Source organism: Xanthomonas prunicola, from assembly GCF_002846205.1.
GTDB classification, from domain to species: Bacteria; Pseudomonadota; Gammaproteobacteria; order Xanthomonadales; family Xanthomonadaceae; genus Xanthomonas; species Xanthomonas prunicola.
Window position 1 is genome coordinate 1 of the sequence record NZ_PHKV01000006.1, and the last position, 57671, is coordinate 57671.

Annotated in this window: 43 protein-coding genes and 2 pseudogenes (1 of these 45 running past the window's edge); 19 read left to right on the forward strand and 26 right to left on the reverse strand. The window is 66.9% G+C overall.

The genetic code is table 11. The features are described from left to right. Window positions 1-147: 147 nt before the first annotated feature. Window positions 148-4620 (reverse strand): glutamate synthase large subunit, encoded by a 4473-nt coding sequence (gltB, locus tag XpruCFBP8353_RS16905; RefSeq protein ID WP_101364250.1) that lies wholly within the window; start codon window positions 4618-4620, stop codon window positions 148-150. Window positions 4621-4822: 202 nt separating this feature from the next. After that, window positions 4823-5203, reverse strand: coding sequence for an I78 family peptidase inhibitor (locus XpruCFBP8353_RS16910; RefSeq protein WP_101364251.1), 381 nt, complete (start codon window positions 5201-5203; stop codon window positions 4823-4825). Window positions 5204-5259: 56 nt separating this feature from the next. Between XpruCFBP8353_RS16910 and XpruCFBP8353_RS16915 the strand changes: the two genes are divergently transcribed. Next, window positions 5260-6537: a DNA topoisomerase IB gene (locus XpruCFBP8353_RS16915; protein WP_101364252.1), complete on the forward strand. Its 1278-nt coding sequence runs from the start codon at window positions 5260-5262 to the stop codon at window positions 6535-6537. A 223-nt stretch (window positions 6538-6760) separates the two neighbouring features. Here XpruCFBP8353_RS16915 and XpruCFBP8353_RS16920 read toward each other — a convergent pair whose 3' ends face one another. Beyond that, window positions 6761-7105 carry a hypothetical protein gene (locus XpruCFBP8353_RS16920; RefSeq protein WP_101364253.1) on the reverse strand — a complete coding sequence of 115 codons (345 nt, stop codon included), beginning with the start codon at window positions 7103-7105 and terminating at the stop codon, window positions 6761-6763. A 339-nt stretch (window positions 7106-7444) separates the two neighbouring features. On the opposite strand from XpruCFBP8353_RS16920, the gene XpruCFBP8353_RS24360 reads away from it, so the two are divergent. Together XpruCFBP8353_RS24360 and XpruCFBP8353_RS24365 are read left to right on the forward strand one after the other, a co-directional pair. Beyond that, window positions 7445-7711, forward strand: a complete 267-nt coding sequence (locus XpruCFBP8353_RS24360; RefSeq protein WP_243391143.1) for a pirin family protein — start codon at window positions 7445-7447, stop codon at window positions 7709-7711. Between the two features lie 20 nt (window positions 7712-7731). Next, complete coding sequence (locus XpruCFBP8353_RS24365; RefSeq protein WP_243391144.1) at window positions 7732-7938, forward strand: hypothetical protein; 207 nt, start codon at window positions 7732-7734, stop codon at window positions 7936-7938. A gap of 187 nt (window positions 7939-8125) precedes the next feature. Here the strand turns inward: XpruCFBP8353_RS24365 and XpruCFBP8353_RS16935 are convergent, their stop codons facing one another. Then, entirely contained in the window at window positions 8126-16795 is an 8670-nt protein-coding gene (locus XpruCFBP8353_RS16935; RefSeq protein ID WP_101364254.1) for a glycoside hydrolase family 94 protein, read from the reverse strand. A 510-nt stretch (window positions 16796-17305) separates the two neighbouring features. On the opposite strand from XpruCFBP8353_RS16935, the pseudogene XpruCFBP8353_RS24370 reads away from it, so the two are divergent. The 6 genes and pseudogenes from XpruCFBP8353_RS24370 (at window position 17306) to XpruCFBP8353_RS16965 (ending at window position 23630) form a co-directional block, all read left to right on the forward strand. Then, window positions 17306-17956, forward strand: a pseudogene (locus XpruCFBP8353_RS24370) (penicillin acylase family protein). Between the two features lie 358 nt (window positions 17957-18314). After that, the gene (locus tag XpruCFBP8353_RS16945) at window positions 18315-19457 is read left to right on the forward strand and encodes a glycosyltransferase family 4 protein (RefSeq protein WP_101364342.1); all 1143 of its coding nucleotides are present in this window, start codon (window positions 18315-18317) and stop codon (window positions 19455-19457) included. Next, on the forward strand, window positions 19454-20626 hold the full coding sequence (locus tag XpruCFBP8353_RS16950; RefSeq protein WP_279327771.1) for a glycosyltransferase: 1173 nt from the start codon (window positions 19454-19456) through the stop codon (window positions 20624-20626). Before XpruCFBP8353_RS16945 ends, XpruCFBP8353_RS16950 begins: the two co-directional genes overlap by 4 nt. 147 nt (window positions 20627-20773) lie before the next feature. Further along, window positions 20774-22102, forward strand: a complete 1329-nt coding sequence (locus tag XpruCFBP8353_RS16955) for an undecaprenyl-phosphate glucose phosphotransferase (protein ID WP_243391145.1) — start codon at window positions 20774-20776, stop codon at window positions 22100-22102. A gap of 18 nt (window positions 22103-22120) precedes the next feature. Continuing rightward, window positions 22121-23239: a non-hydrolyzing UDP-N-acetylglucosamine 2-epimerase gene (gene wecB / locus XpruCFBP8353_RS16960; protein WP_101364256.1), complete on the forward strand. Its 1119-nt coding sequence runs from the start codon at window positions 22121-22123 to the stop codon at window positions 23237-23239. Between the two features lie 13 nt (window positions 23240-23252). Then, on the forward strand, window positions 23253-23630 hold the full coding sequence (locus tag XpruCFBP8353_RS16965; protein WP_101364257.1) for a class I SAM-dependent methyltransferase: 378 nt from the start codon (window positions 23253-23255) through the stop codon (window positions 23628-23630). Window positions 23631-23893: 263 nt separating this feature from the next. On the opposite strand, the gene XpruCFBP8353_RS16970 is transcribed toward XpruCFBP8353_RS16965, so the two are convergent. The 16 genes from XpruCFBP8353_RS16970 to XpruCFBP8353_RS23990 all read right to left on the reverse strand — a co-directional run bounded on the left by XpruCFBP8353_RS16970 (window position 23894) and on the right by XpruCFBP8353_RS23990 (window position 43158). Then, a complete protein-coding gene (locus XpruCFBP8353_RS16970) occupies window positions 23894-25162 on the reverse strand; it encodes an O-antigen ligase family protein (protein ID WP_101364258.1) in 1269 nt (422 codons plus the stop codon). Next, window positions 25159-25899: a WecB/TagA/CpsF family glycosyltransferase gene (locus XpruCFBP8353_RS16975; protein WP_207759682.1), complete on the reverse strand. Its 741-nt coding sequence runs from the start codon at window positions 25897-25899 to the stop codon at window positions 25159-25161. Before XpruCFBP8353_RS16975 ends, XpruCFBP8353_RS16970 begins: the two co-directional genes overlap by 4 nt. 38 nt (window positions 25900-25937) lie before the next feature. After that, the gene (locus XpruCFBP8353_RS16980) at window positions 25938-27017 is read right to left on the reverse strand and encodes a glycosyltransferase family 4 protein (protein WP_101364260.1); all 1080 of its coding nucleotides are present in this window, start codon (window positions 27015-27017) and stop codon (window positions 25938-25940) included. Window positions 27018-27020: 3 nt separating this feature from the next. Next, window positions 27021-28352 (reverse strand): O-antigen ligase family protein, encoded by a 1332-nt coding sequence (locus XpruCFBP8353_RS16985; protein WP_101364261.1) that lies wholly within the window; start codon window positions 28350-28352, stop codon window positions 27021-27023. Beyond that, window positions 28349-29605, reverse strand: coding sequence for a hypothetical protein (locus XpruCFBP8353_RS16990; RefSeq protein ID WP_101364262.1), 1257 nt, complete (start codon window positions 29603-29605; stop codon window positions 28349-28351). The genes XpruCFBP8353_RS16985 and XpruCFBP8353_RS16990 overlap by 4 nt, the downstream gene beginning before the upstream one ends. Further along, the gene (locus XpruCFBP8353_RS16995) at window positions 29592-30614 is read right to left on the reverse strand and encodes a class I SAM-dependent methyltransferase (protein ID WP_101364263.1); all 1023 of its coding nucleotides are present in this window, start codon (window positions 30612-30614) and stop codon (window positions 29592-29594) included. The genes XpruCFBP8353_RS16990 and XpruCFBP8353_RS16995 overlap by 14 nt, the downstream gene beginning before the upstream one ends. Continuing rightward, complete coding sequence (gene asnB, locus XpruCFBP8353_RS17000; protein ID WP_101364264.1) at window positions 30607-32448, reverse strand: asparagine synthase (glutamine-hydrolyzing); 1842 nt, start codon at window positions 32446-32448, stop codon at window positions 30607-30609. The genes XpruCFBP8353_RS16995 and asnB overlap by 8 nt, the downstream gene beginning before the upstream one ends. Window positions 32449-32500: 52 nt before the next feature. Further along, window positions 32501-33847: a hypothetical protein gene (locus XpruCFBP8353_RS17005; RefSeq protein WP_101364265.1), complete on the reverse strand. Its 1347-nt coding sequence runs from the start codon at window positions 33845-33847 to the stop codon at window positions 32501-32503. Further along, window positions 33844-34581 (reverse strand): TylF/MycF/NovP-related O-methyltransferase, encoded by a 738-nt coding sequence (locus XpruCFBP8353_RS17010; RefSeq protein ID WP_243391156.1) that lies wholly within the window; start codon window positions 34579-34581, stop codon window positions 33844-33846. The genes XpruCFBP8353_RS17005 and XpruCFBP8353_RS17010 overlap by 4 nt, the downstream gene beginning before the upstream one ends. A 352-nt stretch (window positions 34582-34933) precedes the next feature. Continuing rightward, window positions 34934-35890 carry an NAD-dependent epimerase/dehydratase family protein gene (locus XpruCFBP8353_RS17015; RefSeq protein WP_101364266.1) on the reverse strand — a complete coding sequence of 319 codons (957 nt, stop codon included), beginning with the start codon at window positions 35888-35890 and terminating at the stop codon, window positions 34934-34936. Then, complete coding sequence (locus XpruCFBP8353_RS17020; protein WP_101364345.1) at window positions 35887-37179, reverse strand: hypothetical protein; 1293 nt, start codon at window positions 37177-37179, stop codon at window positions 35887-35889. The genes XpruCFBP8353_RS17015 and XpruCFBP8353_RS17020 overlap by 4 nt, the downstream gene beginning before the upstream one ends. 68 nt (window positions 37180-37247) lie before the next feature. Beyond that, window positions 37248-38483, reverse strand: coding sequence for a lipopolysaccharide biosynthesis protein (locus XpruCFBP8353_RS17025; protein ID WP_101364347.1), 1236 nt, complete (start codon window positions 38481-38483; stop codon window positions 37248-37250). Further along, window positions 38480-40231 (reverse strand): ABC transporter ATP-binding protein, encoded by a 1752-nt coding sequence (locus XpruCFBP8353_RS17030; protein ID WP_243391146.1) that lies wholly within the window; start codon window positions 40229-40231, stop codon window positions 38480-38482. Before XpruCFBP8353_RS17030 ends, XpruCFBP8353_RS17025 begins: the two co-directional genes overlap by 4 nt. Beyond that, window positions 40228-40716 (reverse strand): lasso peptide biosynthesis B2 protein, encoded by a 489-nt coding sequence (locus XpruCFBP8353_RS17035; RefSeq protein ID WP_101364267.1) that lies wholly within the window; start codon window positions 40714-40716, stop codon window positions 40228-40230. The genes XpruCFBP8353_RS17030 and XpruCFBP8353_RS17035 overlap by 4 nt, the downstream gene beginning before the upstream one ends. 341 nt (window positions 40717-41057) lie before the next feature. Next, complete coding sequence (locus XpruCFBP8353_RS17040) at window positions 41058-42983, reverse strand: asparagine synthase-related protein (RefSeq protein WP_101364268.1); 1926 nt, start codon at window positions 42981-42983, stop codon at window positions 41058-41060. 19 nt (window positions 42984-43002) lie between these two features. Next, complete coding sequence (locus tag XpruCFBP8353_RS23990; RefSeq protein ID WP_165786178.1) at window positions 43003-43158, reverse strand: hypothetical protein; 156 nt, start codon at window positions 43156-43158, stop codon at window positions 43003-43005. A gap of 313 nt (window positions 43159-43471) precedes the next feature. On the opposite strand from XpruCFBP8353_RS23990, the gene XpruCFBP8353_RS17045 reads away from it, so the two are divergent. From XpruCFBP8353_RS17045 to XpruCFBP8353_RS17060, 4 genes are all read left to right on the forward strand, one after another. Beyond that, a complete protein-coding gene (locus tag XpruCFBP8353_RS17045) occupies window positions 43472-44212 on the forward strand; it encodes a class I SAM-dependent methyltransferase (protein ID WP_101364269.1) in 741 nt (246 codons plus the stop codon). Between the two features lie 91 nt (window positions 44213-44303). After that, window positions 44304-44585, forward strand: a complete 282-nt coding sequence (locus XpruCFBP8353_RS17050; protein ID WP_104611615.1) for a PqqD family protein — start codon at window positions 44304-44306, stop codon at window positions 44583-44585. A 74-nt stretch (window positions 44586-44659) separates the two neighbouring features. Further along, on the forward strand, window positions 44660-45529 hold the full coding sequence (locus XpruCFBP8353_RS17055; RefSeq protein WP_243391147.1) for a phosphoenolpyruvate carboxykinase (ATP): 870 nt from the start codon (window positions 44660-44662) through the stop codon (window positions 45527-45529). Continuing rightward, on the forward strand, window positions 45526-46347 hold the full coding sequence (locus XpruCFBP8353_RS17060; protein ID WP_101364271.1) for a sulfotransferase domain-containing protein: 822 nt from the start codon (window positions 45526-45528) through the stop codon (window positions 46345-46347). The genes XpruCFBP8353_RS17055 and XpruCFBP8353_RS17060 overlap by 4 nt, the downstream gene beginning before the upstream one ends. Here the strand turns inward: XpruCFBP8353_RS17060 and XpruCFBP8353_RS17065 are convergent. From XpruCFBP8353_RS17065 to XpruCFBP8353_RS17080, 4 genes are read right to left on the reverse strand one after another with little or no spacing between them, the layout of a single operon-like run. Further along, the gene (locus tag XpruCFBP8353_RS17065; RefSeq protein WP_243391148.1) at window positions 46322-46855 is read right to left on the reverse strand and encodes a GNAT family N-acetyltransferase; all 534 of its coding nucleotides are present in this window, start codon (window positions 46853-46855) and stop codon (window positions 46322-46324) included. The two genes, XpruCFBP8353_RS17060 and XpruCFBP8353_RS17065, sit on opposite strands and share 26 nt — an antisense overlap. Beyond that, a complete protein-coding gene (locus XpruCFBP8353_RS17070) occupies window positions 46855-47442 on the reverse strand; it encodes a phage tail protein (RefSeq protein WP_101364272.1) in 588 nt (195 codons plus the stop codon). The genes XpruCFBP8353_RS17065 and XpruCFBP8353_RS17070 overlap by 1 nt, the downstream gene beginning before the upstream one ends. A 24-nt stretch (window positions 47443-47466) precedes the next feature. Beyond that, window positions 47467-48018, reverse strand: a complete 552-nt coding sequence (locus tag XpruCFBP8353_RS17075) for a phage tail protein (RefSeq protein WP_101364273.1) — start codon at window positions 48016-48018, stop codon at window positions 47467-47469. Window positions 48019-48042: 24 nt separating this feature from the next. Next, window positions 48043-48582, reverse strand: a complete 540-nt coding sequence (locus XpruCFBP8353_RS17080; protein WP_101364274.1) for a phage tail protein — start codon at window positions 48580-48582, stop codon at window positions 48043-48045. 376 nt (window positions 48583-48958) lie between these two features. Between XpruCFBP8353_RS17080 and XpruCFBP8353_RS17085 the strand changes: the two genes are divergently transcribed. From XpruCFBP8353_RS17085 to XpruCFBP8353_RS17110, 5 genes are all read left to right on the forward strand, one after another. Next, on the forward strand, window positions 48959-50140 hold the full coding sequence (locus XpruCFBP8353_RS17085) for a nucleotidyltransferase domain-containing protein (RefSeq protein WP_243391149.1): 1182 nt from the start codon (window positions 48959-48961) through the stop codon (window positions 50138-50140). A 192-nt stretch (window positions 50141-50332) separates the two neighbouring features. Next, window positions 50333-50719: a BlaI/MecI/CopY family transcriptional regulator gene (locus XpruCFBP8353_RS17090; RefSeq protein WP_010375367.1), complete on the forward strand. Its 387-nt coding sequence runs from the start codon at window positions 50333-50335 to the stop codon at window positions 50717-50719. Between the two features lie 3 nt (window positions 50720-50722). Then, a complete protein-coding gene (locus XpruCFBP8353_RS17095; protein ID WP_101364276.1) occupies window positions 50723-52453 on the forward strand; it encodes a M56 family metallopeptidase in 1731 nt (576 codons plus the stop codon). 1015 nt (window positions 52454-53468) lie between these two features. After that, window positions 53469-54035, forward strand: coding sequence for a hypothetical protein (locus XpruCFBP8353_RS17105; RefSeq protein ID WP_101364278.1), 567 nt, complete (start codon window positions 53469-53471; stop codon window positions 54033-54035). Between the two features lie 35 nt (window positions 54036-54070). Beyond that, on the forward strand, window positions 54071-55273 hold the full coding sequence (locus tag XpruCFBP8353_RS17110; protein WP_162301096.1) for a saccharopine dehydrogenase NADP-binding domain-containing protein: 1203 nt from the start codon (window positions 54071-54073) through the stop codon (window positions 55271-55273). 201 nt (window positions 55274-55474) lie between these two features. Here the strand turns inward: XpruCFBP8353_RS17110 and XpruCFBP8353_RS17115 are convergent, their stop codons facing one another. Further along, window positions 55475-56260: a DUF1868 domain-containing protein gene (locus XpruCFBP8353_RS17115; RefSeq protein ID WP_101364279.1), complete on the reverse strand. Its 786-nt coding sequence runs from the start codon at window positions 56258-56260 to the stop codon at window positions 55475-55477. 10 nt (window positions 56261-56270) lie between these two features. After that, window positions 56271-57415 (reverse strand): annotated as a pseudogene (locus XpruCFBP8353_RS17120) (TonB-dependent receptor plug domain-containing protein). Window positions 57416-57517: 102 nt separating this feature from the next. Here XpruCFBP8353_RS17120 and XpruCFBP8353_RS17125 point away from each other — a divergent pair. Further along, window positions 57518-57671: the 5' end (the start) of an ROK family protein gene (locus XpruCFBP8353_RS17125; RefSeq protein ID WP_101364280.1), read on the forward strand. 1004 nt of this gene lie beyond the right edge of the window; only the first 154 of its 1158 coding nucleotides appear in the window; it begins with the start codon at window positions 57518-57520; its stop codon lies off the right edge, out of view.

The following is a 57671-nucleotide window of genomic DNA, read 5'->3' on the forward strand; positions in this document are numbered from 1 at the left end:
ACGCTGACGATGGGCTGTCAGTCTTGCGATGCAGGCGTCCTTCTCCCGTGTGCGGGAGAAGGTGCCCCGAAGGGGCGTGACGAGGGTTGCGGGCCACCGGCCCTCACCCCCGACCCCTCTCCCGTAGGCGGGAGAGGGGGGCACAACTCAGGCGGCGCGGCGCAGCGATTCCGTCAGCGACTCGATGCTGGCGGCCTTGGGTTTGACCAGCCAGAACTTGCCGATGTAGTCGCGGAACTCGTCCAGGATCTGCTGCGCCCAGATGCTGCCGGTCAGCTCGCGGTGGCGGCTGATCAGGGTGTGCAGGTGCTGGCGATGGTTCTCGAAGCCTTCGGCAGAGACGCGGTGGATGTCGATCAGTTCGTGGTTGTAGCGGTCCACGAAGTCGCGTTCGATATCCAGCACGTAGGCCAGCCCGCCGGTGAAGCCGGCGCCGAAGTTCAGGCCCACCTTGCCCAGCACCAGCACCACACCGTCGGTCATGTATTCGCAGCAGTGGTCGCCTGCGCCTTCCACCACCGCCAGCGCACCGGAGTTGCGCACCGCAAAGCGCTCGCCGGCGCGGCCGGCCGCGAACAGCTCGCCGCCGGTGGCGCCATACAGGCAGGTGTTGCCGACGATCGGCGTGCTGCGCGCCTCGAAGCGCGCACCGCGCGGCGGACGCACCACCAGCCGGCCGCCGGCCATGCCCTTGCCGACGTAGTCGTTGGCTTCGCCTTCCAGCTCCAGCTGCAGGCCACCGGCGTTGAACGCGCCGAAGCTCTGCCCGGCGGTGCCGCGGAAGCGCAGGTTCAACGGCGCATCGCTCATGCCGTGGTTGCCGTGCACGCGCGCGATGGCGCCGGACAGGCGCGCGCCGATCGAGCGGTCGGTGTTGTGGATCAGGAAGCGATGGTCGCCGCCAGTCTTGTTGGCGATCGCATCGGCGAGCAAGCCGTCCATCTGCGTGGCCAGGCTGTCCGGCGATTCGTACAGGCGCTGGGCGGCGCAGTGGCTGCCGTCGTATCGGGCATGCGTGAGCAGGCGCGAGAGATCGACCTTGACGCCTGGGCGCGGGGAGACTTCCAACTGTTCCAGCAGGTCGGTGCGGCCGACGATCTCGTCCAGCGAGCGCACGCCCAGGTAGGACAGCCACTGCCGCACTTCCTCGGCCAGCAGGCGGAAGAAATGCTCCACCCGCTCCGGCAGGCCGGTGAAGTAGTTCGCGCGCAGGCGCTCGTCCTGGGTGGCCACGCCGGTGGCGCAGTTGTTGAGGTGGCAGATGCGCAAATACTTGCAGCCCAGCACGATCATCGGCGCGGTGCCGAAGCCGAAGCTGTCGGCGCCAAGCAACGCGGCCTTGACCACGTCCAGGCCGGTTTTCAGGCCACCGTCGGTCTGCAGGATGGTGCGCTCGCGCAGGTCGTTGGCCACCAGCGCCTGGTGCGACTCGGCCACGCCCAGTTCCCACGGCACGCCGGCATAGCGGATCGAGCTGACCGGGCTGGCGCCGGTGCCGCCGTCGTGGCCGGACACGGTGATCAGGTCGGCGCCGGCCTTGACCACACCGGCGGCAATCGTGCCGACGCCGGCGTGGGCCACCAGCTTCACCGACACCAGCGCGGTCGGGTTGACCTGCTTGAGGTCGTAGATCAGCTGGGCCAGGTCTTCGATCGAATAGATGTCGTGGTGCGGCGGCGGGCTGATCAGGCCGATGCCCGGCTTGGCGTAACGCAGGCGGGCGATCAGTTCGTTGACCTTGTGGCCGGGCAACTGGCCGCCTTCGCCGGGCTTGGCGCCCTGGGCGACCTTGATCTGCAGCACTTCGGCGTTGACCAGGTATTCCGGGGTCACACCGAAGCGGCCGGAAGCCACCTGCTTGATCTTGGAGCGCTTCTCGGTGCCGTAGCGGGCCGGATCTTCGCCGCCTTCACCGGAGTTACTGCGCCCGCCCAGGCGGTTCATCGCAATGGCCAGCGCTTCGTGCGCTTCGGGCGACAACGCGCCCAGGCTGATCGCGGCGGTGTCGAAGCGACGCAACACATCTTCGGCCGGGGCGACCTCGTCCAACGGGGTCGGGGTGTCGGCGCGCTTGAGCCGGACCAGATCGCGCAGCGTGGAGGCCGGGCGCGAATGTACCGCGTCGACGTACTTCTGCCAGTCGCCGGCATCGCCAGTGCGGGTGGCGCGCTGCAGCGTCATGACCACGTCGGGGTTGTACATGTGGTACTCGCCGCCGTGCACGTACTTGAGCAGCCCGCCCACTTCCGGCTTGAGCTGGTCGTTCCAGGCGCGCGCGGTGAGCTCGCGTGCTTCGGTATCCAGCCGCGACAGGCTCACGCCGCCGATGCGCGCGGGCGTGTCGGCAAAGCACAGCTCCACCACGTCCGGGTCCAGCCCGACGATTTCGAACAACTGCGCGCCGCGGTAGCTGGCGATGGTGCAGATGCCCATCTTGGAGATGATCTTGGACAGGCCTTTATAGATGCCCTTGCGGTAGCGGCGGCCGATCTGCGACTGCTCGCCGCCCTTGCTCAGCTGCAGGATGCCGCGCCGGCCCAGGTCGAACAGGGTCTGGTAGGCCAGATACGGGTACACCGCGGTCGCACCGAAGCCGAGCAGGCAGGCCATGTGGTGCGCGTCGCGCGCGGTGCCGGTTTCGATGATCAGGTTGACGTCGCAGCGCAGGCCCACCTTGCACAGGTGGTGATGCACCGCGCCGGTGGCCAGCAGCGCATGCGCCATCGGCCGGTCCGGGACCGGGTAACGGTCGGACAACAGCAGCATGACCGCGCCCGCGCGGGCGGCGGCTTCCACTTCCTGGCAAATCCGTTCCAGCCCGGCCTTGAGGCCTTCTTCCAGGCTGTAGGACAGGTCGATCAGCCGGTTGCGCTCGACGTACTGCTCCATCTTCAGCAGCTGGCGCAGCTTGCGCTGGCTGAGCACCGGCGAGTTGAGGATGACGTGGTTCACCGTCTCCGCACCGGCGTGGAAGATGTTGGTCTCCTTGCCGAGCTGGGTGGTGAGCGACATCGCGATGCCTTCGCGCAGCGGGTCGATCGGCGGGTTGGTGACCTGCGCGAAGGCCTGGCGGAAGTAGTCGTACAACGGCCGGGTCTGGCGGCTGAGTACCGCCATCGGGGTGTCGTCGCCCATCGAGCCGGTGGCTTCCTGCTCGGTCTCGGCCAGCGGGCGCAGGATCTGCTCCACTTCCTCGGTGCTGAGCTGGAATAGCTTGTGGTAGCTGCGCAGGGTCTGCTCGCTGAAGGGTTCTTCCACCAGCGAGGGGTCGATCAGTTCGGTCTGCAGATAGGTCACGCCCTGCTGCAGCCATTGCTTGTACGGCGCGCGCGCACGGTTGATGCGGTCGATGGCGTCCGAGTCCAGCAGATCGCCGCGCTTGAGATCGATCGCCATCATCTCGCCCGGGCCCAGCTTGCCCTTGCGGGTGATGCGCTCGGCGGGCAGCTCCCACACGCCCGCCTCGGAGGCCACCAGGAAATGGCGGTCGGAGGTCAGCATCCAGCGCGCCGGGCGCAGGCCGTTGCGGTCGAGCATGCAGGCGGCATAGCGGCCGTCGCAGGCGACGATGCCGGCCGGGCCATCCCACGGCTCGGTGTTGAGGCCGTAGAACTCGTAGAACGCGGCCAGGTCGGCGTCCTTGAACTCCAGCGACTGGGTCGCCGGCGGCACCAGGATGCGCAGCGCCTGCAGCAGGTCCATGCCACCGGCGATCAGCAGCTCCAGCATGTTGTCCAGGCTCTGCGAATCTGAGCCGTGCATGGAGATCACCGGGTCGAATTCGGCGATGTCGAAGCGCGGGGTCTGCCACACCTTGCTGCGCGCCTGCGCCCAGCGGCGGTTGCCTTCGATGGTGTTGATCTCGCCGTTGTGGGCGAGCAGGCGGAACGGATGCGCCAGCGGCCAGCGCGGCAGCGTGTTGGTGGAAAAGCGCTGGTGAAAGACGATCGCGCTGGAAGACAGGTCGCTGCGCTGCAGGTCCGGGTAGAACGTGCTCAGCTTGTCCGGCAGCACCATGCCCTTGTAGCTGATGCCGTTGGGCGAGAGCGTGGTGACGTAGAAGTTTTCCACCTCGCGCAGCGCCTGCTCGGCGCGGCGGCGCGCCAGGAATAGCGCCAGGGTGAAGCCGTCTTCGCTCTGCTCGGCGCCGGCATCGACGAAGACCTGTTCGATGCGCGGCAAGGTGTCGCGTGCCAGCTGGCCGCAGACACTGTCGTCGGTGGGAACCACGCGCCAGCCGCGGAACTGCACGCCGGCGTTGTGCAACTGGGTTTCCAGTTCGGCACGACAGCGCGCAGCATCGGCGGCGTCCAGCGGCAGGAACACCACGCCGGCCGCGTAACGCGCGCCGAGCGTAATGCCTGCATCGCGTGCCAGCCCGCGCAGGAATGCATCGGGTTTGCGGATCAGCAACCCGCAGCCATCGCCGGTGAGGCCGTCGGCGGCGACACCGCCGCGATGGGTCATGCGCGAGAGCGCCGCAATCGCCGTGTCCACCAGCGAGCGGGAAGGTTGGTCGTCCAACTGCGCAACCATGCCAAAACCACAGGCGTCGCGTTCGTCGCGCGCGCTGTTGTAGAGACCGTCGTCGTTGAGCCCTTGGCGAGTGCGGGGGGCCATGTCTGCCTCTTTGCGATCTTGGGAGAGCGGCGGCGACGTTGCACCGCTCGATCCGTGGAGCGTTCGAAGAGGTCACCGGATGATCGACTAGACCACAGTTGATGCGGTGCCGCAATACACCGTTACAGGTGCAACAAGAGCCGCTGCAATCCCTTGTACCAGCAGGCTTGGCGCCGGTCTTGCGACAGGCGCCAATGCCGTATCAGCCACAGCGCACCGAGGTGATCACGTTCTTGGCGTCCACTTCCAGATTGAGCCGTTCGCCATTGAATTCCATGGTGGTCATCTGGCCGGGTTTGAGCACGCGCACCGACTTGGCGGCGGCATCGCTGCGTGCCTGTTCGCTCACCGCATCGGTCAATGGCTGGCCCACCAGCGATTGCACCTGGGTGGCATCGCAGGTACCGATTGGCGGCGCTTCCGGCGCTGCATCCGGCGCGGGCGCAGCGGCTTGTTCGGCCGCGTGCTGGGCCTTGGCGGTGACGGCTTCCTGCTCATCGGGTTGCGGTTTGTTGCAGGCCGTCAATGCAGTCAGCACAACCAGGGTGCAAGTCAGACGGGCAATAGGCAGAACAGCGCGCATCGATCACTCCAGCAAAAGGGGATGCCCAAGCATAAGCACAAAGTCACGCGACGGGCATGGCTTGCGCACATGGCGTTGTCGCTGCGTTGACGCAGCCTAGTCTTGCCGCGCTCAACAATCGCGGCCAGTCATTGGACCTCTGCGCAATGAAAGCCAAACGTGTTCTTCGCAATGCCGCAGCCACTGCCAGCAGTGTCGGAAAGCTTGCTGCGGTGGCCACCGGCGCCGCTGTCGCCACGGCCGCGGTGGCAAGTGCGGCCGCCGTGGCGCAGGCCAAGGCCACCGCGCGCGCGGCAGGGCTCACTTACGTCAACGATCAACAGCCCGGTATTAGCCGCCGCAAGGCCGGCAAGAGTTTCAGCTACCGCGATGCCGATGGACAACGCGTGGGCGATGCCGACACCTTGCAACGCATCCGTTCGCTGGCGATTCCGCCGGCGTATACCGAGGTGTGGATCTGTGCCAAGCCCAATGGGCATCTGCAGGCCACCGGACGCGACGCACGGCGGCGCAAGCAATACCGCTATCACCCCGATTGGGCGCAGGTGCGTGGCGAGGGCAAGTTCGAACGCGTGATCGCCTTCGGTACCGCGTTGCCCAAACTGCGGCGTCGGTTGCGTCGCGACCTGGTGCTGCCAGGATTTCCGCGCGAGAAGGTGTTGGCGATTGTGGTGGCATTGCTGGCCGACACCTTGGTGCGCGTGGGAAATGCCGAATATGCGCGCAGTAATCGCTCGTATGGGCTGACCACGCTACGCAACCGGCACATGGAATTTCTGAAAGGCGGCCGCGCGCGGCTCAAATTCCGCGGCAAAAGCGGCCAGGACCACGACATCGAAGTGGACGATAAGCAGCTGGTCAAACTGATCCGGCAGTGCCAGCAATTGCCCGGGCAATCCTTGTTCCAGTACCGCGACGACGATGGTCAGTTGCAGCCGGTGGATTCGGGCCAGGTCAACGATTATCTGCGCGAGGCCATGGGCGAGGACTTCACTGCCAAGGATTTCCGCACATGGGGCGGCACCTTGGCTGCATTGCAGCGGCTAGCGCGCTTGCCGTTACCCGAACGCAGCAGCGAACGCGCGCTGACGCAGGTGCAGAACGATGTCATCCGCGAAGTGGCCGACGCCTTGGGCAACACGCCCTCGGTGTGCCGCAAAGCCTACATCGACCCGTGCGTCTTCGAAGGCTGGCGTGCGGGCCAGCTCCAGGCGATGGCCACCGGTGTGCGTGGCGAGCGCCAATGGGAAGCAGCCACGCTGAAGTTCTTGACCGCATCGCGTAGCAAGCTCAAGGCACAGGCAACGCCTGCGTCGAAGCGGAAGTCGGCGTAGAAGCGGAAGTCAGCGTAAGTGTGGCCGCCAGGACGACCGCGCTTGCTCCCAGGTGAGCGCGGCCGCTGCTTGGTGCGGCATGGCTGCGCACGCCGGGCTGCCGTCCACACCCAGCTACGACGCCGCGAGACGTCTTGTCAGCCACTCCAAATCGCAGACCCGGGAACCGGAAAGCCGCAGTGCTTTACCGAATCCCGAATGCCCAATCCCGAATCTCCACCCATCACCCGCAATAAATCGCGGTGATGCTGTTGTGCGGGCCGGTTTCGATGGTGAGCCGATCGCCGCCGCTTTCGCTGGCGCCCTGTGCCGGGTCGGCCAGGCCGCTGGCGGTCGTGCCGCCGGTGGCGCGCTCGCCGCGGCGCACGATGACCTGCTGGCTGTCGCTGTCGACGCGTGCACGCTCCACCGTCTGCGCCGCTGCGGCCAGACCCACGGTGCCGCGGACCTTGTCGATATGGCACTGGCCGGAGATCGCGCCGTCGATGGGTTGCACCTGCGCCACCTGGTTGGAGGCACAGGCCGAGAGCAACAGGACGGCAGCGAGCGGGGCGAGGGTGCGGATCATCGGAGAGCTCCAGCGGAAGAATGGCGCAAGCGTGAAGAATCCGTTGTTGGCATGGCATGAAGGCTGTCCGCTTGGGCGCGCCACCTGCGACGTCGGGCGGTCCGGTGCTGGATGGGTGGTCGGGCGCCCAGCATCTGGATCACCGAGCCGACGCTCCCAGGCCACGCTCCTGCCCGTGCGACCTGCAGCGCAGGCGCTGCGGCAGCGGCCGCTGTTCCGGTCGCGCCAACGCAGGAGACGTCATGCGGGATGGATTGCTTCAATGTTTGGACGACTGCACTACAAATCTTCCGGCTAGTCGACCACTGGGTGCCTCTCTACTTCCTGGACCTGTTCACCGTGAAACCGTCCGCAGGAGCGGCACCGATGGGCATGCATCCGCATCCGGGCATCGCCACGCTGATCTACCTGATGGAAGGCGACGTCGGCGACGAAGACAGCACCGGCAAGCAGGACACACTGCCCACCGGCGGGGTGGAATGGATGCGTCCCGGCAATGGCGTCTGGCACGCCGGCGTGCCGGTGGGCCAGGCGTCGGCCAAGGGCTGCCAGCTGTGGGTCGCACTGCTGGCGGCCGAGGAAAACGCCCCGGCGCAGAGCCTGTAGCTGTCGCCGAGGATGTGCCGGTGGCCGGCCAGGTGCGTGTGCTGCTGGGTCGCTACGGCGCGCTGGAAAGCAAGATCCCGGCACCGGCCGACATGACCTACCTGAGCGTGCAGTTGCGCGACGGCGAGACCTGGCGCTATGTGCCGCCGGCCGGCGACAGCGTGGCCTGGATCGCGGTGCATGGCGGCCAGTGGGAAGCGGATTCCTGCGTGCGCGTCAGCCCATGACGGTGCAGCAACTGCCGCAAGCGACGTTGCACGCGTTGCAGGTCCGCCTCGGCCGCCTCGTCGACAATGCGGTTGGCCAAGGCATCGAACTGCGGCCAGAACTGGCTGGGGTCGCGTACCCGTTGCGGCCATACCGACAACATTCTGCCCAGGTCGGACAGCTGATGGTTGGTGCGTGTGCGCATGCTCATGTCGCGTCTCCCGGCCAGTCCAGGGCAACAGCGTGGACCGCGCCGTCATCGATCAGGGTGAAGGCAAGCTCGGCCTGAGCCACGCCGTCGATCTCCAGCCGTGCCTCGCTCCCCGGGCGCTGGGTGACGTCGATGACGTAGGTGCTGGCGCCGAAGCGATAACGCAGCTGATACCCAGGCCAGTCGGCCGGGATGCACGGCACGATGTGCATACGGCTGCCATGCCGTTGCAGACCGAGCAGCGATTCGGTCAGCAGCCGGTACATCCAGCCGGCCGCGCCGGTGTACCAACTCCAGCCGCCGCGGCCGGCGTGCGGCGCCACCGCATAGACATCGGCCGCCAGCACATAGGGCTCGGCCTTGTAACGTTGCGCTGCGTCGGCATCCAGGGCGTGGTGGATCGGGTTGATCATTCCGGTCAGTTGCCAGGCGCGCGCGCTGTCGCCGAGGTGGGCGAAGGCCATCGCCGCCCACACCGCCGCATGCGTGTACTGGCCGCCGTTCTCGCGCACGCCGGGCACGTAGCCACGGATATAGCCCGGGTCGTGGCCGGTGCGATCGAACGGCGGCATCAGCAGCTTGACGATGCCCGCATCGGCATCGACCAGGTGCTGGTGCATGGCTTCCATCGCCTGCGCGCTGCGCGCCGGGTCCACCGCCCCGGACAGCACCGACCAGCTCTGCGACAGCGAATCGATGCGGCATTCGTCGGAACGGTGCGAGCCCAGCGCGGTGCCGTCGTCGAACCAGGCGCGCCGGTACCACTGCCCATCCCAGGCGTGCTGTTCCAGTGCCACCCGCAAGGCCTGCGCATGCGTGCGGCAGCTCGCAGCGAAGGTCGTATCGTCGCGCTGCATGGCCACGGCCGAAAAGCGCAGCAGGTTGTCGTAGAGGAAGAAGCCCAGCCAGACGCTTTCGCCCTTGCCGTCCTTGCCGACCCGGTTCATGCCGTCGTTCCAGTCGCCGCTGCCGATCAGCGGCAGGCCGCGCTCGCCCAGCCGTGCCATGCCGCGCTGCAGGGCGAGCACGCCATGTGCGTACAGCGACTGCACGTTGCCGGTGAGGTGCGGCAGGTCGTAATACGATTCCTCGTCGGGCTTGAGCGCGCGCCCGTCGATGAAGCCGACAAGCTCGTCGAGCACGCCGGTGTCGGCGGTGGTGTCCAGATAGCGGCACATCGCCTGCGGCAACCACAGGAAGTCGTCCGAGCACTGCGTGCGCACGCCACGGTCTTGCGGCGGGTGCCACCAATGCTGCACATCGCCCTGCACGAATTGATGCGCGGCACTACGCAACAGATGGGCGCGGCTGAGCGCAGGTTGCGCGTGCACCATCGCCATGCTGTCTTGCAACTGATCGCGGAAGCCGAACGCGCCACCGGACTGGTAGTAGCCGCTGCGTGCCAGGAAGCGGCAGGCGATGGTCTGGTAGAGCAGCCAGCCATTGGCGAGCAGATCCACGGCAGGGTCGGGCGTACGCACCTGCACGCTGCCCAGCACCTGTTCCCAGTGCCTGCGCACGGCCAGCAATGCGGCCTGCGCGGTGGCCACGCCGCGGCTGCTGCGCGCCAGCTCCAGCGCCGCGTCGTGGCTGCTGGCCGCACCCAGCCGGAACACCGTTTCAAAGCTCTGCTCGGCCGCCAGCGTCACCGGGACCTGGATCGCCGCGCAGGGGTCCAGGCCGGGCCCCACACGCCCGGACAACCGCTGCCGGGCGAGCGCGGCCGGTGCGGCCAGGCTGCCATTGCGGCCGATGAATTCGCTGCGGTCGGCGGTGATGCTGCGGCTGGGCGAATCGGCATCGAAGAACGCCACGCGCCCGTCGAACTCGGTGTTGTACGGGTTGCGCGCGGTCAGCACGCTGCTGCCCAGGTCGACCTCGCTGACCACATGCAGCTGCGAGCGTGCGCGGATGTCGCCGAGCACCCATTCCACATAGCCGGTCACGCTGAGACGGCGTGGACGCCCGGACAGGTTCTTCAGCCGCAGGTGGCTGAACTTGATCGGCCGTTGCGCATCGACGAAGACCCACAACTCGCTGCCGATGCCGTGTTCGGTATGGCTGTAGACGCTGTAGCCGAAGCCGTGGCGCACCGTGTAGCGACCGCCGCCGCGGCACGGCAGCGCCATTGGCGACCACACTTGCCCGGTGTCTTCGTCGCGCAGATAGAACGCTTCGCCGGAGCTATCGCCGACCGGGTCGTTATGCCACGGCGTCAGCCGGAACTCGTGCGCGTTCTCGGCCCAGCTGTAGCCGGCGCTGCTGTCGCTGACCACGCTGCCGAACTGCGTATTGGCCAGCACGTTGCACCACGGCGCCGGCGTGGGCATGCCCTCGTCCAGGGTGATGCGGTACTCGCGGCCGTCGGCGGCGAACGCGCCCAGGCCGTTGTCGAACAGCAGCGCTTCGTCGGAGGCGGCCTGCAGGGTGCGGTCCAGATAGGCGGCGTGGGTGCTGGCCGACGCGTCGGCGCTGTCCAGCTGCTGCACCGGCTCCAGCAGCGGCGGATGCGCGCGTGCGCTGGGGTGGCGCTGCAGTTGCGCGTCCAGCGTGCCGTTGGCATCGCTGAGGATCGCGCGCGCCACGGTCTGCAGCAGCACGCGGTCTTCCTGCGAAATGTGTTCGATGGCGCGCACGAAGATGCCGCCGGGGCGGTCGAGCACATTGGCTTCGGGGTCGGCGGCGATCAGGCCCAGGATGGCGTCCTGCAACTGTTGGCGATAGCCGGCCTGGCTTTCGTTCCAGATCACCAGATCCGCACGCAGGCCTTTCAGGCGCCAGTACGCGTGCGCCTGCACCAGCTGGCGCGCCAGGTCGAGATTGTCCGGGTCGGTGATGCGCAACAGCACGATCGGCAGATCGCCGGAGATGGCATGACTCCACAGCGCCGACTGGCCACGATGGTTGTGCAGCAGCACCTCGTTATCGGCGCGCAATTGCGGGTCGACGAACAGCACGCGCGCGGCTAGCCGCTCGTAGAGCATCGCGTCTTCCAGCGAGGCGTCGATCTGCCGGCGCGTGACCTGACTCTGGGTCAGCGCCAGATCGAACACCCGATCGGCCAGACGGCGGTCGCGGTACTTGTCGATCAACGCGGTGCAGGCCTCGCGTTGCGTCCCGACGCCGTAGACCATGTCCACCTGCGCCTGCTGATCGGGCGCCAGCGAAATACGGCAGCGGATCGCCACGATCGGGTCCAGCACCGAGCCGGCCGCGCCGGACAGGCTGGCGTGCGCGTGCAAGGCCAGCGGATTGCGGGTGCTGCGCCCGCGCCCGACGAAGGCGGCGCGATCGGTCTCGTACGAAATCGTCGCCACGTCGGCATCGTGCACGGCCACCAGATGCAGCATCCACGGTTGCGCCTCGTCATGCCCGCGCGGGCGCCGTGTGCAGAGCAGCGCCTGTTTGTCGGCCAGGATCTCGGTCTGCACGAACAGGTTGCTGAAGGCCGGGTGCGCTTCGTCGGCCTGCGCCGGCGCCAGCACCACTTCGGCGTAGGTGGTGATCTCGATGACCCGCGTCTGCCGCGAACGGTTGCGGATGCGCAGCCGGCGCAGTTCCACGTCGTCCTCGGCGGAGATGGCGATTTCCAGATGGCTGTCGTAGCGCTGGTGGCTGCCCTTGAACTCGGCTTTGGCGTCGGAAAAGATCGCTTCGTAGCGCTCCACCGGCACGCAGGTGGGTTGATGCGCGGCCGACCACACCGCGCCGCTGTCCACATCGCGCAGATAGCAGAAGGTGCCCCAGTGGTCGCGGGTACCGTCTTCGCGCCAGCGGGTGACCGCCATGTCGCGCGCGCGGCTGTAGCCGCCACCGGCCGAGGTCAGCATGCCGTGGTAACGCCCGTTGGAGAGCAGTTGCAACGCCGGCTGCGGCAGATTCGGGTCGCGATGGATGCGCAGGGCCATGCCCGCCTCGGTGGGAACCGGGCGCTCTGCGGCCTGGGCCAATCCCTTGACGTAGACGCCGGCACGCGGCGCGCGCTCCTGCAACAGCAGCAGCGTGGCCTGGAATTGCGGATCGGCGACAAAGCGCTGTTGCATCGGCGCATCGCGCAACACGTGATCCAGTGCCAGCAGCGCCATGCCCTGATGGTGCGACATGAACGAACGGACCACGGCGTGCTGTTCGCCACGCGGCACCCGCGACGGGGTGTAGTCGATCGCCTCGTACAGACCGAAGCGGCCGCCGAATCCCAGTGCCTGCAATTGCTGCAGATTGCGGCACGCCGCCTCCGGATCGACCATCAAGGCCATCGCGCTGGCATACGGGGCGATCACCAGATCCTGGCCCAGGCCGCGCTTGAGCCCGAGCCCGGGCACACCGAACGCGCGGTATTGATAATTGCGCCGCGTATCGACCGTGTTGTAGCCCGATTCGGACACGCCCCACGGCACATCGCGCGCGGCGCCGTAGCGGATCTGCGCCTGCACCGCGCCGCGCATCGAGCGGTTCAGCAGCGTCTGCGGATAGCTGGGCATCACCAGGTCGGGCATCAGGTACTCGAACATCGAGCCGCTCCACGACAGCAGCGTCGGCTCGGTGCCGGTATCGGTCAGCGTGCGCCCGAGCGCGAACCAGCTCTCCTGCGGCAGCTTGCCCTGGGCAATGGCCACGAAGATCCCCAGGCGCGCCTCGGAGGCCAGCAGGTCGTAATGGCCGCTGTCCAGGCGACGGTCGTCGACGTTGTAGCCGATCGACAGCAACTGCGGGGCGCGGTTGTAGAGGAAGTCGTAATCCATCTGCGCCAGCTGCCCGGCGCGATGCGCAAGCCGGTGCAGTTCCTGCACGCGGTTGGCGGCCCAGCTCTGCACGCTCGGTGCGTGGCCGGCGGCCGCCAGCTGCCGCAGCGTGGCGCCCATGGCGCCCGTCGTCTCCGCCGCGTGCGGAGCGGTGTCGGCCAGCGCCGGTGCGCAGTGGCCCAACTCGGCCAAGGCGGCCTTGCAACTGCTGACCAGCCGCTGCGGCCACGGTTCCTCGTCATCGCCGCTGACCGGCATCAGCGCCAGAATCCGTTGGCTTTGCGCCAACAGCAGGCGCAGCGCCGTGTCGGCCTGGGGCAGGCTTGGCGCGGGCTGGCGGCAAAGGCCCTGTACGCCCTGCGACATCGTCTCCAGCGCATCCAGCGCATCGGCGGTGGCATGGCGTGTCCTGGCTTGCGCTGCCAGCACACCCAAGGTGTCGGCCAGCCCGTCGAACACCGCCATCGAGACCGCCGGCGCATCCTCCAGCGCCAGCAGCGCCTGCCGCAGCGTCAGCAGATGTCCGGCCAGATTGCCGCTGTCCACGGTGGAGACATAGCGCGGCAGCAGCGGCGCCAGCGTTTCGGTGTCGTACCAGTTGTAGAAATGGCCGCGGTGGCGCGGCAGCGATTCCAGCGTGGTCAGCGTATCGGCCACGCGGGTCATGACGCCGGCCACCGTCAGGTAGCCCAGATCGTAGGCGGCCAGGTTGGCCAGCAGGCCCAGCCCGATGTTGGTCGGCGAGGTGCGGTTGGCCACCACCGTGACCGGATACTCCTGCACGTTGTCCGGCGGCAGCCAATGATGCTGCGCGGTGCAATGCGTTTCGAAGAACGCCCAGGTGCGCCGCGACAATCCGCCAAGGAAAGCGCGCTGCTCCTGCGACAATTGCGCGACCGGGGCGGCGGGCTGCCCGCCCAGCCAGGCCATCAGCCAGGGCGCGCCCATCCACGCCACGCCAAGCGGCAATGCCGCCCACAAGGCCGATGGCGACCACCACGCCACCGCCGCGACCGTCAGCGCTGCACCGCAGGCGGCGCCGGCCATCAGGCGATGCTCGGCATTGCCGCTACGCGCGCTGCGTTCCACTTCGCTGGACGGCGCCCACTGCAACAGATGGCGATGGGTGATCGCCATGCGCACCAGCGTGCGGGCGATGGCGGCCAGCTGCAGTCCCGCCTCGAACGGCAGGCAGGCCAGCACCACGCCGGTGCGCAGCAGGTGCTGACGCAGTGCCATGCCCACCTGGCGTGCGTGATGGTGCAGCCCCAGGCCTTCGGGCGGATGCGCCAGCGCATACAGCGCCGAACACAGCCCCGGCAGCAGCCACAGCACCAGCAGCCACAGCGTCCAGCGCAAAGGGGTGGGCGAACCCAGCCAGCCGATCAACAACAGACCCAATGCGGCCGGCGCCACCAGGCTGCGGCGCAGGTTGTCCAGCAGCTTGCCGCGCGACAACCACGACAACCGGTTGCGCGCGCGCTTGCCGCCGCGATCGGGCACCCACGGCAGCAGCCACGGCAACAGCTGCCAGTCGCCGCGCACCCAGCGCGCGCGGCGCTTGGCATCGGTGGCATAGCGTTGCGGATGGCGCTCGTACAGGCGCACGTCGCTGAGCAACCCGGCGCGCACATAGCAGCCTTCCAGCAAGTCGTGGCTGAGCACGCGGTTGTCGGGGAAGCGGCCGGCCAGCACCTGTTCGAAGGTCGCCACCGCATAGATGCCCTTGCCGATGAACGAGCCTTCGCCGAACAGGTCCTGATACACGTCCGATACCACACGCGTGTACGGATCGATGCCCGGTTCGATCCCGAACATGCGCGCAAAGCGCGATTCGCCGCCATCGCTCATGCCGGTGCCCAGGCCGGGCTGCAGGATGCCGTAGCCGGCTTCCACGATCTGACCGGAGGCATCCATGCGCGGCATGTTCAACGGATGCGACATCGCCCCGACCAGGGCACGTGCCGCATCTCTGGGCAAATGGGTGTCGCTGTCCAGCGTGATCACATAGCGCACGCCCACCAGGACGGCCACATCGCCCTGCACCTGCAGGAAGTCGCTGGCTGCCTGCAGCGGCGCATCCTCGGCGCACAGCAGGCGGTTGAGCGCTTCGAGCTTGCCGCGCTTGCGCTCGGCGCCCATCCAGCAGCCTTCGCCCGCGTTCCATTGGCGGGCGCGGTGCAGCAGGAAGAACCGATCGCCGTGCGCGTCGGCATAGGCCGCGTTGAGCCGGTCGATGTGCTGCGCCGCATGCGCCACCAGTGCCATGTCCGCTGGCAGCAGCGCCTGCGCCGCATCGAGAAAATCGGTGAGCAGGGCGAAATACAGCTGCGCATCGCGGTTGGCCAGGTAATGCACCTCCAGCGCGCCGACCAGCTCGTCGATGGCGTCGGTACCGGCCAGCATGCTCGGCATCACCACCAGCGTGCGGCAATCGGGCGCAATCCCCATGCGCAGGTCCATGCGTGGCAACGGACGTGGGCGCACCCACAGCGTCGCCACCCAGTTGACCAGGGCGATCCCCAACTCGCTGGCCGCCAGCAGCGCGATGCCGGCGGTGATCCACCACAGCGCCGGCGGCAATGCACTGGCCCACTGCAGCAAGACGCCGGTCCACAGCGCCGTAATCGTCGCGATCGGCAACAGATATGCCGGCAGCGCAACCCGGCGCACGCGCGGGCGCGGTGACGTCGGCACTGCGGGCGTGTCCGCATCGCGCAACGCGGCACGCAACAGCGGCAATCCCGCATCCACCAGGTAGTAGCCCACGTGCGCGGCCACCTGTTCAGCCGAGTGCGGGTGCGTGCTCAATCGCAGCACGGTGTCGGCCACGGCCGGTTCGTCGCGCTCCATGCGGTGGGCCAGGTCTTCGACCACATGCCGGTACGCGTCGCGGGTCTGGAAATCCATGCGCGCGTAGACCGCCGCCGGATCCTTGCGCAGGGTCTGCTCGACCACGCTCATGGTTTCGACGAACTCGCGCCAATCCATTTCGTCCAGAAAGCGCAGGCTGCCGATGCTGTTGCCGATCGAGACCTGGTCGGCCGCCTGGCGCTGGCTTTCGGCATGCACCATTCCTTCGACGCTGTGGCCCTCGCTGGCCAGCCACTGTTCCACCCAGGCGCTGGCCATCGACAACACCGGGCCGCGGCCCTGGATGCCGCGCGTCAGTTCGGCGACGAACGCACCGGTGGCCGGTGGCTGCGAGCGTGCCATGTCGGCCACGACAACAACCACATCCTTGGGCTGCGCGGCGGCCGTGGCGTTGAGCACTGCGGCCCAATGCGCAGCCAGAGCCGTGTCGCGCCCGTCGTGCATGATGCCGTCGGCAACGCGGCGCAGGTTGTCGATCAAGGCCAGCCGCAACACGATCGGAACGGCCCACAGTTCGCCGAGCTTGAGCGGTGCCACCTGTTGATAGGCCGCGATGAAACGGCTCAGCGTGATCGCATCCACGCGGCCATCGCCATGCGCCACGACCTGCAAACCCAACTCGTAGACACGCGGCAGACCGATGGAGCTCGGCGTGCGCAGGCGTGGCAACTGGCGGCTGTAACCCGGCGGAAGATGCTGGCGCGCAAGGCGTATCTGCTCTTGCACCAGATAATCGTTATCCAGCAGCCATTCGCCGGCAGGGTGCAGCCGCACGCCGGCGGCGGCCATCTCGTTCAGGCGCGATGCCGCACTTTCGAGCGCGCGTTGGTTGGACTTGAGTCCCGACAACAGCAGCTCGCGTGCCGGGCCGGTGTAGAGCGTATGCGTCGTTGCCAGCGCGCGCGCCAGCAGTTCCATCTGCTCATCGCCGAGCAATGCAGCGCCCGGCACGGCAGGATCCCGAGCCGGGTGCGGCTGCGGCGATGGTGCTGGTTGGGTAATCGATTGCCACCAGAGAGAGAACGCAGACGCTTTCCGCTTTGGCGGCATGGAGACATTGCCTGTGCAGCATCAGTGCTGCTAGAACCACGATCATGCGCGCTCGCGCTACCGCGCATGTGAAGGCAGCATGCCAAGGTGCTGCAGGCGATGCATGCGTAACGCGCGATGCAATGGCATATCGTCTGTCGATGGCTGCGCATGCGACGCTTGGCAGCGTGCGAATGCGCACGTCCAGCAGGCGATCAAGCCGACGCGACAGTCCTGCGGGCGTGTGCATGCATGCAACGCAATGCACGGCACCCACACAGCAGCGCAGGTGTAGGCGCCGCCAGCGTGATTCGCTTGATGCGTCGTGCCTTCTGCAATCTGTATGCGCACACGTCGCCGATGCGGGATGATGAAGGGTTGTCTGTGTCACCGCGCGGACGTGCGGCATCGTCCTTTCTGCGGTCACGAGGCGTCATCCATGCTCCACACGACAGACCGGTGGTGCTGTGCCTGCTGCTGATCAGCCTGAGCCGGCATGGCAATGCCGCGTCATCGCCGTCGCAATCGTCCATGACAGTGGTCGGGCTGGAGCAGCCGGCGCAGATTCGCGTCGATCATTGGGGCGTGGCGCACAGCGACGCGCGCACCGATGGCGACGCGTTCTTCGTGCAAGGCTTCAATGTCGCGCGCGCTCGCCTGTTCCAGCTGGATCTGCTGCGCCGTAACAGGCTTGGCCTCTGGCCGACGCGTCCGGGCCGGCCTACCTCGCCCAGGATCGCGCCTCGCGGCCGAGAAGCCGCTGCAGAAGGCAGCAACAACTGGGTGATCGCCCCGCATGAATCGGCCACCGGTCATGCGGGGCTGGCGGACGATCCGCACCGCGCCGATACCGTGCCCAGCCTGCGCTATTTCGGGCATCTGACCAGCCCCGGGGGGGACATCATCGGTGCCGGCGAGCCCATCGCGCCGGCGATCGCAATCGGCCACAACCGCCCCAGCGCCTTCGGCCTGACCATCTTCAACAGCGACCAGGAAGATCGCTTGGTCTACCGTGTGAATCCAGCCGACCACGCGTCCTAGTGGTATCAAGGCCACTGGGAGCCGATGTGGACGCAGCGCGACTCCATTGCCGTGCGCGATGGCAGGCCGGTTGAGGTGGAGCTGCAATTCACCCGGCATGGGCGAGTGATCCATGTCGATGCGGACAAGCACATCGCCTAGGCCATTGCCTTGGTCTGGAGTCAGCCCGGCACGGCGCCGTATCTGGGGGCGTTGCGGTATCTGCGCAGCGCATCGTTCGAGCAGTTTCGGCAGGCCCGACGCCGCGGCGCTGGTGGACGCGGCGGAGCATCCGGGCGCTGCGTTCGGATCCGAGCCTGTCGCAGGCCGCGATGCGGTGGCGGGGAAGATGGCTGCGGTCGCCGCAGTCTTCGGCAGCGGGTAGACTGAGGCGGTCGCCAAAGGGAGCATGGAATGGGCCGATGCCAGTCGTCATATCCAGCTATCGATAGACGGCCAAGGGCGCAGCGCGCACCGGACAGCCGCGTCGTCGGCTGCCAACAGCCCTGATCGCCGCGCCGTGCACGTTATCCTGGCCACCGAGTCGATTCGACACCCGCTTACCGGCGTTGGACGTTATACGCAGGAACTGGCGATGCATCTGGCGGCACTGCCGCAGATCGAGTCGTTGCACTACCTGCATGGGCGACGCCTCCTGCAACAGCGACCGAGTCCCGGGCCGGCATCGACCGTGACATCGTGGATGCGCGATCGTTTCTCGCGGATCGAAGTGGCGACGGATGCCTATCGACGCCTCGGCAATCTGGCCAAGGCGCGTGCCCTTCGCGGGCAGGAACCGGCGTTGTTTCATGGCTGCAATTATTATTTGCCTGCGTATGACGGTCCTAGCGTTGCGACCTTCCACGATATTTCAATCTATCGCTGGCCCCAATGCCACCGCGCCGACCGGGTGCGCTACATGCGCAAGGAGTTGGCGCTGGCGGTGCAACGCGCGCAATTGATCCTGACGGTCTCGGAGTTTTCGCGGCAGGAGATTGCTGCGCACTTTGCGCTGCCGCTGGAGCGTATTCGCGCGATCCCGCTAGCGGCGGATGCGGCGTTTCGACCGCATACCCCGGCCGAAGTAGCTGCACCGCTGCAGGCGTTGGGCCTGGAAACCCATGCGTATTGTCTGTGCGTGAGTACCATCGAACCGCGTAAGAACATCGATGTTCTGTTGACCGCATATGCGGCCTTGCCCGCCGCAGTGCGTGCGCGCTACCCGTTGGTGATCGCCGGCCACAGCGGCTGGTCCAGCGAGGCATTGCATGCGCGCATGCGTCGTGCAGAACAGGCCGGTTGGCTGCGCTATCTTGGCTACGTTCCACAGGACTGCTTGCCTGCGTTAATGGCTGGTGCCCGCTTGTTCGTGTTTCCCTCGTTTTACGAGGGATTCGGCTTGCCGGTGCTGGAGGCCATGGCGAGCGGTACGCCGGTGATTTGCGCATCGGCGTCGGCATTACCGGAAGTGGCCGCCGATGTCGCCATGCTGTTCGATCCTGCCGACGTCAGTGCGTTGACGCTGGCGCTGGCAAGAGGCATCGACGATGCGGCCTGGCGTGAGGCCGCGCGTCAGACGGGCTTGCAGCGCGCAGCGCAGTTCAGTTGGCAGCGTTGCGCCGTAGCGACGGCTGGCGCGTACCGCGACGTGTTGGCCGCTTGAGCCTGACGTCCTCGCCGCTACGGGTGTTGCAGGTCTACAAGACCAGCCTGCCGGAGACCATGGGCGGTACCGAACAAGTGGTGCGCACGCTTGCCACGCAGTCGCATCAGCACGCTGTGGCGAGCGAGGTGGTGACCCTCTGCGCCGATGGGCGTCTGGCAGGCATCAGCATGCAGGGCCCCTACACGCTGCATCGCTTTCGACGCGACTTCGAATTGGCGTCGATGCCGGTGTCGCTGCGCTTGCTGCACCAGTTCGCCGGCTTGGCCCGTCGCTTCGATCTGATCCATTACCACTTTCCGTGGCCGTTCATGGATGTACTGCATCTGGCGGGTGCAGTGCGAACGCCTTCGGTGCTGACGTATCACGCCGACATCGTGCGACAACGACGGTTACTGCGCTTGTATCAGCCGCTGCAACGGCGCTTTCTCGATCGCGTCGACCATATTGTCGCGACATCGCCCAATTACCGTGCCACCAGTCCGGTCCTGGCCAACTTTCAAACCAAGTTAAGCGTGATACCGATCGGACTGGACCCCTCCAGTCACTACACGCCGGATACCGAACGCGCGCAGGCCTGGCGCACACGACTAGGCCCGCGATTTTTTCTGTTCGTCGGCGTCCTGCGCTATTACAAGGGTCTGCAGTATCTGCTGCAGGCCGTCCGCGAGACGCAGATCCCGGTGGCCATCGTTGGCGATGGACCGGAAGGGCCGCGCTTGCGCCAGCAGGCGCGGCAGCTCGGCCTGACCCACGTCCACTTTTTGGGCGTGCTGGACGATGCCGACAAGCATGCCTTGCTGTCGCTGTGCGATGGGCTGGTGTTTCCATCGCATCTGCGATCGGAGGCGTTCGGCATCACCTTGCTGGAGGCGGCGATGCATGCCAAACCCATGATCTCCTGTGAAATCGGCACCGGGACCAGCTTTGTGAACGTGGCCGGACAGACCGGCCTGGTGGTGGCACCGGCAGATCCGGTGGCCTTACGCGATGCAATGCGTTATCTATGGAATCATCCGCAGGATGCCAACGCATTGGGGCAGGAGGCGTTGAGCCGTTATCGGCAGTACTTCACCGGCGCGGCGATGGTGCGTTCCTACGCCACGCTCTATCGCCAGGTGCACGGCGCCGCTGGCGGAGCTGCCATTCTTGGAGAAAAGCAGGGATGAAGGGAGAGGAATGCTGATCAATCCATGCGTAGGCTCGCCGGTCCACTGCCGGGTTGGGGTTAGCGGATGAGTTCGCTCGATCCACTGCTGCCGCGTGTCGCCATTGCGACCAGGCGATCCAGTCACTTGCTTGGATCGGTGGCCAGCATGGTGAAGGTCGCCGATCTGGGCGTCGTGGTCGGCAGCGGGTTGTTTGCCTATGCCATGCGTGTCGGCCAACCGGCATTGCCGGAGGCGCCCCGCTATACATACGCGTTGCTCGCTGCCGCGGCACTCACGCTGCTGGTATTCGGGCGCCTCTCGCTTTACCGCCAAGGACCGCATGTGGCACCAACGATGGTGGCCGGGCGCGTGCTGACGGGGTGGGCAATCGTGCTGAGCATGTTGATGTCGATCGGCTTTTTGAGCGCGACCGGTGCGGGTTTCTCCCGCCTGTGGTTTCTCTATTGGGCTGGATGCGGTGGTGCGGGTCTGCTGTGCGTGCGGTCTGCGATGAAGGGCGCACTTGCCTGGTTGCATGGTCACGATATTGGGCGCCGACGCATCGCCCTGCTCGGTCCACCCGACTGCAGCGACATGTTGGTGAAGAGGATCCAGCGGCAACCGTGCCCGGCGATCGAGTTGCTGCAGGTACCAATGGACCTAGCGCTTGGCAGCACTGCCGGATTGTCATCCTGGCTGGAAGACCGGCATGTCGGCGAAGTGTGGGTGACATGGCCGATACGCGAGGAGGCGCGACTTCGCCACAGCATCGCGCAACTGGATGCATGCTGCGTCGAGGCCTGCTGGATTCCTGATCTGTTCGCCTTTCGCCCTGGTCAATCCTGCCTGGAAGAGATGAGCGGCCCGCCGATGGTGGCGTTGTCGGTCCGACCGCTGACGGGCCTGTCGCGTGCGCTGAAGGAGGCGACCGACCGTGTGCTGGCGTCCATCATCGTGGTGGCGAGTGCACCGCTCATGCTGGCCCTGGCCGCGGGTGTGAAGCTCTCCGGTCCCGGACCGGTGCTGTTTCGGCAGACGCGGCAGGGTTGGGACGGGCGTCCGTTCGAATTGTGGAAGTTCCGCAGCATGCAGGTGCACGATGCGGCAACCGCTGCGTCGCAGACCAGCCGGGGCGATCAACGGGTCACGCGCTTCGGCGCGTTCCTGCGGCGCACCAGCCTCGACGAATTGCCGCAGTTCCTCAATGTCCTGCAAGGGCACATGGCCATCGTCGGGCCGCGGCCGCATGCGCTGGCGCACAACGCGCACTACCAGGAATTGGTGCCGAACTATCTGCAACGCCAGCGGGTCAAGCCGGGCATCACCGGCTGGGCGCAGGTCAATGGCCTGCGCGGTGAGACCGACACGGTGGAAAAGATGCACCGCCGCGTTCAACACGATCTCGCTTACATCCAGCATTGGTCGCTTTGGCTTGACCTGAGCATCATCGCGCAGACCTGCGTGATCGTGCTGTTCGACCGCGACGCCTATTGAACCCGGATCGGGAGTCCCATGCACATCACCTATGTTCTCGGCACCCGCCCGGAAATCATCAAGCTGGCATCGCTGATCGCTGCAAGCCTACGCGATGGGCTGCATTTTTCGATCGTCCATACCAACCAGCATTACGACGAGGCGATGGACCGCGTGTTCTTCGACGAGTTGGGTTTGCCGCCGGCCGATTACAATCTTGGCGTGGGTTCGGCACCGCACGGCGTGCAGATCGGACGTATGTTGTGCGGCATCGAGCCAGTACTTGCGACGCTGCAGCCGGATGTGGTGGTGGTGCAGGGCGACACCAATAGCGCCTTGGCTGGCGCCATGGCTGCCAACAAGCTGGAGATCGCCGTGGCCCATGTCGAAGCGGGCCTGCGCAGCCGCGACCGCAGCATGCCCGAAGAAGTCAATCGCGTTCTGATCGACCACTTGTCCGACTACCTGTTCTGTCCCACCGCACTGCAGGCGCAGATCCTGCGCGATGAAGGCCTGACCGGCGCACGCATCCGCATCACCGGCAATACCGTCGCCGACGCGACCCTGGCGCATGCCCAGACCGCGCTGCGCCGCTCGACCATCCTGCAACGCCTGGGGCTGCGCGAAGGCGGCTATCACCTGCTCACCTGCCATCGCCGCTCCAACACCGAAGATCCCGCACATTTTGCCGCCCTGATGCAGGCAGTCACCTCGATCTCCGAGGACCAGGGGTTGCCGCTGGTGTTTCCGATGCACCCGCGCCTGGATGCGCTGGGGAGCACGGCGGCCGCGCGGCATCGCGTGCTGCGGGCGATCGGTCCGGTGGGTTACTTGGACATGCTGGCGCTCCAGCAAGGCGCGGCATTGATCATGACCGACAGCGGCGGGATCCAGGAGGAAGCCTGCATCCTGCAGCGCAAATGTCTGGTGCTGCGCACCAATACCGAGCGACCGGAAACCCTGCAGATCGGCGGGGCGGAACTGCCCCATGGCCTGGACCAGGACGCGCTGCGCACTGCGGCTGATCGCTTGCTGGCGCGTCCGGTGGCGTGGCGCAATCCATTTGGCGATGGCCATGCGTTCCGCTGCATCCTCGATACGCTGTTGGCCAGGGACGAACACGCCAGCGCGCCGCGTCCCCGCCTGCAGCAGGCGTAGGCAGGCCGCGGCGATGGGTCTCAGTGCGCAGGCCGATGACACCAACACCGCCTCGCTCAGTGCGCGGTTGCGTGCGCGTCGCTTACGCGTGTTCCCGGAGATGGTGCGGGCCTGCCATCGGCGCCAGGGCCACTGCCGGGTGATCGACGTCGGCGGCACGTTCGCCTATTGGACGCAGGTGCCGGATGCCTTCTTGGCGCAACACGCCTGCGAGGTGACCGTGGTCAATCTCGAGGACGCCCCGCTGCCGGCAGCGCGCACGCATCTGCGTGCGCAACGGGGCGACGGTTGCGCACTGGAGGACGCCGACAACGCCTTCGACATCGCCCACTCCAATTGGGCGATCGAGCATGTGGGCGATGCCGCGCGGATGCGTGCATCCGCCGACTAGATCCGGCCGGTGGTACCGCAGTATTCCGTCCAAACGCCCAATTACTGGTTCCCGATCGAACCGCATTATCTGGCACCCGGCATCCAGTTCCTGCCGCGCGCCTGGCAGGCAGAACTGGTGTACCGGCTTCCGCTGGGGCGCATCGATCGACCGCAGGCGCGCGCAGGCACGATGCTTCGTGGACGAGATCCGCTTGCTGCGCAGGCGCGAGATGGCACGACTGTTTCCCGAGGCGACGCCGATCGCGCAGCGCCGGTACGGCCTCAACAAGTCCTGGATCGCGGTGCGTCGCTGAGCGTGCCATGGTGGGCATACAGCAGCGCCACTGCCAAGGCTGCATGCAGGGAAAAGGGATAGAACAGCGGATAGAAGTCGAACACGTTCAAGCCCAGCAGGAACAGCAACCAGATCAGCGCCCAGCCGCGCTCGGCAGGGTTGCGCAGCAACGGCGCCCAGAGCGCCCACAGCAGGCAAAGGCACGCCAACAGCCCGCACAGCCCGGTTTCCGACAACACCGCCAGCAGGCCGTTGTGTGCGTGCAGTTCGCCGCGATCGAAGCGACCACCGGTGTAATCGGGAACCAGAAACTGGAAGACACCGGCGCCGAGCCCGAACCAGGGATGCGTACGCCATGCATCGAGAGCGCCTGACCACAGGTAGGTGCGCCCCAATGAGAATGCGGTCAGCGTGCTTTCGTGTACCGCGCTGGTCATCTCCGCGTAGCGCTGCCAAAGCACGAAGCCGGCAACGGCCAGCAGGCCGAGCAAGGCGGCCAAGACCGCGCGGCGGCCAGGCCGTGCGCCAGTGCGGCGCGACCAGGCCCACCAGAGGATCAATGCGGCCACCGGCAGCAACGGGTTACGCACTTCACTCAGCGCCAGCGCTGCGATCGTCGCCAGCACTGCTGCGGCTAGCTGCCCGCGTCCAACCTCGTGACGCTGATACAACTGGATCGTGAGCAACGCAACGATGACGGCAGTCGCCGCCAGCAACGCCGGATGGTCGTACATGCCCGACACCCGCGGCAGATATTTGAAGCTGTCCTGCGCATGGAAGGCCAGCGAGACCTTCAGTGCCGGCGACCACTGCAGTCGGACCGCCATGCCCAACAGCAGATTGACCCACACCGCGATCAACGCCGCCAGCGTCGCCGCGCGCGGCCAGTGCGGCCACGCCACCGCCAGATTCAACAAGGCCCATAGCCACAGCAAGGCAGTGGCATAACGCACGGCGTACTTGAACGCCAAGGCCGCATGGTCAGACGCCAACACCGACGCTGCCAGCGCAGCCATGCAGAGCAGAATCGACAGCAACGGCCAGCGCAGGCATGCCGGCACACCGTGCCGCCATAACGCCCATGCGCTCAAGCCGAGCGCAACGCCACGGATTGCCATCGATCCCAGCGACAGACCGACCCCGAAGTAGCGGCCGGTCAACACCACTTGCTGCAGACAGAACAGCAGATAGAGGCCCAGGCACACAGCCACCAGCCCCGTCTGCGCAGGCCGGCGCGCAGACGCGCCCGCGCTCATGTGGGCCAGGTCGTCAGCGCCTGCGCGCGGTAGCGTCGGCTGAGGCGGGCGCGCAGCAACAGCACCAGGTACGCAGCATTGGTGCGCAGATAGCGCCAGGCCAGCCGGCGCGGTTCCAGCGCAAGCCGAAACAGCCACTCCATGCCACAGCGCTGCATCAGCCGCGGCGCGCGCGGCAACATGCCCGACAGCACATCGAACGAACCGCCCACGCCCATCGCTACCGGCATGCCAAGCGTCTGCCAATGTTTCTCCAGCAGCAGTTCCTTCTTCGGCGAACTGATGCCGATGAACAGATAGCGTGCACCCGACTGGCGAATGGCCGCGATCACCGCATCCTCCTCGGCGTCGCTGAAATAGCCATCGCGCATGCCGGCAATGTGCAGCCCGGGCCAGTCCGTGCGCAGGCGTTCGGCCGCGGCCGCGACCACTGCCGGACGCGCCCCGAGCAGATAGACACCGGCACCGCTGCGGGCCGCCTGGCCGCACATGTCCTGCATCAGGTCGATACCGGCCCTGCGCGGCGGCACGTCCACCCCGAACCAACGCAGGCCCAGGCTGATGCCGGCACCGTCGATGTGTACCACTTCGGCCTGTTCGAGCGCCTGGCGCAGCGGTAGCTGGGCGCGCGCATCGATCAGCTTGGCGACGTTCAGGCCCTCCACGCGAATCGGCGCGCCGCCCTCGACGGCATGCCGCGCACGCAAGAGAATCTGCTCCGGGGGGAGGAGGTCCAACGGACATCCGAAAAAGGACAAGCGAGCCGGCGATGTGGTCAAGGTGCGGGTTCCTGTGCGACCTGCGCATCGTACAGGGCCAGCACCTGCGCTCGCAGGCCCTCCCAGGTGAAGTCCGCCTGGACGCGTGCGATGCACTCCGGTCCGATCCGCTGCTGTCGTTGCACGTCGATCCATGCCGCCAACGCAGCGCTGTCGCCGAGCCGGTGCAAGGCGGCCTGTAGGCCGACCTGGGCCAGGATCGAGCGATTGCCGGGAATGTCGCTGGCAACCACCGGACACCCATGCAGCAGCATTTCGATCAGCACGGTCGGCATGCCCTCCACCGCCGATGGCAGCACGAAGACATCGGCCTGTGCCGCCATCGCCGCAACCTCGGCATCGCTGACGAAGCCATGGAAGTGCACGCGTGCAGCAACTCCCAATGCCACGGCGCAGGCTTCCAGGCGTGCCCGATCCGGCCCACGTCCGACCACGTGCAGCACGGCCGCGTCCATGTTCGGTTGAGTGAGCGCTGCGATCGCATCCTGCAGCCGCTTGACCGCGTCGAGGCGACCGACCGAGAGCAGCGCCGGAGCACCGCGTAACGGTTGCCGTAACACCGCTGGCAGGCATTGCTCGGCGGCGAGCACGGCATTGGGCAGCAGCAGGGCGCGCCGGGGCTGCAGCCGACGCTGTGAGAGGTAGTCCAGCCAATACGCGGACAGCAGCACGGTGGGTTGCGCGCTTTGCAGCAGCGGCTTCTCGACCACATGGTCCCAGCACCACTTGCGCGCGCGCTTGCTCACTGCAAGATCGTCGTCGTAATAACAATGCGGGGTGTAGATCAGACGCTTGCCGCGCAGCCGGGCCAGCGCACCGGCGACCGCGGCGATCGGCGTGCGTGCACCGTGCACGTGCACCACATCGGCCCAGCCGACGTGGTGCCAGAGCTGCCATGCCGTTGCGCGGACCACGGCATACCCGTGTGGCGAGATGCCGTCATCGGCCAACGGTGCCACGATCCGCAGCGTATGGCCTGCATCGGCAAGGGTCACCGCCAGTCCATGGATGTGCCGCGCCACGCCGCCACCGCCGCTGTGGGGCGCGAAATCCTTGTAGACGTGCAGGATGCGCATCGCTCAGCCTGCGACCATGCCGGCGCCGGGTGCGGCGTGGTCTGTGCGGGTGTGCCCGACCAGTCGCCGGGATGGCAACGGCGATTGGCAATGGCGCAACGCGCCACCGAGCAGCAACCAGAATCCCCCGGCGCCGGACACGGTCATCGCGTTGTCGGAGGAGATCAGGGTCGTCGCCATGCCGCATAACAGCCAGAACATCGCCAATGCCAGGTGATCGTCGCGTTGGCGATAGGCACGCCACAACGCGTGCAGGCTCCAGCCGATAAAGGCCAAGAACAGTAAGGCTGCCGGCAACCCCATCTGATACGCGATGGTAAAGATGGCGCCTTCGCCACCGCCCAGGTCGGTCAGCGCCTGACGCGCGGCCACCGCCCCCTGTCGGCCCAGCCCGCCGCCCCATAGGACGACCTGGTGCAGATCGGCCAGATTGCGCTGCAGCGCGCGCCAGTGGCCGATGGTGGAGCCGTCGCGGAAGTTCACGGACGTCACCACGATGCCGTAGGAGGCGGCTGCCAGCATCAACGCAATCCCCCCCACCAGCAGCAGCCGCGCCCAAGGCGATCGCACCAGACCGCGTGAGCTGACCAGGTAGCCCAGCACCCCGACAATGCCGGCCAGCATGGCGCCACGTGTGCCCGACATCCACACGCCCACGAGCAACCCAAGGCACGTCAGCATGGCGCGCCATGGCCAGCGCCGCTGCCACAGGCCTAGTGCAGTCAGTGCCGCCGTGATCAGGAACTGGCCCTGCGCCAGGGGCGCTGCCACCAGTCCACCGGCTCGGCGCGTGTAATTTTCGCCGCCGTAGAAATTCCATGGCAGCCCGGTGGTTGGGTCGGTGTCCTTGGGAAGCACGCCTTTCACCTCGGCCAGGTAGTCCGGCAACCGAACGGTCTGCACCCAGAAATCGGTATGCGCCAGGTCCCACGCACCGAACAGGGCGCTGACGATGCCCAACCAGACCAGCGAGTGCGCGCCCTGTCTGAAATCGTTCGAATGCGGCATGCACCAATACCCTGCAAGCACCAGCAGCATCGGCAGCAGCAACGTGCCGAGCGAGCCAACGACGATGCCGGCCGGCAACCCATGGGCATACCCGACCGGCGCATATGCGAGCCCGATCATCCCGAACGCCAGGATCATCGCCAGCAACGCACGCGGCATGCGCACCGTCACCAGCGCAATGCCGGCCAGCACGATGAGCATGCCATCGCGCATCGGCCGTAACAGGGCCGCCGCCGGCAGCGCCCCGCCGTGGTAAAGCCATGCCACCAGCAGATCGCCCAGGTGGATCGCCAGCAGCACCGCCAGCAGCAGGTAGGCGCGCTTCACAGCGTCGCTTCCAGACGTTGTGGCCATCGCGCATCGGCCGCGAAGGTCTGCTGCAGCCAGTGCCGTTGCTGCGCGGCGAACTGCGCGCGCGCATCCGCATCGCTGCGCAGCGCCTGGACCAGCGCAGACAGCGCGTTGGCATCGGCGACCTGGTGTGCGGGCCGGCCGACGGCCAACGCATCGTGGGACGCGGATGCGGGCCAGGCCATGCCGATCACGTAGTGACCGCGGCAGGCGGCTTGCAGCAGCGCTGTCGAACAGAATCCCACGACCAGTGCCGGACGCAGGTTCGCTTCCAGGATCGCGTGCGGGGGAGGCTGGCAGCGCTGTTGCAGCGCCGGCTCTGCATACGGATGGGTGCCGCGCACTTCCTCCGGATGCAGCAGGAGGCGGACCGCCACACCGTCTGCTTCCAGCGCCAGCAGCGCGTGCGCCAAGGTCAACAGGTGCGCGGCGAGGGTGGGCCCATAGATCGGTGTGTGGCTCTGCGACATCAGGTACAGCGTGGTCGGTACCGTCGTGGTATCCAGGTCGGTCAACGCGATCGCCGGCCCGTAGCCGATGGCCGCCGGTGCGACGCCGTGCCTGCGGTAGACCTGCGCACTGCTGGGTCCCCACAGCAGGTGGTGCCGGGCCCGAACCGGGAAGAACTCGTCGGTTGGCAGGCCATGCTGGACGCACACGCTCCGCCAGCCGTCGCCGGCAGCCTGCAGTGCCGCCGCCGCATACATGTCGAAGTCGTTGTGCAACAGCAGTGTGGCGCCAGGGGGCGCGGCGCGCAGCGTCCGTTGCCACGCGCCGTGCCACAGGCGCTGGCGCAATACGCAGGCGCGCACGATCCAGAGCGGGGCGACCGCCGGCCCGGACGGCGTGCGGCGCAATGCCAGGGCACGCAACGCCGCCTGCCAGCTGGCCCAGGCCGGCCGTGCGGGCAGCTGTCCCTCGACGCTGCCGCGCAGGCGCGGATGGATCAGCACCGTGCATGCCGCACCCTGCCGCTGCAAATCGGCCAGGTACGGTGCGAGTGCGCCCCAACCGTTGCTGCCGGGCAGGGTTGCCAGCGCCGTCCACGCCGACAGCACGGGCGGGCGTGGCGGCAGCCGCAGGCACAGCCATGCATCGCGCAGAACAGCCAGTGCGGCACGCAGCCCTGCGCCTCGTCGGCGGGTCAGGAAGTAGATCTCATGGCGTACCGCGGCCGCCTCCGCGCCGAACTGGGCGTGCACGGCCTGCTGGAAGTCAGCGAAGTCCATCGTGCGCCTGGTCCTTGCGCAGCTGGCGGTAGCCACGCCAGCGCTGCAGTTCACCGAACAGGCCTCGACCGAGAACCCGGATCAGGCCGTGCTTGAGACGCCGCTGCAGTCGGTCCCGCTGACTCCACCGGACCGTGTCCAGCCGTGCATCGACTGCGTCGACCTCGTGCGCGTCGGCCAGCTCCAGCGGTGTCGCGATGCGCGGTTGTGCAGGTTGTCGCAGGTGCAGCCAGATGTTTCCAGCCAACACACCGCGATCGGAATACGGACCGCAGGAGACGACCTCCAGGCCTGCCGCGTTGACCAGCCGCCGCAGCAACGGCGCCGAAAAATAGCTCAGATGGGCCGGGTGGACATAGTTGCGCGAGCGCCATCCACTCATCAGGTCCGGGACCTCGATCCACGCCTGTCCCTCGGGAACGAGGATGCGCGCCAGCGACGACAGGAACGCGCGCGGGTCGATCAGGTGCTCAAGCACATGGAAGGCGACCACGGCCTCGAACTCCCCGTCGGCCAGCGTCTCCAGCGCAGGCAGGAAGGTCACCGCCGCGCCATCCAGCAGGACGTGGCGATGCGTCACATCCGGCTCGCAAGCCGACAGGCGCAGGTCGGGTCGCACGGCGGCAGCGGCGCCAAGAAAGGCACCGAAACCCGAGCCCACTTCCAGCACCCTGGCCGCCGGTGCAAGCGCGGGCGCGATCCGCCGGAGCCGGTTGTGCGCGATCCACCGGTCGCCGCGCCAGGCAAAGAAGCGCCGTTGGCTACCCCACGGGATTTCGGCGGGAAACAGCTGCCGATAATCGTGGGCATAGAAGTGCTGCAGCGCCGCTTCGGTGAGGTCAGGCGCCAGATACACCGCTGCGCACGCACCGCAGCGGCGCAGCGCCTGACCCGTCCCGACATAGACTTCCGCCCAGACCGTGCGTTGCGCCTGCGTGCTGCCGCAACAGCGGCAATGCCCATGGTCGGGCGTCCACAACTCCAGCGATGGCGGCGGCGCGCTACCCATAGACGCTCCGATACCACAGCGCGACCGAGACCGCGAACCATAGCGTGCTGTGCGAGCGTCCGCTGGCAAGCTCCTGGCGAAGCCGTGCGACATCCAGCAGTGCGTTCACGCCCGCCGGCAACGTCGCCAATGCCTGCTGCAAGGGCATGCGGTCGACCAGAAACTGTTCGGCATGTCCAAAGCCGGTGCTCTTGCGCTGTGCGGTCACGCGTGCCGGCAGGTGGTCAGCGAACGCGTGTCGCAACATCGCCTTGCCATGGTAGTCGCCCATCCGCTGCAGTGCCGGCGTCGACAACGCGCGTTCGACCACGCGATAGTCCAGGAACGGCGCGCGCACCTCCACGCCGGCGGACATGCTGTTGCGGTCGGTCATGCGCAACACCATCGGCAGATTGGTCGATAGCACGTCGCGACGCAGGCGCGCCTCGACACCGGCGCGGCGATCGACCTGCAACAGCTGCAGCCGGGCCGCCTGGTCGTGCCACAGCGCCGAGGACATGCAGGCCACGCTCGGCCGCTGCCGGCGCAGCAGTGCGCCCAGCGCGCCGGCCGGAAGATCCCATGCAAGACGATTGAGCAGCAGACGCGGGTCCACCGCACCGGTGGAGAGCAGCCGGATGGCGGTCGGCAGCCGTGCCTGGTGCAGCGCGCTGCGCGCGCTCAGCGCCAGATACAGGCGCACGTACCCACCGAACAGCTCATCGGCGCCTTCGCCATTGAGCACCACCTTGTAACCGGCGGCGCGGATGGCGCGATACATGCGGAAACTTGCCAGTATCGACGGCGTACAGAACGGCTCCTCCTGCGCCGCCACCAGTGCCAGCAACTCTTCCTCGTCCGGAATCGCGCGGACGCGATGCAGGAAGTGACGCTCGCTCTGCCCCAGCGTTTGCATCAAGCTTGCCGCGGCGTCGGTTTCGTCGAAGCCGGCCTGTTCGGTGTCGTGGTAGCCATAGGTGAAGGCGCCGGCGAAACAGGTGCGTGGCAGCGCACCCGCCTGCACGCTCAGGGTGGTCAGGATGGAACTGTCCAATCCGCCCGACAGCAGCGAGACGGTGGGCGCATCCGAGCGCAGGCGCAGGCGGGTGGAATCTTCGAGCAACTCCCTGGTGGCCTGCGCATCCAGCGGCGCCACCGCACCGGGCAGCGGCCACTGGTGGTACAGCGTGCGTCGACTATGGCCGTCTGGCGACACCCGGTACAGCCAGCCGGGAGGAACCGCGCGGATGCCAGCGTAGAAGGTCTCGCTGGTGTGGTCGGATATCCCGGTGACCAGGAAATCGAACACCGCCGCGGGATTGGGGGGCGGGTAGCCTCCCAGGCTGGCGGCGATGGCACGGATCTCGCTGGCCAGCACCAACTGCCGCCCGTCGTGGTGCAGGTACAACGGTTTGACGCCCAGCCGGTCGCGGCAATAGATCAGATCGCCGCTCGCCTGCTCCAGCAGCACCAGCGCCCACATGCCATTGCAACGCGGGAACAGGTCCTCGCCCCACGCGCGCCAGCCGCGCAGGATGACCTCGGTGTCGCTGTCGGTGCGGAACTGGTGACCCAGCGCTTCCAGTTCGCGGCGCAGCTCAAGAAAGTTGTAGATCTCGCCATTGAACACCAGCACGTTGCCGGTCTCGGCGCAGCGCATCGGCTGGGTGGCGGCGCTGGTCAAGTCCAGGATCGCCAAGCGCCGGTGGCCCAGCGCGGTAGGTACCGGCTGCTCCAGGCACAGCAGACCCTGCGCGTCCGGGCCGCGACGTGACAAGGCGTCCAGCGCGCGCTCGGCCAGCGCCTGCAACGGCGTGCCCGCAACGAAGCTGCGCAGCGCGACTATGCCGCACATGGTGGCCTCCGAGTCCGGAGGCAGCACATCGCCATCAAGGTGCAATCAGGCATCACGCGCGTGCTGGCAACGTGGTGTGCAGCAGGCTGCGGCGCTGCCATACCGTCCACGCCACCGGCACCAGCAGCAGCGCCGCCAGTGTCATCGTGACCGGGCCGCCACCGAGCGAGACCGCGAGTACCGCCGACAGCAGCGCCGCGTAGCCGCCGGCGTTCAAGCGCAGCCCGCACAGGTGCAGGCTCGCTGCCGCCATGGCGAGCACGCACAGGAAGCGCAGCCATAGCAGCCACTGCGGCGCATGCGCCGCCGCTGCCGCGACCTGCAGGAGCGCGCTGCAGAACGCGCCGCCCAACAACAATGGAACCAGCGTCGCTTCGCGATGGCGTCCGATCAACAGGGCCGCCAGCACGCTGCTGAGCAGTGTGGTCGCGCCTGCGGCCAGTACCGGGGTGACCCACGGCAGCCACGCGCGCTGCTCGGCACTGCCCCAGGCGGCTGCCGCCAGCAGCAGCGCCAACGCGCCCACCGCGGCTGCGCCCAGCACCAACGAGACCAGCGCGCCGGCCCAGTGCTCCCCGGTCGGGCCGCGCGCGTCGGCCACCAACAGGCGATTGAACTGGCTGAACACACCGCTTGCTCCATTGAGCAGGTAGTTCAGGAACACATACACCGGCAGGAATGTTGGCGCGACCGACGCCAGCAAGAGCGGCGTCAACCGATCGTGCAACGTGCCGGTGATGCTCAGCAACGACAGCTGCAGCGCGGGGCGCAGCATGCGCCGGCCGCCACCGCGACGCGGACACAGCAACTGCAGCGGTGCACCGAACACCGCGATGTTGACCAGCGCCTGCAGGAGATATCCCAGGCTGACCGCCAGCCCGGCGCCGAGCGCGCCGTCCCACCCCGGCAGCCGTTGCACCACCAGCCAGGTCAGAATGGTCGCCGGCATCGCCACCTGCTGCACGATGAATCCCGCCAGCATCCGCCCGCGTGCGAGCAGCGGTGCCGAATAGCCCACCAAGCCGAACACCGTGGCCGGGAGCACCGCCAGCAGATAGCGCAACCCTTCGCCCTGGCCGCCACTGGGCCACCAGGCACCGGCGATCCACAGCAGATCCAGCACCACCGTGGCGAGCAAGCGGTGCCAGAGCGCCTGGCGCCAACGCGCGTTCCAGCCAGGTGCGGCAGGGTCCTCGCGCAGGAACAGCGAGGCATAGCCCAGATCTGCCAGGAACAGCACAGTGACCAGGCCAAGATGCGCCAGCCCCACCTCGCCATAGCCCTGCAGGCCGAACCGACGTAGCAATAACCCCTGGAACAGCAGCGCGCAGCCCTGGCTGAGCGCATACAGCACTGCGCCGGCAACGAACCCTGCGCGCATGCGTTGCGCGACGATCATGGCTGCGCGGCGGATGCAGGCGTCGGTACATGGCACAGAAAGGCACGCGAGGCGGCGCCATAGGCGAACCAGGGCTCAAATGCGATACCGAAATGGTCGGCGCATTGCTGCAGCGCCCGACGTTCGCCCTGTTGGTTGTCGGCGCGAAACAGATCGTAGTCGTCGCATAGCAGGACACTGCCCTGCACCAGACGCGGTGCGATCAAGGTCAGTGCGTCGTTTGCCGAGCTGTAGAGATCGCAATCCACGTGCACGATCGCTGCGTGTGTGTGGCCGATGGCTGCGGCAGAGTCGGCGAACAAGCCTTGCACCAGCTGCAGATCCGGCGCCTTCAGACCGACGGCAGCACAGCGTGCCTGGGCCTGGGCGCGGGAGGCGAGGAAGCTGCCGCCCGCCAAACTGTCTTCGCCTTCCAGATTGTCCGGCATCCCGGCAAACGTATCGAAACCGTAGAACCGTGGACGCTGCGTCAGAAACGCCGACACGGTTCCCTGCCGACGGTAGGGCAATCGCGCACTGCGCTCGAGATGGCGTCGGTGATGGCGGTAGCACAGCCACGCGTGAGCGAGACTGTTGCCGCGATAGACGCCGAACTCGTAGTAGTCGCCCGTCAGCTGCGTGGCGTGTGTGTAAGCCCATGCCCGAAATAGCGCGCCGAGCGCATCGTTACGGTGCAGGTTCGCTCCCACGCGCAATCGACGGTAGGCGAGCTTGAGGCGTTCAATGGTCGTCACAGACAAGCCGGACACCTTCGCAAGAACGGGGAATACCGCAGTCGGAGTATCCGGGCTGGGGAGGCGCTAACGCAATCGCAGGCCGCACTCCCCATGGAGACACTCGGTCGCGTTTGGCCATCGGCAGAGCGAATGTGCTGCAGCGCGGATCCGGCAGTGAATGCCTTGTCGCTGTCGCGCAGGTTCTACGCATCGATCAGACCGATCTCAAGATGGGTGCGTGGTGCCGCTGTCGCGATCGTTCGTCCTGCGATGGCACGGCGCCGATGATGGCGCACGACAATGCGGCCTGTGTGCACGGCAGGCGTTGCGATCAGCGTGGCAGCGGGTGAGGTGATTGCATCGCGCAGGCTCACACGTGGTGCCCGGCAGTGGGCGCATCGGTGTGCGTCAACACGCGCTGCAGTGCCTCGCGCAGGCTCCAGCGCGCCCGCCAGCCCAGCACGCGCGCCGCCTTGCGCGGATCGCCCAACTGATGGAGACGGTCGATGCGCCGTTGACGTTGCGGGTCGACTTCCAGGCGCGGCGAGCGCCCGAGCACTGCACCGATGTGCTCCACCAGTTCGGCAACCGAATGCTCCACGCCCGAGCACAGATTGAAGACATCGAAAGCCGGGTCAGGCCGCGCGTCGTCGAGCAGCGCGATGAGCCCTGCCGCCGCGTCGTCGGCGTGGAGATAGTCCCGGCGCGGTTGCAGGTTGCCCAACCGCAACGTTGGCGTCGCTGCTGGATCGGTCGCCAGTTGCGCCAACACGTCCGGGATCAAGTGCGCATTGGGATCGTCATGGGCGATGGTGTTGAACAGACGCGCTGCGCGCCCGCGCCGGCCGGACTCTGCCGTGCACCACAGCCGCAACTGGGCCTCGTTGCAAAGTTTGGACAGCGCGTAGTTGTCGCGTGCTTCGGTCGCGCTGGCGTGCTCGTCCAGTGCGCTATCACCCCACGCGTAGACCGCGCCGCTGGAGGCGATAACCACCTGCTGCAGCGCCGCGTCGCTGGCGGCGTGCAACACGCTCTCGGTACCGACGACGTTGACCTGCAGGCAGCGCATGCGCTGCGTCTCGCAGGTGGGAATGTGGTGGAGGGCGGCCAGATGGATCAGCGCATCGGCGCCGAACGCGCGCAATGCGGCAGCGAGCGTTGCGCGATCGCCCACGTCGGCGACGATTGCTGCATGCAGGCCTTGTGGCAGGGACATACCGCTGGACAGATCGTCCAGTCCCGCGACGGCGTCGCCACGCTCCAGCAACGCGCTCGCCACGCGTCTGCCGATCATTCCGGCCGCGCCGGTAACCAGTACCCGCTTCATTCAGGCCCCAGCGGGCGCGTGTCGGTCGGACCGAGCAACAGAAGACGCATGCGCGGCGGCAACCAGGCGAACAGCGGGTCGGCATGTGCCGACCAGGACGCGCGCCGGTCGCCATGGCGACGTGCGATCACATACAGCGCCAATCCCAGCGACGAGACCAGCAACACCCCGAGGAAGACCGCCAGCGTCACCAGTAGCGGCTGGCGCGAGGGCACCGGCGCCGGTGACAACGCGGGGATGGCCCGGTAGCGCACCTGTTGTGCGCGCCAGCGCTGTTGCGACAGCGCCAGGTCGATTTCGCTGGCGACCTGCGACTGCGCCGAGCCGGAGGGATTGCCGGGCCCGAACACGGCGCGTCGGCAGCTCTGCACCCAATCTGCCAGCGCCAGGCCCAAGTGCAATGCTGGCGCGCGCTGGTCTACCCTTGCCAGGAAGCGCTGTTTGCCGTCCAACTGCTCCAGTTCGCGCTCTACCTGACGCAAGGTGGCCCGCGTCCCGGCGATGGTCGACTGCAAGGCGACGATCTGCGCCAGCGGTGAGAGGTAGCGTCCGCCACCATCGCCGACCGACACCACGGTGTTCACCTCGTTGCGCCGCAGTTCCGGATAGCGCTCCAGCAACTGCTGCATGTCCGCGGCCTGCCGCTCGTTCTGTTCGATCGCGAAGCGTTGCTGGATCTGGTTGATCTGCAACTGCGGGCGTTGTTCCAGCGCCTGTTGGCGCAGGCTGTCCAGATAGTCACGCACCCCGGCCCACAGCACGACCTGGCGGACATGCTGCGCGATGGTCTCCAGCTGCTGGTTCGCAGCCGCATCGTCGCGTGCGTACAACGACACTTCCAGTCCCAACGCGCCGACACTTTTGGCATCGATGTTGACCTGTTGGCGGATGTCGTCACGTTCGACCGCGCTGCGGTAGGTCACGTACGTGTCCCAATACTTCCGGCGTACGAAGGCGCGTTGCAGGCGCTCGCGCTGCTCGGACGACAGGTCGGTCATGCTGGCGAGCGAGGCCGCCACCAGTTGGCGGTCGGACAGCATGGGCTGCAGCTTGCGCCACTGCTCCAGGGTCATCTGCGGCGTTTCCAGCAGCGCGGTGAGCGCATACAGGGGCCGCATAGCGACAAGGACGCCGGCCAGCATCCCAAGCAGCAATGCCAGCGGAATCAGCAGGCGCCCGAACTGTTGGTAGAAGCGCAGCACTTCCAGCAATAGATCGCCCAGGGAGACCTCGTCACGGCGTTCAGGGATCTCGTCTATACCCGGCATCAGATCTTCGCTGCGGTTCAAAGGGGCATGGGAGCGCCACGCCGTACCGACAGCACTGTGCCACAGCGATTGCAGCGGCGGCAACGCGGCTATGCGTGCGTGCGACCGGGTCCTGCAATGCGCAACCCGCACCACAATGTGGCGGTCAGTACAGCCTCGGTGGCGATCACTGCGATCGCTGCACCGTGCACACCGTACTGGCGGGTGAGGAGCAGATTCAGCGCGATGTTGACCACCGCCGCCACACCGGCGCCGAGCACGTACCAACGCTGCTGGTCGCAGGCGATGGCGGCCTGGGTCAGCACGTAATTCGGCAGCACGAACACGAACGCGGCAAACAACCAGCCGAGCACTTGCCCCGCCACCACGCGATAGGACGCTCCGTACAACAGCTCCATCAGCCAGCTGCCAAGCCAGGCGCCGCTCGCCGCCAGCGCCAGACCCGCCGCACCGGCCAGCCACAGCGCGCGATCCTCCAGTCGGCGCGCCCGCCCGCCCTGCGCGCGTGCCAGGCGCAGCTGGCGGAACAGCAGCAAGGCGACCGGCATCGCCAGCAACAGCACCCCATCGAACACGCGATACGCGGCGGCATACTGGCCAACCTCCGCCGCAGGCACCGTGTGCTGCAGGATCACCACGTCGCTACGACGGTACAGGCCGGTCGCGGTATCGATCCAGAAAAAACCGGCGGCCGCACGATAGGCCAGCGGCTGTGGCCGCCAGTGCGGCCGATCCTGCAGGCCGCGCCCCAGCCAGACGTAGGCCAGCAGCAGGCCGCATGCCCAGGCGGCGAAGACCACGCCGGGGTCGTGACCGAGCAGCAGGACCGCGGCCACCACCAGCACCGCGCTGAGCGCTCGTGCACCCGCCAGCCAGCTGGCGTCGCGTTGCCATTGGCCCGCTGCCTTCAGTTGCGCAGACACCAGCTGGGTCAGCGTGACCGCACCGAAGCAGAGCACCGCCCAGACCAGCGCCGGATCGCCGCCGGCGCGCGTCGCTGCCAGGGTTACGGCGGCCAGCAGCAGCGTGGACCACAGCAGATGCCCGCGTGCCAGGCCAGGCAGCGCGCGCGCCACCGGCGCCGGAACGCCGGCCGCAACCCCCTCGCGCAGTACCAGGGTGCGCATGCCGGCATCCTGCAGCAGCGCCAGCAAGGTCGCCAGATTGAGCAGGTAGGCGTAGCGGCCGAAGCCGGCCGGGCCCATGCCACGCGCCAGCCACACCGACAGCGCCAGCGAGACCGCGGCGGTGAACAGGATCGACCCCCATTGCGCCGACAGGCCGCGCGCCAGGCCACGCCACCCAGGCGGCAGGGGCGGCTTCACCGGGCGCCGATCCAGACCGGTGCCACGGCCTGCCACGGGCCCTGCGCCACCAGCCGCCCCTGGTCCAGCACCAGCACGCTGTCGGCCTGTTCCAGCAAGGCCAGCCGATGGCCGATGAGCAGGACAGTCAGGTCGCCATGCAGGCCCTGGATGGCGCGGCGGATGCGTGTCTCGTTGTCGTGGTCCAGCGCGCTGGTCGCCTCGTCCAGGATCAGCAACGCCGGACGTTGCAGCAGCGCACGCGCCAGTGCCAGCCGCTGGCGCTCGCCGCCGGACAAGGGCATGCCGCCCTCGCCGACCGGCGTGTCCAAACCCTGCGGCAGGGCATGGACGAACTGGGCCGCTGCCTGCTCCAGCGCAGCATGCAGCGCCTGTTCGCTTGCACCCGGACAAGCGATCAACAGGTTATTGCGCACGCTGTCGTTGAGCAGGAACGCATCCTGCGAGACATACGCCACCGAGCGGCGCCAGGCCCGCCGCGCGGTGGCGTCCAGCACGAGGCCATCGATCTCCAGCGTGCCCTGGTCTGGACTCAGCAAGCCACTCAGGACATCGGCCAGCGTGCTCTTGCCGGCACCGGAGGCACCGACCACCGCGGTGGTGGTTCGCGCCGGCAGGCGCAGCGACAGATTCTGCAGCGCGGGCGTGTCGCGTCCGGCGTACTGGACCTGGACCGTCGCCAGCGCGATCGAGGTCGTCAGCTGGATCGGCGGCGTGGCGTCAGCCAGGGGCGGTTCGGCCCAGGTCCGGCTCTCCTGCAGCCGGCGTTCGATCTCGGCGAATGCCGCCATCGCATGCAGACAATATTGGCGCTGTTGCTGGATGTTGCTCAACAGTGGCAGCAGGCGGGCGAAAATCGCGACCAGCACCAGGAGTTCGGCCATGGCCATGTGCAGCACTTGCAGGCCCAGGTAGACGTAGCACGCCAGCAGGACCGCCCCGGCACTCTGCAGCAAGGCCTTGGAACTGCTCAGGCCGTGTGCGAACCGCAGCTGCTGCTCGTGCATCGTCCGGGCCGTTCGCCCGAAGGCCGTCAGGTAGCGCGCTTCGGCACCCAGGATCTTGGCCAGGCGCAACCCGGACAGACGGTCGTGCAGGCCCGCGTGCAAGCGTTGGTTGGCCTGCGTCAGTTGCCGGCCCAGCGCGACCGTCCCATGTCGCCGCCGGCCTATCGACAACAACAGCACCGATCCGCTCAGCAGCGCGATCAGTGCCAGCTGCCAGGACAACGCGATCGCAGCCAGCAGGTAAAGCAGGGCGGTCGTGCCCGCGGCGAGCAGCGACAGGCCATGTCCCAGACCCACTTCGGCGCGGCTGACGTCGCTGAGCATGAGGCTGGCGTGGTCGGCGGTGCGCTGGCCCACCAACCAGCGCCACTGCGCGCCGAGTAGCGCCGCGAAGCTGGCCATGCGCAGCCGCTCGCCCACATCCTGTTGCAGCTGTGCTGCCGCCCGCTCGCGGCCGAGCTGGATCGCATTGCGCGCCAGCACGACCGTACAGAACAGCAGCAGCAAGGGAATCGGCGAGGTGGTCGGCAGTCCGAGTGCGATGGGGAGACGTACCAACTGACCTGCCACCCTGCCCGTGGCGGCGGCCTCGCCGCCTTGCAGGGTGGCCAGCAAGGGCACCAGCAGCAGCATGCCGATGCCTTCCGTCGCACCGGCCAGCACCATCAGGGCGAACAGCCCGAGCCGTTGGCGCCGCGGCGCCCAACCCAACAGGCGCGCCATGCAGCGCCACACGGTCATCGGGCCCGCCATGCGCGCGGCACGAAGCAGCCGACACGGGTGAAGCGCTCGGCCGTGCGGCCTCCGGTCACGCGCGTGCTGCCGGCGAGTACCCAGGCATGGGCCTGCAGCTGCCCGTCATCGTCGCTGCGCGTCACCCCCAGGCACAGCAGATGGGCGACCCGGAACAGGCCAAGCAGATAATGCGCGGCCAGCGCCTGCGCCAGACAATTGGAATCCCAGGGCGTATGGCGTGCCGCCAGGCGCACGGTCCGGCCGATCTGCAGGGCGCGACGCTGTGCACGCGTGTCCAGGCGTGGCAGGGCCGGCGGCACGGCCACCTGATCGCCGACCCAGTGCGCTAGCCGACGAAAGCCGAGCCAGCGCACCGCTGCACGCGCCAGCCCCAACAGTATCCAGGCCGGCGCCAGCAGCAGCCGTTCGAATCGGGGTAGCCGGCCGAAGGCCGCCAGCATGCGGCGGCAGCGAACGACCGTTGCGGGCATGCTCACTGCCAGCCGTCCGCTCGCGCTGCGGGGAGCCGACGCAGCGCGGCGGGCGCGGTTGCCATGAAGGTGCGCGTGCACGCGATCGGATGCTGCGGTGTCTGCTTTCGCCACTGCAGGGCCGGCGATGAAGAGAGCATGGCAGAGGGCACGTGTGGGGGAAGGCGATCAACCGGCGCAAGCCTGCCCGGCTCGGAACTGGCGCGCGTGTGTAGGTCCCGCCGCCGCACGCTAGCCTAGCAAACGCCAAAGCGGCAGGCGTGGCGTGCAAGCGCCCGGCCCGATCGCCGCGCAGGGTCGACAAGGTGGCCGTGTGCTCCCTGATCGGTCATGTGCCGCGCTTATACGCCACCGCGCTCGTGCCACGCGAGAAACCTCCCCGTCTGCAGGCCGTACAGCAGGATATGCAGATAGGCTTCGCGTCTGGGCTCGGCGGCCTGCGCGTCGCGCGGCCAGGTATCCATCAGGCCCTGCAGCCGCGGCAGGTCGAGCACGCGGCGTGCCAGGGGAGAATCGTGCAGCGCGTGGAGTTGCTGCTGCAGGCTGGCGCGCTGCGCGCTGAGATGCGCGAACCAGTCGCCATGCTGCACGCCGACCTGGCGATTGGCGAAAATCTCCGCAGGTGCGCCGCGCGCGGTGAGCAGGCGGCGTGGCAGCGAGCGGCTGACGCCATCGCGCAGGAACTGATCCAGCGGCAGGCTGCCGAAGAACTCGATCACCCGCCGGTCGGCGAGTGGCATGCGCAGATCCACGCCGGACAGTGCGCGAAGCACCCCATAGGTCTCCATCGCCGCAGCGTCGCTCAAGAACCACTCGCGCCGCACCGCCAGGGAAGGATGGTTCGCGCCGAGACAAAGCCGGTAGCGCCGCATATCCAGAGTGCGGCGCAGATCCAGGTCTTGCGCCCACTGAGGATTCAACGCGGCGTTGCGCCTCCAGACGTCGACCGGCAGACGATGCCAGCGGCGCACGACCGCCATCGGCGCGAACGGGCGCAGCACATGGCGCTGCAGCGCCTTGCGAACGCTCAACCCTTCCGTGGCCGCCAGCGCCCGCGCTTGCACAAGCAACGTGCGCCACTGGCGTTGGCGCAGCAACTCCGGCAGCCGGGACAAGCCGTCGTAGCTGAAAAACGCGTTACCCAACTCTCCGCCGATCAGGACCCGACTGCCGCGCTCCTCCATGAAACGATAGAGCGGAAAGAACCACGCCATGTTCAGAGGGGAGCGCGTCGGCTGTCCGCCTTCCTGCAACCAACGCTCGGCGTCATGTTCGCCCCAGTCTTGGCCATCGTCGCCGATCGTGTGCCAGTCGATGCCCGGATGGCCTTCCGCCAGCAGGCGGGCACGCGGCGATTCGTCGTAGTAGTGGCGTGCGCTCGCCGCTGCGGTCGCCGTCTGCGGAGTACGCGTGAGCGCAAGCAACGGCGCTGCGGTGTGTTGTCGTGCGGCCGAGAGTGCCACCGACGTACTATCGAGGCCGCCGGTCAGGCACATGGCGACGGAACCAGGTGCGCGCAGGCAATCGGCGACGGCCAGGTCCAACACGGCGGCGGCAGCCGCTTCGACCTCCTCATCGTTGCGCAGCTGCAGCGTACCGGCCTGCGGCGGCGCCCACCATCGCTGCAGGTGCGCCCGTTCCGGCGTGATGCTGAGGGCATGCGCCATCGGGACTCGGTCGATGGATCGATAGATGGTGCGGGTCGCCCGCGTTCGATCCATCAACAGGCGATCGGCCAGCGCCTGCTCGTCAAGATCGGTGGGAATCTCCGGCAACGCCAACAGCGCCCGCAAGCGGGTGGCAAACGCGATCAGGTTCGAACCACGATGCACGAACAACGAGCGGATGCCCACGGGATCGCGGGCCAGCAACAGCCGGCGCTGATCGGGCCGATACAGGGCCAGCGCGTAGGACCCGTACACGCGCGGCAACGCCTCGACATCCCAGCGCTGCAGGGCCTCCAGCAACAAGGCGCCATCGGGCATGGAGGTGCTGCTGGGCTCCCCTAGCGCCGCCACCAGTTCGCGACGCGCAGCCAACACCACATCTGCGGCAAGGACCGCCCCGGACCCTCCCACCCATGGCATCGCTTCGAAGGCGTCCTCCGGTGTGAAGCCATGCTGGCGATGGACAATGGCGATGTCGCCGCCATGCCAGACACGCCCCGGCCCGATGCCGCGCGCCTCCAGCGCGCGATCGAGGTGCAGCAGATCCGCGGGGGAGACCGGAGCGCCGTCGAGACGCCAGAGACCCGCAAAATCGCTCACCTCGATCGCCTAAACCGGCTTAGGAGCCAGTGCCGGTCCCCGTGCCGTCGTTGCCGGAGAAAGTCTGGTTTGCGGTCTCATCGATGGCAAGAAACGACACCGTCGGTGTCGTCCATACCTTGCGCCCGTGCTGCGAGGAGACTTCGGACGGCACTGCCTGATCGTTCTCGTACATTGCGCACTCCCATTTTGCTAGTCTGTTTCGGCTCGCAAAAAACAAGCCGTTCGCGGTCACTGCACATCCCGTCAATGGCGTCAGTCCGACGCCCCTGACAGCGCACCGCATCGTGTTGCGCATGCGCCCGATCTGTTTGGCTTGCAGCCGCTGCCCGACGACGCTTTCGATTTCAGCACAACCCACACTGCATGCTGGCTGCTTACTCCATGGTCGCACGACCGATGCCGTTGCCGACACCATCGAATGGGCCGATCGGCCTGCCGCAGGCCGCCACGCGCAGTCTCCTGCTTGATGCGCATCATATCAAGGGATGATCCTGTCCCTCAGCCGTTGGCGCAGGTTGTTGGCCGTCCCGCGGGTCAGGCGGCTGTACCGCGCACTGCGCACCCGGGAGGGCCGGCTCTATGCCTGGTTGCACGTGACCTCGGTCGCGCCCGTGTTCCAGGATTACGGCACCACCGCCATGCATCGCTATCCCACCCTATTCGCCTTTGTCCAGGCCACACTGGGAGCGGCTGGAAACGTGCGGCTATTGTCGTTCGGCTGTGCCAGCGGCGAGGAAGTGCTCACGCTACGCAGCTACTTTCCGAACGCCACCATCACCGGGCTGGACATCCATCCCGGCCATATCTCGGCGTGCAACCTCCGGCTTCGGACGCAGCCGGACTCAAGTATTCAATTCCGCTTGGCGGGAAATACGGCCAGTGAGGCCGACGCCTCCTACGATGCGATCTTCTGCCTGGCTGTACTGAGACGGGGCGATCTGGCCTTCCATACCGGCCAACGCTGCGACCATTTGATTCGCTTCGAGGACGTGCAGGCGCAGTTGCTCGACTTCGCCCGCTGCCTGCGCCCTGGCGGCTTGCTGGTGCTGCGCCACGCCAACTTCCGCCTTCGTGATACGGCAGCCGCGCGCTGGTTCGACCCGGTCCTTCGCATTCCGACACCGGCGCAAGCGGATACCCCACTCTTCGGTCCGGACAATCTGCGCCTGCCCGTTCAGTCAGATGACGAAGTGGTGTTCCGGCGTCGCGAGCACCCACGCGACTGAGTCGCCGATGGCAGCCGATCCGGCGGTCATCCGCCTTCCAAGACGCATGTTTCCCGGTTAATGTTCCAGGCCCTCCCACGGATGGTTCGCCATGCCTATCGATCCGAATGCCCTGATCGCACAGGCTCCCGGTTGCCTGGCCGCGGAAATGGGCGAAGAACTGGTCGTCATGAACACCGAACGCGGGCTGTATTTCTCGCTTGACGCGGTGGGCAAGGACATCTGGACGCATCTCGCATCGCCCTGCACGTTCGTCGTGCTGTGCGATCGGCTGTGCGCCGACTACGCGACGACACGATCCAGGATCGAGACCGACGTCGCATCGCTGCTGGAAACGCTGCGCAGTGCCGGCACCATCGAGATCCGCGCCTGAACCGCATTCGCGAAAATCCGGCGGCGCGGGTCTTGCCGGAACCCCAGCACCACTACCTGCTGTGCGGCTGGCATGTGCGCAGCACCCTGGCCCTTCCGGAGTTGCCGCCCTGGCCGGCATCGGCTGCCGGGCGTCACGATGCGGATGTGGTGATCGAGGACGCGTCGCTCCCCAGCCGGCTCGATTCGGCCGACCCCACCGATACCTGGCTGAGCATCGGAACCGACGGCTCCGTGTTGCTGCAGATCCCAGACCTGGTCCGCATCCTCGTGCGCGGCGGACGCTCGATCCAGGTGCAGCGATTGCGCCAGGACGATGAGAGCTGGCGGCTGTTCCTGCTTGGCTCGGCGCTCGGCTACCTGTGCCTGCAACGCGGCCTGTTTCCGCTGCATGCGGCTTGCCTGCGGATCGGCAGCCGCACCGTGGCCATTGCCGGGCACAGTGGCGCCGGCAAGTCCACGCTGTCGGCCGCCCTCCTCAAGCGCGGCCACGGCTTGCTCAGTGACGATCTGGCCGTGATCCGCACCGAAGGCCGCATCGAGGTGCTACCGGCCTTTCCACGCCTGAAACTCTGGCGCGATACGCTCGATTCCCTGCAAATGCCCCACACCGGGCTTCCGCAGATACGTCCCGGGATGGACAAGTTCGACCTGCGCCCGCAATCCGGATTCGACCCGACCCCCGCGCCGCTGGATGCGATAGTGATCCTGAAGGAGGCACCGGAACTGAGGATGCAGCGGCATTCTCCCGGTGCCGCGCTGCCCCTGCTGCACAGTTACCTGACGCGGCCACAGGCCGCCCGGCGGCTCGGCCTGTGGCCGACGACCTTTGCCCAAGCCGCGGTCATCGCCCGCCAGGTGCCGGTCTGGCACCTGCTGCGCCCACTGCGTTTCGATGCGCTGGACGCCGGCATCGAATTGATCGAAGCCCACCTGGCGACATGAGCCGGCGCGGCATCATCTGGCTGGCGTCCTATCCGAAATCCGGCAATACCTGGATGCGCTGCCTGATCTCCAGCCTGCAGACCGGTGCCGCCGTGGTGGATCTGGATACGCTTGGCCGGAGCCTGCCGTATGCGGCCTCGCGCAGTTGGCTCGAGCAATGCGTCGACGTGGACAGCAGCGACCTCGTACCGGCCGAACTTCGTCTTCTGCGCAGCAGCGCCTATCGACAATGCGCAGCCCAGTCGCTGGAGCTGCTCAAAGTGCACGATCGCTACGACGCGACGCTGTTTCCAGCAGACGCGACGCTGGCAACGGTCTACATCGTGCGCGACCCACGGGATATCGCGCCTTCCTGGGCCGACCAGACGAACATGGACGTCGACGCCGCCATCCGCCAGATGTGCGACGCCGGCCTGACCGTGAGCCGTGGCGGCCCCTCGTTCCGCACCCAGACGCCGCAATGGTATGGGTCCTGGTCAGGGCACGTCGCCTCGTGGCTGCAGCGCGCTCCAGGGCCACGCCTGCTGCTGCGCTACGAAGATCTTCTGGCGCAGCCCATGCAGGAGACGACACGTCTTGCGGAATTTCTGGGTCTGCCCGCCGACCCATCGCATGTGGCACGCGCGGTCGCCGCCTGCCGCTTCGAGACACTACGCAGCGTAGAGGAACGTCACGGATTCGCCGAGCGTAGCCCTGAGCAGGCACGATTCTTTCGCCAAGGCCGCGCTGGCGCATGGCGGTCCGCGCTCACCACACAGCAGGTAGAGCGCCTGGTCGCCGACCACGGCGTGGTCATGGACTGGCTTGGCTATCGCTGAGGGCAGGACGCCAGGCCATATGCAAGGAGACACCGCCATCGGCAAATTTCTGGAAGCCGAGTCGATGGTAGAGGCCGACCGCAGGATTGCCTTTTTTCACCTCAAGCAGCACACGCCGCCGGTCGGTACGCGCCTGGTCCAGCACCGCGCCGATCAGGATCGTCCCGATTCCCTGGCTGCGGTAATCGGATGACAGCAGGATGTCCAGCACGCGGACATCGCCTTCATCCGTCGCCGCCAGATAGAGACGGCCAACCACGCTTTCCTGGTGTGCCAGCACCAGAAACAAGGCCTCTGGATGCAGCAGGGCGTAATGGCGGCGCTGTGCCTCGAACTGTTGATCGAGCAACGCGACCTTTGCCGTATCGTCCCACGGCAGCAGCGCGAACTCGGCCCAGCGCTCTTCCCGGAGCAAGGCCCGTAGCGCCGACATGTCCGCCGCGCACTCGGGGCGGACCGCCATGCCCAGCGCCGACAAGGGCGCCGGGCAGGCGAAGTGCAGCGACATCACGGCCTGGGCGGATAGATGCCATCCGTGGCGCAGATGCAGTAGCGCACCGTGGTGAACGGTTGACGGTTTTCGTGTGCCTGCACCGATGTCGAGGTGGCGGGGAAAGGCGTCAGCGTAGTGGGTGACATCTGGCCGACAGGCGTTCCCACGGCCGGCGCATACGCAAGATACGTCTGTCTCGGCGTGAGGGTCAGATTCAACAAGCGCGTCACGTAAGCGGCCGCGCTCGGTGTATTGACGAAGGCCGTCAGGGCGGTGGCCGGCCTGACGAATTGCGTGGAGATGGTGTGCGTGTGTGCCGGCAATTGCGACGAAGAAGTCAACGCAACGGTGTCGGCGCCCTGCAACTGGCCCATGGTGGTGTTGGTCAACCCCGGCCCCTGACCCTGGCCGGTGACTGCGCGACCGCGCAGATCCGGCAGGCCGAACGTATTCTGCTTGTCGCCCCCGTAGGCAAAGCCGATCACCCCGAACAGCGCCTGATACTGCTGGATGCTGACCGTCTGCCCCATGCATTCGAGCCAGCCATCGGGCGCGAAGTTGTAAGGGAACGCCCGCACTTCGCCGATAAAGCTATTGGACATGTCGAACTCCTTTGCGATGGCCGGTCACGGCCGCTGCGGGTAGAACCCGTTCAGGCAGATCAGATAGTTGAGCGTCTGCGTGGCCATGTGGTTGTCGTGGGGCTGATTGGCGCCGCTCACGCTCATCGCGGTCGGTGCCAATGGGAAGACAGAATCGGTGGTCCCCGCGGGCGGGATGAAATACGCCACTTCCGAGTTCTGGGGTGCGGCAAGCAGATTGCCCACGGGGGTCAGCGCAGACGCCGGTGCGGTCACTGCCTGCAGGGTGTGATTGTGCGCGGGCATTTCCGCCGTTTGCAGCGACACCGTCTCGGTACCGAACGTCTGACCCAATACACGCGCCGTCAGTTGCGGCGCTGGCGCGCGTGCCACGCCCTGCCCTTGCGAGACCGCGACACGGCCGCGCAGATCCGGCAGATTGAAGGTGACCCTGCCGTCGCCGCCGTAGGTGGTGCCGATGAGCGAATACAGCGCCATGTAGGTGTTGAGCTGCAGCTGGCGTCCGTCGCAGAACGCCCAGCCCTCGGGTTCGTAATTGCCGGCGAAAAGAATGATCTGACCGGTATAGGCATCCATGGTGTGGTTCCTTTGTGGCCCGCGTCAGGGGCGCTGCGGGTAGATGCCGACCGTGCAGATGCAGAAATTCAGCACCAGCGATGGCTGCATGTTGTTGTGGGCGGCACCGCCACCTTGCTGGCTCACGGAGTCAGCCGCCAGACCGACCAACGTGCCGGTTGGCGCGTACAGATTGTGCGGTGTCGGTGTCTGCGCGAGGAGTTCGTTCCCGTCCACTGCGCCAGTGGTGGCCGCCGTATTGGCCGCGTTGACCAGGTGGGTATGCGGCGGAATCTGCGCCGCGGTCAGCGCCACGCTCTCCAGGCCGCCATAGGTGCCGACCGTGTAGACCACCGTCGGCGTGGTGAGCGGATTGACGCCCTGGCCCACCGGCACGCGACCGCGCAGGTCCGGCAGATTGAACGTGGTCTTGCCGTCGCCGCCGTACTGGTTGCCGAGCAGCGAAGCCAGCGCGACGTTGCTGTTGATCGGCAACGAGCGGCCATCGCATGGCAACCATCCGGCGGGTGCCCAGTCGATCGGAAACAGGCGAATTTCACCAACAAATGCATCGGTCTCATTCATGGAACAGCTCCTCAACTATCGGCAAGATCAAGCGCATGTGTCAGAGACCTGGAGTGACTCAAGCCATCGCGGCAACCTCGCGCAAAACCCCTCCGCTACGCGCGTGAGCAAGCCGCGACACAGCAAATGCTGTGCTATTAATAGCGTGGGGTATGCGCAGCGCATCGGCGCTGGGCCGGCATGACAAACACGGCCGTCAGGCGGCTCAGAACGATGTGCATCGATTACGACTTCGCTCAGTTTTCCCCGCAATCCGCAGACGCGGATATGGCCCCTGGCGGCGAACGTAACATAGGCCACGGACGCGCTAAGGTGCGCGCGTTCACCACTTGCGATTCTCGTGCGACTGCGCGCTGACGTGCAGTGCACCGTAACGGTGGAGAACGCTTGTGCGGCGTGGTCGTCTGCGTTCGGCTACATCCTGTCGCTTTGGCGGCAACACGATGCTGCCGCTGCAAAATTGCAGGGGGTGGTATCGCCCCCCGATGCGTTTGCTTTCGAACGTTCGCTGGCACAGCATCGCATGGCATTGGCGTTGCCTGCTGCCGACACCCTGGCGGCCAGCGTTCCTGTCGCAGTGCGCGAAGTACTGCGGCGTCGGCAGCAACGCATGCTGCTGCAGTCCTTGCAGCAAACGGCCGCCATCCGCGAGATGGTGGCGGCGCTGCAGCAGGCGGGTATCCGCTGCTGCCTGCTCAAGGGATTGGGGTATGCGGCGCAGTTCGGCCAACTGCATCGCCGCGAAGCGTGCGATATCGATGTGCTGATCGAGCCACACGCCAGCCAACATGCGCTGTCCGCACTGAGCGCGTTGGGCTATGTGTTGCAAGCGGACGCCGCACTCGATCCAACGGAATATTGCCGCTACAACCATGCCCTGCCGCTGCGTCACCCTGAAACCGGCGTGGTGCTGGAACTGCATCTGCGGCTGGCCAATCACGAGCGCCAGTTTCCGCTCAGCCAACAGGTCTGGCGCGATCATCTCAGCACGGTCGTGTTGGGCGGCACGCAGGTGCCCACACTGTCGCCATCGGCGGCGGTGGTCTATGCCGCGTTCCATGGCACCAAACACCACTGGCATCGAGCTTTCTGGTTGGTGGACATGGCGCAGGCGCTGGGCAGCACGCAGCTGGACTGGGCAGAGGTGCTCGGGTTGGCACGCCAGCTTGGCGTGGAGAGACAGCTGGCACTGAGTGCGCTGTTGGCCGAAGCGAGTCTGGGAATCGCGTTGCCGGCGGCGCTACAACGGCAGACCACATTGCTGCGCAAGGCCCGACCGGCCGCCGCTGCGTTGCTGCCGTGCATGGATGCGCTCGGATCCGACCGCGGTGCGGATCTGGCGGTACGGCTGGGACTCTTCGCCTACATCAGGCACCTGCTGTCGCTGCAATCGACATGGCGTGGTCGCTTGCACGTCGTGCCGGCATTGCTTGTGCCCACCGACATGGATCGCCAGGCCATCGCGTTGCCCGGCGCATTGCATTGGGCCTACGTCGGTGTGCGCGTGGTCCGGTTGGTCAAACAGCATTTGCTCAAACGCCGGCACCTGCAGGGGTAGCGCGCCAGCTGGAACGACGGTTGTTCGGCTGGATGGACATCAAGCGCATGCAATCGCTCGGAAGCTGTTCGGAGTCTGCGCTGGACGCACATCCCCTAACCAGATCGATGTCGCCCACCCCTGCCATCCGACCTATTGACTACAGCTGTCGTCAGGCCTACGGTAGCGACAACTGTAGTCAGGGAGAGCGACATGCGTGGCAAGACCATCGGGGACCAGGAACTGGCCCTGTTGCAATACATCGAAGAACAGCGGCATGCCAGCGTGGGCGAAGTGGCTGCCGCGTTCGGTGAGCCACGTGGGCTCGCCCGCTCTACGGTGCTGACCATGATGGAGCGGCTGCGGGCCAAGGGCTTCCTGCGCCGCAAGCAGGTGGACGGCATGTACCGCTACAGCGCCACCGCCGGCCAGGACGATGTGGTGCGAGGCGCAGTGGGACAGTTTGTCGAGAAGACCCTTCAGGGCTCGGTGTCGCCGTTCGTGGCGTGGATGTCGCAGCGGGCCGAAGTCAGCGATACCGAACTGGCCGAACTCGAAGCATTGGTTGCCAAGCTGCAATCGCAGCGCAAGGAGGATTGAGTCATGTCGCCCCTGATCGAAGCGGTGTTATGGAAGCTTGGCGCCACCAGCGTGCAGACCGCGGTGCTGGTGTTGGTGGTATGGGCGCTGTGCCGCGGCGTGCGTCGCCTGCCGGCGGCCACGCAAACCTGGCTGTGGTGGTTGGTGGGTGTGCAGGCGGTGGTTGGCCTGGTGTGGAGCAGCCCGGTGCAGCTGCCGGTGCTACCGGCGCATAGCGTGGCCACTGCGCTGGGCTCGGCCGACAACCTGGCGCCGATGGCAAACGCCGCTGCCGCGGCGGCATCCACGGCCACGCACGCGCAGGCGATGCAGGTCGGCTCTTGGCCCACCTTTGCCGCGGCATTGCTGGCGCTGTGGGCGGCGGGCGTGCTGGTGCTGGCCGCCGGCACGGCGCGCGCCTACTTGCGCAGCCGTGCATTGGTGCGTGCGGCCGAGCCCTGCCATGACCAGGCCTTGGTGCAGGCATTGCAGATGGCCTCCGAAGCGCATGGCTTATCGCGCCCGCCGGCCCTGCGGCTGTCGGCGCAGATCGACTCGCCACAGTTGATCGGCCCCTGGCAACCGGTGTTGCTGTTGCCTGCCGCACGCCTGCCGCACATGGCCGATGACGATCTGGACATGGCGCTGACCCACGAGTTGATCCATCTACGCCGCGGCGATCTGTGGTGGGGTCTGCTGCCGGCCTTGGCGCAGCACCTGTTCTTCTTTCACCCGCTGGTGCATCTGGCCGCGCGCGAATATGCGATCGCCCGCGAAGCCGCCTGCGATGCCGCCGTGGTCGCAGGGCACCGCCATTGCCGCCATGAGTACGGCCGCTTGTTGCTGCAACTGGGTGTGGCGCCGCGTCCACGCGGTGGCGTGGCGAGTGCGTCGCCCTCGTTTGTGAGTTTGAAGCGCAGGTTGTCGATGTTGCAGGACACTCGCGCGTTTCCACGGCTGGCTGCGGCGATGATTTTGGCCACAGTAGCGGTCTGCGGTGTGCTGCCGCTGCGTCTGGTGGCCATGCCGGCACCGGTGACGTCTGCCGGCAGACAGCCGGGCGTGGTGACTGCCCCGGTCGCGCCACGCGCTGCACGCGCACAGGTCGGCAACGCTGCAGCTGCGGCAGCGCCGATGGGTGCGTTGCCTGCACCGGCGCTGCCGGCTGCGCCGGCAACAGCGGCGGCCCCTGCCACGCACGGCGTCATCGCCGATGTGTTGGGCGCCGAGCCGCTGCATGACGAGGATGCGAACCCGACGGACAGCGGCTGGAATCTGGACCTGGACCGCATCCGCGGCGATGCCACCCGTGACGCGCAAGCCGCCGTGCACGATGCGCTCGCTGCCAACAACCACGACCTTGAACTGCAGCAGGACCGGATGCAGGAAGCACAGGAAGCATTGCAGCAAGCACGCGAACAACTCGCCTCCCTGGGCCCGGAACTGGCGCAGGCCAAACAGGAGGCGCAACAGCAAGCACGCGAAGCCCAGCAACAGATTCGCGCAGTGGCGCAGCAGCATCGTCAGGCGCAATACGCGTATGCCGCTGCCGTGCGCCAAGCGGACGAGCTGTCGCGGCAGCAGGCCGAGATGGCCAACCAGGCCGCACGTCAGGGCCGTGCCGAGGCCGAACGCGGGCAACGGGAAGCGGCACAGGCGCAACGCGAGGCAGCGCAGGCGCACGCAGAGGCCGAAAAAGCGCAGGTAGAGGCAGACCAAGCGCAAGCAGAAGCAGAACGGGCGAAGAACAGCTAGGAGCCATTGACGAAACGACTGCGCTCACCGCCAGGTGGGTGCGGTCGGTACGCGGAGCCGGCATCGACGACGCGCTGGGTCGGGGACGACCCTCTTCTTGGCGTGCTAATTACGCCAGCTGTTGGTCACGGCTGACAGCTGCTCGCCCCCTCGTGCTGGCTGCTGCAGCGACTGAACCCAGGCCGTCAAGCGCCGCCGGTTCGCTGCAGACCGCACGTCACGGCAGCAATCGTCTCTGGTAGCCACGTAGCGGCAACGCGTGGCGTGCAGCGTCACACGACTTTCGGCCGTGCACGGCCGGCAGACGCGCGGTCGCTGTGAGCACTTCCTGAGGCCACGCATCTGTCGACGCAATGCGCTGGCATCGCATCAGTAAAGGCGACACCGGCATCACCACGGGCCGCCACGGCCCGGCATTTTCCGAATATCGACGCCTGCAGCGTCGGCAACACCGTGGCCGCGTGCTCGCTGTTTCCATCCGCCGATGCGCACTGCTCAGGCGGCACTCACCTCGCTGTGCCTTTCGTGGAGATCTCACATGATCCAGACCACTGTTCCATTGCTGTGCCTGCGTTCGGCGTTGCTGCTGGCCTTGGCCGCAGCAGCCGGCCCCACCGTGATCGCAACCGCCGCTGCGGCACCGGCGGCTGCCGTCGTACGAATGTCACCTGCTGCGCCTGCGCTGGTTGTACCTGCGATTTCGTCAATGACCCAGGTCGCACCCATCGCCCATGTCCTGCCCGTCGAGGACATTGCAACGGCTGCACCAGCAGCACCAGCACGTGATGTGACCGCTCTACGCACCGTGCAGGTTGTTTCTGCACTGCGCGCACCTGCGCACTCACCGATAGCGCCGGTCGCGCCGATAGCTGCTCTGGCAACTACCGCAGCAGGCTCAGCAGCGCCCGCGTCCAACGCAGCGCGTGCATTGCCTGCTGCGCCCGCCATTTCTCCAACAACGTCGATCGCACCTGCCGCACCCGCTGCTGCAGCGCCGGCACGGCCGCGCGCAAGCATGAAAAGATCCTGCGGCCATGCCACTGCAAGCACGCAGGGCGAAGGCGACGCCTACGTGCTGGTGCACGGCGATCGCGACGTGATGCACGGCACGCCCGACGATCTGCAGACGGCGCGACGCTACGCAGGCGATGGAAGACGCGTGTTGTGGTTTCGTGCCGATGGGAAGCAGTACCTGGTGCGCGATCCAACCTTGCTGCATCAGCTGGCTGCGGCGCATCTGCGCAGCCAGCAATTGGCCGCCGCTCAGGCCAGATTGGCCGCACGTCAGCAGGCCTTGAGCGAACGTCACGCCGCACTTGCCGCGCAGTTGTCTGCGCACGCCGAACCGCGCCTGCTGCAGGCATCGACACGCGCAGCGTCGGCTACTGCCTCCACACCAGCGCAGCAGCGTGCAACGCCCGACCCGCTGCAGGCGTTGGCGCAGCAGCAACAGGCATTGGCGCGGCAACAGACCGCATTGGCAAGCAAGCAGGCCGGTGCATCCCGGCTGGCCACGCAGCAGGCAGTGAAGGTGTTGCGCGAAGCACTGAGAAGCGGGCGTGCCAACCGCATTGCCGGTTAGCGCATTGCGTCGGGCATTTGACCGCGCATGCGCGCATGGCGGTGCGCTCGCCGATACTGTGCGCAGACACAGGCGGCGAGCAGGCGATGACGTACCGGGTGGTGGTGTTGGGCGGCTTCGGCCACTTCGGTGCGCGCATCGTGCGCTCGCTCGCGGCAACGACGCAGATCCATGTGCTGGCAGCGGGCCGACATCCGGGCGATGTGGCGACCACGTGGCCGGGAGTCGCCCCCGGGAGCATCTCCACCTGCCGCCTGGATATCGATGCAAGCGACTTCGCCGCGCGACTGGCGGCCACCGGCGCCGATGCGGTGGTGCACACCGCCGGGCCGTTCCAGGGACAGGATTATGCGGTGGCGCACTGTTGTCTGCAGGCCGGCATGCACTACATCGATCTGGCCGACGGCCGTGCGTTTGTTCGCGATTTTCCCGCTGCGATGGACGCTGCCGCACAGCAGGCGCAGCGGGTAGCGATCAGCGGTGCCAGCACCTTGCCGGCACTGTCCAGTGCGGTGATCGATGCGCTGTTGCCGCGCTTTTCGGCATTGCAGGAGATCGGCATTGTCATCGCCCCCGCACAGGGTACGCCGTTGGGCCTGGCCACCGTGCGTGCGGTGCTCTCGTACTGCGGCATACCTTTCAACTGGTGGCAGGCTGGCCGTTGGCAACAGGTGGTGGGTTGGACACAGCCCACGGGTGTGCACTTCGCGCAGCTCACCCCACGGTTGGCCTCGCCCTGCGACGTGCCCGATCACGACCTGTTGCCGCAGCGCTATCCCGGCGTGCAGACCGTGCAGTTTCGTGCCGCGCTGGAAGTGCCGTTCCTGCAGCGCTGCCTGGCTGTCATCGCCTGGCTGCGCCAACGTGGTGTGTCGTTGCCGATGCAGCGCCTGGCCGGTGTGTTCGTCAAAGCAGGGCGCTGGTTCGATCGCTTTGGGACCGACTTGGGCGGTATGCGCGTGGAGTTGCGCGGCGCCCGCCCTACCGCGGACGGGGCAAGCCAAGCGCTAGTGCTGCACTGGGACCTCACTGCAGCGATGCTGCATGGCCCGGAGATTCCCTGTTTCGCGGCCGTCTTGTTGATCCGCAAACTTGCCGCTGGCCAACCGGTGCCGATCGGTGCGCACGCCTGCATGGGGCTGCTCACGCTGGCAGAGTTCGAGCGTGAATTTGCTGCGTGGCAGATGAGCACCGAGGTGGCGGAAGTAGATGATGTGGGCGCTTGGTGCAAGCCGTAGGCCCGGCTTTATGCGCTCAGCATGTTGCTTCCACCGACAGGGTTAAAAAGGGTGAGATATGCATTGCCTCGATGTGCAGAACCAGCGGTGACGCTGTCAGCTCGATGCAATTGCGTACTTCCCCCAAGCCCTCTCCTAGGGGAGGGGGCTTAAACGGGCGCGTGTCTAGGTCACACAACCCGTAGCCGGCTGCACGCAATCTCACACCTCATACAGCGTGCGAAACGCGTACATGTCGTTGAACGTACAAAAATGGAAATGCGGCACCGTGATCGGCCCTGCCGCTGCCAACTGTGTGAGCCAGGTGCGCACTGACGTGCGATACGCAGCTTGCTCTGCACCATCGAGGGTGGCGCATAGGTAGGCCAGCGAGATATGAAACTGGAAGTTGGTGTAGTCGGGGCGATGCAAGCGTGTCAGTTGCATCAGCGCCTGGCGCGCGGCTTCCAGGCGCTGGGCGGTTTGCGTGTCGGCGGGCCGTAACGGAATCAGCAGATTGTCATTACTGCCGGTCTTTGCCGCGCTCGGGTTGACTAAAAAGCGGCAAGCACCCAGTGGTGGCGCAGCGCGCTCCTTCAATCGCGCCAGATAGTCAGCGTTGATGTCCGCCAATGCACGGTCGCGCGTCAGATCGCTCGGCCAGGGCCCACCCGCACGGTCGATCTCATTGACTCCGCCCAGCAAGGTCACGTGGTAGCTGCTCGGTGGCAACAGGGCGAATTTGTTGGCAAAGCGCTGTTCGGGGAACTCGCGGTAGATATTCAGCACGCGGTCGAAGCTGTCGTAGCCATCGCCCTGTTGTTCCAAATGACCCACGAAGGTATTGCCGGCAAACGGCATCGGTCGTCGCGAGCGCAGAAACTTGAGGCCCACATCCGGGGGCGGCGGCGTCATGGCCAGTGTGGGGATACCGGTGGCCAGCAGCGAGGTGCCGGCGGCAGCCATCAGGTGACGGCGGCTGATGCGTGTGTCCAGAAACGACGACATGGGAAAATCCTCAGAGTTTGACGTTGACGCCGAGCATCACGGTGGGTGCCATTTTCAGGCCGATTGCACGTATTCCTGGTGGCGGCCGATGCGGTATTCGTGGCCCTGGCCGGCCAGGTTGAGCACATCCAGGCTCACCGCCACTGCGGGCGAGCCGTCCCAGGCCAGTTTCAGATCGAGACGGTGCAGCGGTTGCTGGTAGCGGTTGCGATAAAACTCCTGCTGGTTGCTGTAGTTGGAGTAGCGGTCGTCCCACAGCTCGCCGGTACGGCTCCAGGCCAGGGTGCTGCCCTGCTGGTGGGTAAGGTTGGCGGTAGCGGGTCGGGTCGTCGGCCAGTGCCGGGCCCAGGGCCGTGAATGCCGGCAGGGTGCCGTTCCAATCGAAGCCGTAGGCCAGCCGGTTCTGCTGGAAGCGGTCACAGGTCTGCGGGTTGTCCACCGTGGCGCGCGAGGTGCTTGCCCGCAGCGCGCCGCGGCACTGGCCAGGCAGCTCGGCCAGCAATTGGCCGTTGATGCCGGACAGCCCGCGTTTCCAGTGCAGTTGCCCAACTCGACGAGCGGGTTGAGATTGTCCAGCGTGCCGCTTTGCGGGCCGCTGCGGGTCAGGCGCGCGCTGTTCTGCACCTGGGCGGCCTGGGTATTGCGGTCGGAGGATTCGCGCTGGTTGAACCTGTAGCCGGATACATGGCCGCTGAGCGGACCATCCGGCTGCCAATCCACGCGTGCGGTCACGCCGCTCCGTTCGTTGCTGGCGAACACAAAGCCGTCGATCAGCATGCTGTTGTCGTTGCCGTTGAGGCCGCGCACCGTCACATAGCGTGGTTCGCCCTGGTACTCGACCGTGCTCACGCCGGTGACCCGGCGCAGCGCATCGCCCACATCGAAGTCCGGCAATTGCCCGATGCTGTCGGCGGCGACCGGATCCACGATGGTGGGCGCCGCCTGCCTGGTGGCGATGGCACGCGTGTTCTGCGACTGGAACGAGTTGCGCATCTGCACCGCATCCAGGGTCGGTGCGTCGGCCTCGACCGGCGACTCGGCAGCGATGGCGTACGAAGGGAGCCAGCCGACAGAGGCCAGCCCCAGCGCAAGCGGATGATGTGGGCAAGACAGGGCAGCGCAATGGGGGTGGGAAGGGGAATGCAACAGGCGCATGGCACGATACCAACGTCGGTGGCCCGAACGTAGGGCCGCAGGCGGATTAAATTAAGCTGCTTAATTAAAACGATTATGACAACGCCGGACGTTTCTCCCTGCATGCCCCCTTTGTTCGCAAACGCAGCCATTCGTTCGCATTACCGCCGTCGTAGCGATGGGCAGGCCGCCGGTCCCAGCGAGCGCCTGCTGCTGGATTTGATCCGCAGTGCCGGGCAGTTCGAGCGTGCGGATCTGCCACGCGCCAGCGGGCTCA

Excerpts from the sequence above, each read along its gene's own strand:
- gltB (WP_101364250.1), bottom strand. The coding sequence starts at position 4,620 with ATGGCCCCCCGCACTCGCCAAGGGCTCAACGACGACGGTCTCTACAAC.
- XpruCFBP8353_RS16910 (WP_101364251.1), bottom strand. The coding sequence starts at position 5,203 with ATGCGCGCTGTTCTGCCTATTGCCCGTCTGACTTGCACCCTGGTTGTG.
- XpruCFBP8353_RS16915 (WP_101364252.1), top strand. The coding sequence starts at position 5,260 with ATGGCTTGCGCACATGGCGTTGTCGCTGCGTTGACGCAGCCTAGTCTT.
- XpruCFBP8353_RS16920 (WP_101364253.1), bottom strand. The coding sequence starts at position 7,105 with ATGATCCGCACCCTCGCCCCGCTCGCTGCCGTCCTGTTGCTCTCGGCC.
- XpruCFBP8353_RS16935 (WP_101364254.1), bottom strand. The coding sequence starts at position 16,795 with ATGCCGCCAAAGCGGAAAGCGTCTGCGTTCTCTCTCTGGTGGCAATCG.
- XpruCFBP8353_RS16955 (WP_243391145.1), top strand. The coding sequence starts at position 20,774 with ATGGTGAAGGTCGCCGATCTGGGCGTCGTGGTCGGCAGCGGGTTGTTT.
- wecB (WP_101364256.1), top strand. The coding sequence starts at position 22,121 with ATGCACATCACCTATGTTCTCGGCACCCGCCCGGAAATCATCAAGCTG.
- XpruCFBP8353_RS16965 (WP_101364257.1), top strand. The coding sequence starts at position 23,253 with ATGGGTCTCAGTGCGCAGGCCGATGACACCAACACCGCCTCGCTCAGT.
- XpruCFBP8353_RS16970 (WP_101364258.1), bottom strand. The coding sequence starts at position 25,162 with ATGAGCGCGGGCGCGTCTGCGCGCCGGCCTGCGCAGACGGGGCTGGTG.
- XpruCFBP8353_RS16980 (WP_101364260.1), bottom strand. The coding sequence starts at position 27,017 with ATGCGCATCCTGCACGTCTACAAGGATTTCGCGCCCCACAGCGGCGGT.
- XpruCFBP8353_RS16990 (WP_101364262.1), bottom strand. The coding sequence starts at position 29,605 with ATGGACTTCGCTGACTTCCAGCAGGCCGTGCACGCCCAGTTCGGCGCG.
- XpruCFBP8353_RS16995 (WP_101364263.1), bottom strand. The coding sequence starts at position 30,614 with ATGGGTAGCGCGCCGCCGCCATCGCTGGAGTTGTGGACGCCCGACCAT.
- asnB (WP_101364264.1), bottom strand. The coding sequence starts at position 32,448 with ATGTGCGGCATAGTCGCGCTGCGCAGCTTCGTTGCGGGCACGCCGTTG.
- XpruCFBP8353_RS17005 (WP_101364265.1), bottom strand. The coding sequence starts at position 33,847 with ATGATCGTCGCGCAACGCATGCGCGCAGGGTTCGTTGCCGGCGCAGTG.
- XpruCFBP8353_RS17015 (WP_101364266.1), bottom strand. The coding sequence starts at position 35,890 with ATGAAGCGGGTACTGGTTACCGGCGCGGCCGGAATGATCGGCAGACGC.
- XpruCFBP8353_RS17030 (WP_243391146.1), bottom strand. The coding sequence starts at position 40,231 with ATGACCGTGTGGCGCTGCATGGCGCGCCTGTTGGGTTGGGCGCCGCGG.
- XpruCFBP8353_RS17035 (WP_101364267.1), bottom strand. The coding sequence starts at position 40,716 with ATGCCCGCAACGGTCGTTCGCTGCCGCCGCATGCTGGCGGCCTTCGGC.
- XpruCFBP8353_RS23990 (WP_165786178.1), bottom strand. The coding sequence starts at position 43,158 with ATGTACGAGAACGATCAGGCAGTGCCGTCCGAAGTCTCCTCGCAGCAC.
- XpruCFBP8353_RS17045 (WP_101364269.1), top strand. The coding sequence starts at position 43,472 with ATGATCCTGTCCCTCAGCCGTTGGCGCAGGTTGTTGGCCGTCCCGCGG.
- XpruCFBP8353_RS17050 (WP_104611615.1), top strand. The coding sequence starts at position 44,304 with ATGCCTATCGATCCGAATGCCCTGATCGCACAGGCTCCCGGTTGCCTG.
- XpruCFBP8353_RS17060 (WP_101364271.1), top strand. The coding sequence starts at position 45,526 with ATGAGCCGGCGCGGCATCATCTGGCTGGCGTCCTATCCGAAATCCGGC.
- XpruCFBP8353_RS17065 (WP_243391148.1), bottom strand. The coding sequence starts at position 46,855 with ATGTCGCTGCACTTCGCCTGCCCGGCGCCCTTGTCGGCGCTGGGCATG.
- XpruCFBP8353_RS17070 (WP_101364272.1), bottom strand. The coding sequence starts at position 47,442 with ATGTCCAATAGCTTTATCGGCGAAGTGCGGGCGTTCCCTTACAACTTC.
- XpruCFBP8353_RS17075 (WP_101364273.1), bottom strand. The coding sequence starts at position 48,018 with ATGGATGCCTATACCGGTCAGATCATTCTTTTCGCCGGCAATTACGAA.
- XpruCFBP8353_RS17080 (WP_101364274.1), bottom strand. The coding sequence starts at position 48,582 with ATGAATGAGACCGATGCATTTGTTGGTGAAATTCGCCTGTTTCCGATC.
- XpruCFBP8353_RS17090 (WP_010375367.1), top strand. The coding sequence starts at position 50,333 with ATGCGTGGCAAGACCATCGGGGACCAGGAACTGGCCCTGTTGCAATAC.
- XpruCFBP8353_RS17095 (WP_101364276.1), top strand. The coding sequence starts at position 50,723 with ATGTCGCCCCTGATCGAAGCGGTGTTATGGAAGCTTGGCGCCACCAGC.
- XpruCFBP8353_RS17105 (WP_101364278.1), top strand. The coding sequence starts at position 53,469 with ATGAAAAGATCCTGCGGCCATGCCACTGCAAGCACGCAGGGCGAAGGC.
- XpruCFBP8353_RS17110 (WP_162301096.1), top strand. The coding sequence starts at position 54,071 with ATGGCGGTGCGCTCGCCGATACTGTGCGCAGACACAGGCGGCGAGCAG.
- XpruCFBP8353_RS17115 (WP_101364279.1), bottom strand. The coding sequence starts at position 56,260 with ATGTCGTCGTTTCTGGACACACGCATCAGCCGCCGTCACCTGATGGCT.